Source organism: Microbispora catharanthi, assembly GCF_006334915.2.
Lineage (GTDB): Bacteria > Actinomycetota > Actinomycetes > Streptosporangiales > Streptosporangiaceae > Microbispora > Microbispora catharanthi.
In genome coordinates this window covers 1-56,547 of the sequence record NZ_VDMA02000030.1, presented here as the reverse complement: position 1 = coordinate 56,547, position 56,547 = coordinate 1, and the positions used below count along the sequence as shown (strand labels likewise).

General features: G+C 70.9%; 51 protein-coding genes and 1 tRNA gene (1 of these 52 only partly in view). 24 read left to right on the top strand and 28 right to left on the bottom strand.

What is annotated here, in order from left to right:
* Positions 1–2,273, bottom strand: the 5' portion of a protein-coding gene (locus FH610_RS37785) for a M14 family metallopeptidase (RefSeq protein WP_139580035.1). 790 nt of this gene lie to the left of the window's left edge; 2,273 of the gene's 3,063 nt are visible here — the first part of the coding sequence; the start codon lies at positions 2,271–2,273; the stop codon falls past the left edge of the window.
* Between the two features lie 212 nt (positions 2,274–2,485).
* On the opposite strand from FH610_RS37785, the gene FH610_RS37780 reads away from it, so the two are divergent.
* The gene (locus FH610_RS37780; protein ID WP_139580034.1) at positions 2,486–3,382 is read left to right on the top strand and encodes a coiled-coil domain-containing protein; all 897 of its coding nucleotides are present in this window, start codon (positions 2,486–2,488) and stop codon (positions 3,380–3,382) included.
* Here the strand turns inward: FH610_RS37780 and FH610_RS37775 are convergent.
* Positions 3,364–4,644 carry a GH1 family beta-glucosidase gene (locus FH610_RS37775; RefSeq protein WP_139580033.1) on the bottom strand — a complete coding sequence of 427 codons (1,281 nt, stop codon included), beginning with the start codon at positions 4,642–4,644 and terminating at the stop codon, positions 3,364–3,366. The genes FH610_RS37780 and FH610_RS37775 overlap by 19 nt on opposite strands.
* A gap of 76 nt (positions 4,645–4,720) precedes the next feature.
* Here FH610_RS37775 and FH610_RS37770 point away from each other — a divergent pair, with 76 nt between their 5' ends.
* Positions 4,721–5,365, top strand: coding sequence for a TetR/AcrR family transcriptional regulator (locus tag FH610_RS37770; protein WP_139580032.1), 645 nt, complete (start codon positions 4,721–4,723; stop codon positions 5,363–5,365).
* Between the two features lie 107 nt (positions 5,366–5,472).
* Here the strand turns inward: FH610_RS37770 and FH610_RS37765 are convergent, their stop codons facing one another.
* The 5 genes from FH610_RS37765 to wrbA all read right to left on the bottom strand — a co-directional run bounded on the left by FH610_RS37765 (position 5,473) and on the right by wrbA (position 10,118).
* Positions 5,473–7,005, bottom strand: a complete 1,533-nt coding sequence (locus FH610_RS37765) for a S41 family peptidase (protein ID WP_139580031.1) — start codon at positions 7,003–7,005, stop codon at positions 5,473–5,475.
* Between the two features lie 92 nt (positions 7,006–7,097).
* The gene (locus tag FH610_RS37760) at positions 7,098–8,408 is read right to left on the bottom strand and encodes a sensor histidine kinase (RefSeq protein ID WP_139580030.1); all 1,311 of its coding nucleotides are present in this window, start codon (positions 8,406–8,408) and stop codon (positions 7,098–7,100) included.
* A 53-nt stretch (positions 8,409–8,461) separates the two neighbouring features.
* Entirely contained in the window at positions 8,462–9,121 is a 660-nt protein-coding gene (locus FH610_RS37755; RefSeq protein WP_139580029.1) for a response regulator transcription factor, read from the bottom strand.
* Between the two features lie 29 nt (positions 9,122–9,150).
* Positions 9,151–9,501: a YciI family protein gene (locus FH610_RS37750; protein WP_139580028.1), complete on the bottom strand. Its 351-nt coding sequence runs from the start codon at positions 9,499–9,501 to the stop codon at positions 9,151–9,153.
* An 8-nt stretch (positions 9,502–9,509) separates the two neighbouring features.
* Complete coding sequence (gene wrbA / locus FH610_RS37745) at positions 9,510–10,118, bottom strand: NAD(P)H:quinone oxidoreductase (RefSeq protein WP_139580027.1); 609 nt, start codon at positions 10,116–10,118, stop codon at positions 9,510–9,512.
* 124 nt (positions 10,119–10,242) lie between these two features.
* Between wrbA and FH610_RS37740 the strand changes: the two genes are divergently transcribed.
* The gene (locus tag FH610_RS37740) at positions 10,243–10,833 is read left to right on the top strand and encodes a TetR/AcrR family transcriptional regulator (protein WP_139580026.1); all 591 of its coding nucleotides are present in this window, start codon (positions 10,243–10,245) and stop codon (positions 10,831–10,833) included.
* 15 nt (positions 10,834–10,848) lie between these two features.
* Here the strand turns inward: FH610_RS37740 and FH610_RS37735 are convergent, their stop codons facing one another.
* The 5 genes from FH610_RS37735 to FH610_RS37715 form a co-directional block, all read right to left on the bottom strand.
* The gene (locus FH610_RS37735; protein ID WP_139580025.1) at positions 10,849–12,576 is read right to left on the bottom strand and encodes a hypothetical protein; all 1,728 of its coding nucleotides are present in this window, start codon (positions 12,574–12,576) and stop codon (positions 10,849–10,851) included.
* The gene (locus FH610_RS37730) at positions 12,561–13,316 is read right to left on the bottom strand and encodes an ABC transporter ATP-binding protein (protein ID WP_139580024.1); all 756 of its coding nucleotides are present in this window, start codon (positions 13,314–13,316) and stop codon (positions 12,561–12,563) included. Before FH610_RS37730 ends, FH610_RS37735 begins: the two co-directional genes overlap by 16 nt.
* Positions 13,313–13,903 carry a TetR/AcrR family transcriptional regulator gene (locus tag FH610_RS37725; protein WP_161628183.1) on the bottom strand — a complete coding sequence of 197 codons (591 nt, stop codon included), beginning with the start codon at positions 13,901–13,903 and terminating at the stop codon, positions 13,313–13,315. Before FH610_RS37725 ends, FH610_RS37730 begins: the two co-directional genes overlap by 4 nt.
* Positions 13,904–14,014: 111 nt before the next feature.
* The gene (locus FH610_RS37720; RefSeq protein WP_139580022.1) at positions 14,015–14,926 is read right to left on the bottom strand and encodes an aldo/keto reductase; all 912 of its coding nucleotides are present in this window, start codon (positions 14,924–14,926) and stop codon (positions 14,015–14,017) included.
* Between the two features lie 45 nt (positions 14,927–14,971).
* Positions 14,972–16,669 (bottom strand): pentapeptide repeat-containing protein, encoded by a 1,698-nt coding sequence (locus FH610_RS37715; RefSeq protein ID WP_139580021.1) that lies wholly within the window; start codon positions 16,667–16,669, stop codon positions 14,972–14,974.
* A 187-nt stretch (positions 16,670–16,856) separates the two neighbouring features.
* Between FH610_RS37715 and FH610_RS37710 the strand changes: the two genes are divergently transcribed.
* On the top strand, positions 16,857–17,255 hold the full coding sequence (locus tag FH610_RS37710) for a MerR family transcriptional regulator (protein WP_240809433.1): 399 nt from the start codon (positions 16,857–16,859) through the stop codon (positions 17,253–17,255).
* A gap of 46 nt (positions 17,256–17,301) precedes the next feature.
* On the opposite strand, the gene FH610_RS37705 is transcribed toward FH610_RS37710, so the two are convergent.
* Positions 17,302–19,206, bottom strand: coding sequence for an ABC transporter ATP-binding protein (locus FH610_RS37705; protein WP_139580020.1), 1,905 nt, complete (start codon positions 19,204–19,206; stop codon positions 17,302–17,304).
* Positions 19,207–19,435: 229 nt separating this feature from the next.
* Here FH610_RS37705 and FH610_RS37700 point away from each other — a divergent pair, with 229 nt between their 5' ends.
* The 3 genes from FH610_RS37700 to FH610_RS37690 all read left to right on the top strand — a co-directional run bounded on the left by FH610_RS37700 (position 19,436) and on the right by FH610_RS37690 (position 22,582).
* Positions 19,436–20,719: an ABC transporter substrate-binding protein gene (locus FH610_RS37700; RefSeq protein ID WP_139580019.1), complete on the top strand. Its 1,284-nt coding sequence runs from the start codon at positions 19,436–19,438 to the stop codon at positions 20,717–20,719.
* An 88-nt stretch (positions 20,720–20,807) separates the two neighbouring features.
* Positions 20,808–21,692, top strand: a complete 885-nt coding sequence (locus FH610_RS37695; protein WP_240809432.1) for a carbohydrate ABC transporter permease — start codon at positions 20,808–20,810, stop codon at positions 21,690–21,692.
* Positions 21,689–22,582: a carbohydrate ABC transporter permease gene (locus FH610_RS37690; protein WP_139580017.1), complete on the top strand. Its 894-nt coding sequence runs from the start codon at positions 21,689–21,691 to the stop codon at positions 22,580–22,582. The genes FH610_RS37695 and FH610_RS37690 overlap by 4 nt, the downstream gene beginning before the upstream one ends.
* Positions 22,583–22,599: 17 nt before the next feature.
* On the opposite strand, the gene FH610_RS37685 is transcribed toward FH610_RS37690, so the two are convergent.
* Entirely contained in the window at positions 22,600–23,595 is a 996-nt protein-coding gene (locus FH610_RS37685; RefSeq protein ID WP_240809431.1) for an ArsR/SmtB family transcription factor, read from the bottom strand.
* A gap of 80 nt (positions 23,596–23,675) precedes the next feature.
* Between FH610_RS37685 and FH610_RS37680 the strand changes: the two genes are divergently transcribed.
* Positions 23,676–24,956, top strand: coding sequence for an MFS transporter (locus FH610_RS37680; protein WP_240809430.1), 1,281 nt, complete (start codon positions 23,676–23,678; stop codon positions 24,954–24,956).
* Here the strand turns inward: FH610_RS37680 and FH610_RS37675 are convergent.
* Positions 24,886–25,944 (bottom strand): LacI family DNA-binding transcriptional regulator, encoded by a 1,059-nt coding sequence (locus FH610_RS37675; protein WP_240809429.1) that lies wholly within the window; start codon positions 25,942–25,944, stop codon positions 24,886–24,888. The genes FH610_RS37680 and FH610_RS37675 overlap by 71 nt on opposite strands.
* 95 nt (positions 25,945–26,039) lie before the next feature.
* Positions 26,040–26,831: an IclR family transcriptional regulator gene (locus FH610_RS37670; protein ID WP_139580016.1), complete on the bottom strand. Its 792-nt coding sequence runs from the start codon at positions 26,829–26,831 to the stop codon at positions 26,040–26,042.
* A gap of 90 nt (positions 26,832–26,921) precedes the next feature.
* On the opposite strand from FH610_RS37670, the gene FH610_RS37665 reads away from it, so the two are divergent.
* Positions 26,922–28,151 (top strand): CynX/NimT family MFS transporter, encoded by a 1,230-nt coding sequence (locus FH610_RS37665; RefSeq protein ID WP_240809428.1) that lies wholly within the window; start codon positions 26,922–26,924, stop codon positions 28,149–28,151.
* Position 28,152: 1 nt separating this feature from the next.
* Here the strand turns inward: FH610_RS37665 and FH610_RS37660 are convergent, their stop codons facing one another.
* The 4 genes from FH610_RS37660 to FH610_RS37645 form a co-directional block, all read right to left on the bottom strand.
* Entirely contained in the window at positions 28,153–28,803 is a 651-nt protein-coding gene (locus FH610_RS37660; RefSeq protein WP_139580015.1) for a Uma2 family endonuclease, read from the bottom strand.
* A gap of 50 nt (positions 28,804–28,853) precedes the next feature.
* On the bottom strand, positions 28,854–29,411 hold the full coding sequence (locus FH610_RS37655) for a cysteine dioxygenase (protein ID WP_139580014.1): 558 nt from the start codon (positions 29,409–29,411) through the stop codon (positions 28,854–28,856).
* Positions 29,408–30,319 (bottom strand): amidohydrolase family protein, encoded by a 912-nt coding sequence (locus FH610_RS37650; RefSeq protein WP_139580013.1) that lies wholly within the window; start codon positions 30,317–30,319, stop codon positions 29,408–29,410. The genes FH610_RS37655 and FH610_RS37650 overlap by 4 nt, the downstream gene beginning before the upstream one ends.
* 97 nt (positions 30,320–30,416) lie before the next feature.
* On the bottom strand, positions 30,417–30,788 hold the full coding sequence (locus FH610_RS37645; protein WP_139580012.1) for a phage holin family protein: 372 nt from the start codon (positions 30,786–30,788) through the stop codon (positions 30,417–30,419).
* 181 nt (positions 30,789–30,969) lie between these two features.
* On the opposite strand from FH610_RS37645, the gene FH610_RS37640 reads away from it, so the two are divergent.
* From FH610_RS37640 to FH610_RS37605, 8 genes are all read left to right on the top strand, one after another.
* Positions 30,970–31,245, top strand: coding sequence for a hypothetical protein (locus FH610_RS37640; protein WP_076438988.1), 276 nt, complete (start codon positions 30,970–30,972; stop codon positions 31,243–31,245).
* A gap of 53 nt (positions 31,246–31,298) precedes the next feature.
* Complete coding sequence (locus tag FH610_RS37635) at positions 31,299–32,003, top strand: response regulator transcription factor (protein WP_139580011.1); 705 nt, start codon at positions 31,299–31,301, stop codon at positions 32,001–32,003.
* On the top strand, positions 32,000–33,073 hold the full coding sequence (locus tag FH610_RS37630) for a HAMP domain-containing sensor histidine kinase (protein ID WP_139580010.1): 1,074 nt from the start codon (positions 32,000–32,002) through the stop codon (positions 33,071–33,073). Before FH610_RS37635 ends, FH610_RS37630 begins: the two co-directional genes overlap by 4 nt.
* 4 nt (positions 33,074–33,077) lie before the next feature.
* The gene (locus tag FH610_RS37625) at positions 33,078–33,464 is read left to right on the top strand and encodes an OsmC family protein (protein ID WP_139580009.1); all 387 of its coding nucleotides are present in this window, start codon (positions 33,078–33,080) and stop codon (positions 33,462–33,464) included.
* 917 nt (positions 33,465–34,381) lie between these two features.
* Positions 34,382–34,963: a hypothetical protein gene (locus FH610_RS45540; protein ID WP_338104624.1), complete on the top strand. Its 582-nt coding sequence runs from the start codon at positions 34,382–34,384 to the stop codon at positions 34,961–34,963.
* A gap of 70 nt (positions 34,964–35,033) precedes the next feature.
* A tRNA-Lys gene (locus tag FH610_RS37615) sits at positions 35,034–35,107 on the top strand.
* A gap of 4 nt (positions 35,108–35,111) precedes the next feature.
* Positions 35,112–35,354, top strand: a complete 243-nt coding sequence (locus FH610_RS37610; protein ID WP_139580007.1) for a hypothetical protein — start codon at positions 35,112–35,114, stop codon at positions 35,352–35,354.
* Between the two features lie 573 nt (positions 35,355–35,927).
* Positions 35,928–38,354: an HNH endonuclease signature motif containing protein gene (locus FH610_RS37605; RefSeq protein WP_139580006.1), complete on the top strand. Its 2,427-nt coding sequence runs from the start codon at positions 35,928–35,930 to the stop codon at positions 38,352–38,354.
* A gap of 231 nt (positions 38,355–38,585) precedes the next feature.
* On the opposite strand, the gene FH610_RS37600 is transcribed toward FH610_RS37605, so the two are convergent.
* Positions 38,586–41,651: an AAA domain-containing protein gene (locus FH610_RS37600; RefSeq protein ID WP_139580005.1), complete on the bottom strand. Its 3,066-nt coding sequence runs from the start codon at positions 41,649–41,651 to the stop codon at positions 38,586–38,588.
* Positions 41,652–41,862: 211 nt separating this feature from the next.
* Here FH610_RS37600 and nhaA point away from each other — a divergent pair, with 211 nt between their 5' ends.
* On the top strand, positions 41,863–43,164 hold the full coding sequence (gene nhaA, locus FH610_RS37595; RefSeq protein ID WP_139580004.1) for a Na+/H+ antiporter NhaA: 1,302 nt from the start codon (positions 41,863–41,865) through the stop codon (positions 43,162–43,164).
* An 80-nt stretch (positions 43,165–43,244) separates the two neighbouring features.
* On the opposite strand, the gene FH610_RS37590 is transcribed toward nhaA, so the two are convergent.
* Positions 43,245–44,420 carry a cytochrome P450 gene (locus tag FH610_RS37590; RefSeq protein ID WP_139580003.1) on the bottom strand — a complete coding sequence of 392 codons (1,176 nt, stop codon included), beginning with the start codon at positions 44,418–44,420 and terminating at the stop codon, positions 43,245–43,247.
* 359 nt (positions 44,421–44,779) lie between these two features.
* Here FH610_RS37590 and FH610_RS37585 point away from each other — a divergent pair, with 359 nt between their 5' ends.
* From FH610_RS37585 to FH610_RS37575, 3 genes are all read left to right on the top strand, one after another.
* Positions 44,780–45,016, top strand: a complete 237-nt coding sequence (locus FH610_RS37585; protein ID WP_139580002.1) for a hypothetical protein — start codon at positions 44,780–44,782, stop codon at positions 45,014–45,016.
* A gap of 132 nt (positions 45,017–45,148) precedes the next feature.
* Positions 45,149–46,087: an aldose 1-epimerase family protein gene (locus FH610_RS37580; protein WP_139580001.1), complete on the top strand. Its 939-nt coding sequence runs from the start codon at positions 45,149–45,151 to the stop codon at positions 46,085–46,087.
* 348 nt (positions 46,088–46,435) lie between these two features.
* Positions 46,436–46,903 carry an ATP-binding protein gene (locus FH610_RS37575; protein WP_161628182.1) on the top strand — a complete coding sequence of 156 codons (468 nt, stop codon included), beginning with the start codon at positions 46,436–46,438 and terminating at the stop codon, positions 46,901–46,903.
* A gap of 52 nt (positions 46,904–46,955) precedes the next feature.
* Here the strand turns inward: FH610_RS37575 and FH610_RS37570 are convergent, their stop codons facing one another.
* Complete coding sequence (locus FH610_RS37570; protein ID WP_139579999.1) at positions 46,956–47,477, bottom strand: shikimate kinase; 522 nt, start codon at positions 47,475–47,477, stop codon at positions 46,956–46,958.
* Positions 47,478–47,564: 87 nt separating this feature from the next.
* Here FH610_RS37570 and FH610_RS37565 point away from each other — a divergent pair, with 87 nt between their 5' ends.
* Both FH610_RS37565 and FH610_RS37560 read left to right on the top strand, forming a co-directional pair.
* Entirely contained in the window at positions 47,565–47,825 is a 261-nt protein-coding gene (locus tag FH610_RS37565; RefSeq protein WP_030505976.1) for a DUF6458 family protein, read from the top strand.
* Positions 47,826–47,869: 44 nt separating this feature from the next.
* Complete coding sequence (locus FH610_RS37560) at positions 47,870–48,262, top strand: ChaB family protein (RefSeq protein WP_139579998.1); 393 nt, start codon at positions 47,870–47,872, stop codon at positions 48,260–48,262.
* Positions 48,263–48,292: 30 nt separating this feature from the next.
* On the opposite strand, the gene FH610_RS37555 is transcribed toward FH610_RS37560, so the two are convergent.
* Positions 48,293–49,258, bottom strand: coding sequence for a helix-turn-helix transcriptional regulator (locus FH610_RS37555; RefSeq protein WP_139579997.1), 966 nt, complete (start codon positions 49,256–49,258; stop codon positions 48,293–48,295).
* 62 nt (positions 49,259–49,320) lie between these two features.
* Between FH610_RS37555 and FH610_RS37550 the strand changes: the two genes are divergently transcribed.
* Positions 49,321–51,588: an ATP-binding cassette domain-containing protein gene (locus FH610_RS37550; protein WP_139579996.1), complete on the top strand. Its 2,268-nt coding sequence runs from the start codon at positions 49,321–49,323 to the stop codon at positions 51,586–51,588.
* A gap of 6 nt (positions 51,589–51,594) precedes the next feature.
* Here FH610_RS37550 and FH610_RS37545 read toward each other — a convergent pair whose 3' ends face one another.
* From FH610_RS37545 to rfaE2, 4 genes are all read right to left on the bottom strand, one after another.
* Complete coding sequence (locus FH610_RS37545; RefSeq protein WP_139579995.1) at positions 51,595–53,421, bottom strand: transketolase; 1,827 nt, start codon at positions 53,419–53,421, stop codon at positions 51,595–51,597.
* Positions 53,422–53,498: 77 nt separating this feature from the next.
* Entirely contained in the window at positions 53,499–54,497 is a 999-nt protein-coding gene (locus tag FH610_RS37540; RefSeq protein WP_338104623.1) for an SDR family oxidoreductase, read from the bottom strand.
* Positions 54,498–54,500: 3 nt separating this feature from the next.
* Entirely contained in the window at positions 54,501–54,749 is a 249-nt protein-coding gene (locus FH610_RS37535) for a hypothetical protein (protein WP_139579994.1), read from the bottom strand.
* A gap of 10 nt (positions 54,750–54,759) precedes the next feature.
* Positions 54,760–56,205, bottom strand: a complete 1,446-nt coding sequence (rfaE2, locus tag FH610_RS37530; protein WP_139579993.1) for a D-glycero-beta-D-manno-heptose 1-phosphate adenylyltransferase — start codon at positions 56,203–56,205, stop codon at positions 54,760–54,762.
* Between the last annotated feature and the right edge of the window lie 342 nt (positions 56,206–56,547).

The following is a 56,547-nucleotide window of genomic DNA, read 5'->3' as shown; positions in this document are numbered from 1 at the left end:
GCGAACTGCGGGAACCGGTCGGCCGGCAGGACCGAGGAGGTCGTGACGAACGAGGAGGTGCGGTTCTGGTTCCCGGGTGAGTCGCCGCCGTTGAGCGTGCCGGTGAAGCCGGCGAAGGCGCCGCCGGCGCCCCGCAGCGGCAACGTGTTCCCGTCGGCGTCCTGGCCGCCGCCCTCCACGTAGGTGTAGGCGCCCAGGTAGTACTGCACGAAGTCGTTGCTCAGCGAGAGGCACGGCGGCTTGCTCAGGGTCGTGCACTCGGGTTGCGCCGGATAGTCCGGCTCGTACCAGTAGGAGCCGTTCGTGTTCTGGGCGTACAGCGCGTACTTGCCGGTGGCGAGCAGCTTGCCGCCCTCGTTGAGGTAGTCGCGGAACGCCAGCTCCAGGGACTCGGCCAGATTGGCGGCGCTGCCGCCCGGCTGCCCGGACGCGCGGGGGATGATGTCGTCGCCGGTCTCCCAGACGACGGCCTTGTAGTGGCTGAGGACCCCGAGCGGGTGGGGCGCCTTACGGCCGTTCTTGTCCACGTCGTACACGTCGGAGGAGTAGCCGGCCTCCGCGAGCGCCTTGGCGTAGTCGTCGGCGTACTTCGCCTCCGTGACGCCCTGGGCCGGGCTGATGCCCGTGACGTCCTCCGCCGCGACGATCAGCACCTTGCCGCCGATGTCCGTGGCGACCTTGTAGGTGAACTCCTCGCTCTTCTTCGTGAGCGAGCGGAACCACACCTTCACGGTGTCGCCGGGTTTCGCGCCCTTGACCGTGCCCCTGAGCTGGTGGAAGTAGGTGTCGTAGCCGTCGCCGTACCGCTCTCCGCCCTTCCACTCGGAGGTCGGGACGATCGTGGTGTGGCCGCCGTTGATCTGGTAGTTGAGGAACACCGGCCCGAGCTTGCGCTTGGCGTCCACCTGCACGACCTGGTCGGTGCCGTAGCTGACGTCGAACGGGTCCACGACGAAGTCGGGCACGGTGTTGCCGAGGTGGCTCACCGGCTCGCTCGGGTTCGGCGCCGACTTCAGGACGTCGAGCGCGAAGGGAAGCTGTTTCTCGAACTCGGCCTGCACCAGCGCCTCGTCGTCGGGGAAGACGAAGCCGCAGCCGTCGCAGCCCTCTTCCAGCTCCGGCGTCCAGGCGAGCGTGCCGTACGCCTTGTGGGCGTGGTCGGTGGTCTCGCCGTTCGTCGTGTAGAGCTCGGCGCCGACCCCCGGGTCGAAGCCGGGGACGGCCGGGTTCTCGTCCGTGCCGGTCAGCGCCAGGTAGACGGGGTCGTCGGCGGTCTTCGTCTCGACCTGCCAGCCCTCGGGATACAGCAGCAGCGGGCCGTAGGAGTGGTAGTTGACCTGTGCCTTGAAACGCAGCCGCTTGAGCAGGCCGTCCATGGCCCGGGTCTCGGGCTCCGACGCCGGGCCGGTGCCGCGGTAGGTCTCGCTGCTGAAGACGCTGGAAGAGCCCTCCTCGTCGTACCCCCAGCGCGTGGGGAAGTTGCGGTTGGGGTCGACGCCGTCGTTGCCCGTGATCTGGCCGTCGCCGTCGTTGTCCCGCAGGTTCTTGCGCCAGAGCCGGTTGCCCTCGGTGAAGGTGAAGTCGTAGCCGTCGGGGTTGGCGACCGGTACGAACCACACCTCGGTGGTGGTCAGCAGCCGGCCGACGTCGGATTCGCCCTTGTTGGCCACCAGATACTTCAGCAGCCGCATGTCGACCTCGGTCGCGATCCACTCACGGGCGTGCTGGGTGGCCGAGTAGAGCACCGACGGCTTGACGCCGTCGGGCAGCACCCGGGCCAGCTTCGTCAGCTTCAGCGCGAGGATGTCCTTCCCCTGGAGGGTCTTGCCGATCGTCTCCAGCTTCGCGATGTCCTTGTTGGCGTCCGCGATGGATCGGAGCTGGTCGGCGATCCCGCCCTTCTCCGAGTAGGACTTCCAGACGGTGTATCCGCCGGCCGCCTGCGCCTTCGCGGCCTGCAACTGCGTCTGGCCCTGCGGGTTGCGCACCGGCTGCGGCCGGTAGCCGAGGATCTGGAGCTTCTTGAGCTCGGCGGGGGTCGCCGTCAGTTCGACGTGCTCCTTGTCGTCCGCGAGGTGCCGCTGGACGACGTCGAAGCCTTTCTGGGTCAGCGTGCCCGAGGTGCCGGGCGCGCTGTCGAGCTGGTAGAGGTCGGCTTGGTCCCCTGGGGGGAGCGGGTCGCCCTGGCCGGCCTGCGCCGGGGAGACCGGCAGCAGGAGCGCCGCGCCGAGAGCCGCGGCGGCCAGAGTCGAGACGATCTCTCGTCGGGACATCGGTGAGCCCTTCGTGGGGGGTGACGATCTCCCGAATCTCTGTCGGGGTGAAATCGCGTTCAAGTGCGGTAAGGCGACGCGTAAGTCTCGAATTGGTTACAGCGCGGGGAATCCGGCGGTTGTCCGCTTTGGACCCAAGAGTTTCACCTGTTCCGGTAGCAGACGTAAAGATCGTCTTCTATAGTTTCAGGCCGAATCCGAGTGGAGGTCGCGTGCGGTCGGGACGCTGGGCCAGGCTGGCGGTGGTCACCACCGCGCTGCTCGTCGCGCCGTCCGTTTCGGGCGCGCTCACCGCCGAGGCCGAGCCGGACCAGCAGGCCAAGCTCCGCAAGCTCACCCAGGAGGCCGCGGCGCTCCAGAAGGAGTACCGCGGCGAGATCCTCAGCCTGGATGACGCGAAGAGGGCCGCGCAGAAGGCGTCCAGCAGGGTCAAAAAGCTCAAGGGAGCCCTGCTCGCGGCCCAGCGGCAGGTGGCCGCGTTCGCCCAGACCTCGTACATGAGCGGGGGCGCGGACGCCTCCCGGATCTTCTCCCTGTCGGCCGACCCGAGCTCACTGGCGACGCTGGCCTACCTGGGCACCGCCAGGACCGAGCGGCTCAACAGCGTCAAGGACCTCGTCGCCAAGCAGAGGAAGGCGGCCGCCTCGGCCGCCGACGAGATCGACAAGCTGCAGGCGCACATCAAGGAGCTCAAGGCGAGGCGCGGCGAGGTCGAGCGGCTGATGGCGAAGTACGGCTTCCAGGCGCCCGACGCCGGCAGCGGCCTGACGCAGCGCATGATCTCGACGCGCAACGCCATCATGTCGCAGTTCCCGATGCCCTTCGGCGTGGGCTGCCTGCGGCCCGGTGACCCGGGAGAGCACGGCAAGGGCCGGGCCTGCGACTTCATGATGAGCAGCGGCGGCCGGATGCCCGACGCCGTGGCCAAGGAGCGCGGAGACGCTCTCGCGCAGTGGTGCATCCAGCACGCGAGCGAGTACGGGATCATGTACATCATCTGGCAGCAGCGCTTCTACGACATGCGCACCGGCGCCGGGTGGCGGATGATGTCCGACCGCGGCGGCATCACCGCCAACCACTACGACCACGTTCACGTGTCGGTGCTCTGAGCCTCCAGGAACTTCCGCAGCCAGTGGTAGGACGCCTTCGGGGTGCGCTGCTGGGTCTCGAAGTCGACGTGGACCAGTCCGAACCGCTGGTGGTAGCCCTCGGCCCACTCGAAGTTGTCCAGCAGTGACCAGACGAAGTAGCCCCGCAGGTCCACGTCCGCCCGGCGCATCGCCGTGATGTGGCCGTCGAGGTAGGCGATCCGCTCCTGGTCGTCCAGGCCGTCGTACGAGCAGCCGTTCTCGGTGATGTAGACGGGTGGGAGTGCGTCGCCGTATCGGGCCTTAAGAGAGTCGAGCAGTTCGCGCAGGCCGTCGGGGACGACGGGCCAGCCGAACGCGGTGGTGGGTACGCCGGAGATCTCCTCGAACCGGAACGGCAGGCCGTCCCCGCCGGGCCCGCCGATTCGTGTGGGGTTGTAGTAGTTGATCCCGAGCCCGTCGAGGGGCTGGGCGATCGCCTCCAGGTCGCCGGGCTTCACGGGGATCTCGACGCCGAACGCCGAGAGATCGGGGTAGGCGCCGGTGAGGATCGGGTCGTTGAACAGCCGGTTGTGCAGGATGTCGTACGTCTCGGCGGCGGCAAGGTCTTCGGGGGAGTCCGAGACGGGCCAGACCGGAGTGCAGTTGTTGGTGATCAGCACCTGCTCCGCCCCGGCCGCCCGCAGCGCCTGTGTGGCCAGGCCGTGCCCGAGCAACTGGTGATGGGCCACCGGCAGCGCGTCGAACATGAGCGCCCTGCCCGGGGCGTGTATGCCCAGGCCGTATCCCTCCACCATGTGGACGAAGGGCTCGTTGAGCGTGATCCACATGCGTACGCGGTCGGCCAGCCGCTCGGCCACGACGGCGGCGTAGTCGGCGAAACGGCGGGAGGTGTCGCGGTTGAGCCAGCCGCCCTCGTCCTCCAGCGCCTGCGGCAGGTCCCAGTGGAAGAGCGTCGGCACGGGAGTGATGCCGCGCTCGCACAGCGCGTCCACGAGACGGTCGTAGAAGTCGAGCCCGGCCTGGTTCACCCGGCCGGCGCCGGTGGGCGTCACCCGCGGCCAGGCGATGGAGAAGCGGTAGGCGTTCACGCCGAGACCGGCCATCAGCGCCACGTCCTCGGGGTAACGGTGGTAGTGGTCGCAGGCCACGTCGCCCGTGTGCCCGTCGCGGACCTTTCCCGGCGTGTGGGAGAAGGTGTCCCAGACGGAGGGCCCTCTGCCGTCCTCGTTCACCGCTCCTTCGATCTGGTAGGACGCGGTGGCCGTACCCCAGAGGAACATAGTGCCGCCTCTCTCAGCTAATATGAGGAGAACTCATGTTAGCTCCGTTGTCCGAAAAGCGGGAGAGAATGGCGGAATGACAACAGGGGGAGCGTTGCGCCGACGGCCAGCACAGCGCCGCAGTCAGGAGCGGGTCGAGCGCATGCTGGACGAGTGCGCCCTGCTGCTCGACGAGGTGGGGTACGCCTCCCTGACCACCAAGGAGGTCGCCCGCCGGGCCGAGGTGCCGATCGGGACCTTCTACCAGTTCTTCACCGACAAGCAGAGCCTGGTCCGTGCGCTCGCGCTGCGGAACCTGGAGGCGTACCTGGACCGGATCGCGTCCCGGCTGGCCGCCGCGCCGCCGTCCGACTGGGCGGATGCCGTGGACCTGGTCGTCGACGAGTTCGTGCGCATGAAGCGGACCACCCCCGGCTTCGGCGTGGTGGACTTCGGCGAGGTGCTCGCCGCTCCCGGTGGCCCCGCCTTCCCCGGCACCCAGCGGATGCTCGACGAGGCGCTGGAGAACAACGTGGTCGTCGCCGACCGCCTGCGCTCCCTCATCGTGGACCTGCTCGGCGTGGCGCCCGGCGACGGCCTGTCCCGCGCCTTCGTCGTCGCCGTGGAGGCCGCCGACGCCGTGCTCAAACTGGCCTTCCGCGCCCACCCCGACGGCGATCCCGACCTCATCGCCGAATGCAAACGCCTCGTCCGCCGCTACCTTTCTGACCACCTTAAGTAGGCCCGCTCGGGAGAGGTCCTTTCATACGTGGGCTGCGAGCCTGTATGACCTCTAGACACGCGAAAGCCGGGCCACCAGCTGCGGAGGTCAGCCCGGCTTCACGTCGGCTAGGACCGGAGGATCGCCTTCGCCTTGTCGAGGGCCGGGTCGTTGCCGGTGGACGCGTCCGCCGCGGTCAGTGGCGCGTAGTAGTCCGGTGGGACACCGACGCCGTCGATGATCTCGCCGTTCGCGCCGATGACGTGCTGCGACGGCAGTCGGATCAGGGTGTTGTCGTTGAGCGCGTACAGGTGGGCGGGACCGGAGTTGACTCCCGCCGTGCGGGTGCCTACGAGGGTGCCCAGGTGAAGGTCCTTGACGCCCGTCGCGAACATCTCACACGCGGAGGCGCAGCCGTCGTCGGTGAGGGTGACCATGGGCAGATGCAGCAACGGGGTGTTGTCGTTGACGGGCTGGGGGTCGCAGGTGCCGTCGGCGTCGCAGAAGGAGACGGCTGCGGCGCCGTGGACGAACGCGCCCATCAGTGTGTTGCCCTCTTCCCCGACTCCTCCGTGGTTGCCGCGTAGGTCGAAGATGATGCCGGTGAGCTTGGTGGTCGCCTGGAGGCCGGCGATCGCCTTGAGGGCTTCCTGAGCGACGCCCGGGTAGAAGGCGTCGAAGCGGATGCGAGCGATGCTGCCGGCCACCAGGGTGGCGGTCACGTGCGGCTGAGGTTGCGCGGGCAGCGGTCCGGGGGTGACGCGCACGTGCAGGGTTCGGCCGGTGGCGGGCCGTCGTACGGTGAGGGTCACCGGGGTGCGCCGGGGGTACGCCGGATGGAGCGAGTCCACGACTCCCGGGTTGAGCAGGCCGTTGGTGAAGACCGGGACGCCGTTCACCGTCTCGATGACGTCTCCGGGCCTGAGCTTGGCCTTGGCGGCGGGGGTGCCGGTGCCGACCGTGGTGAGGAAGAGCGGCCCGGTGAAGTCCGGGGCGGTCTCGGCCGGGGGGAGGAGCCTGTTCAGGCCGATGCCCAGGCCCCACGGGTGGGCGCCCTGCGGGGCACCCGGGCCGCCGGGGGAGTAACCGGCGTGGTTGTCGTGCAGGGCGGCGAACATTCCCTGGATCGCGGCTCCGGCGAGCGAGGAGCGCAGCCCCTGGTCGTCCGGCACCGCGTCCAGCACCTCCTGGAGCCGCCGGCTGAAGAGCTGCCAGTCCTTGTCGCGGTCGCCCGTCAGCGCCGGCAGTACGGCGCCCGGCCGGTCGACACCGCGCTTGCGCAGTTCCCGGACGACGGCCTGGAAGGCGTATTGAAGCAGTGGGCGGTCGTCGAGCCGGGCACCGCCGTAGTAGTTGTCGAAGATGCAGTGGTACACCTGCTCCCCCGTGCTGACGGAGGTCGGGGCCGGGTCCTGCGCGGGCGGCTGGGGTTTGGTCGGGTCGTACGGTACGCAGGCCGCCGGCCTGTCGGCGTGCTGCGCGGCCGTCGACGGGCTGGCGGACGCGGTCAGGCCGGTGACGAGAACGCTGCCGGCGACTACGGCGATTCCGGTCGCGGCCAGCGCGCGCCGCTGCCGGGACAGCCCGATCCGGCGGTTGCCGGGCCTGCGGCCGGCCGATGGGGCTTCGGCGGACGAGGGTTCCGCCGGTGTGTTGTTCATGCGGAGTGCTCCTGAACTCGCGTCGATCGTGCCGTGGACGTCGCCGCGGTCGGTGCGGCGGCGATGACGGACGTTCTACGCGACGGCCGGTTTCACGGCGGTTGCGTCGCCGCTACGGGAAAAACGACCGTGACGACCAGGCCGCCCTCGGGTCGTGGAACGACGGTGAGGCCGGCGTCGTGGGCGGATGCGATGGCCGAGACGATGGACAGGCCCAGGCCGAACCCCTGGGACGACCCGCGGCGGCCGGTACGGGCCGGGCCGAGGCGCTGGAAGGGCAGGAGGATCCGCTCGACGGCGTCCGCGGGCACGACGGGGCCGGTGTTGGCGACCGTGAGGACGGCGCGTCCGGCCTGAGTACCGGTGGTGACGTCCACCTCCCCGCCGGGCACGTTGTAGCGGATCGCGTTGTCCAGCAGATTGGCTACCAGCCGTTCGGCGAGCGCCCGGTGGCCCGAGGAGACGGCCGCGCCGGTCGAGGGGCGCAGGGTCACCTGCCGCTCGTGCGCCGCGGTTGCCCGCGCGGCCACGGCTTCCCCGACGAGCCGGGCCAGGTCGAAGGGGTGGCGCTCGTCGAGGCCCGTGTGACCGCGGGCCAGGGTGAGCAGCGCTTCGATGAGCCGTTCCTGTTGCTGTCCGGCAGCGAGTATCCGTTCGTGGGCCGTACGCAGGGACTCGAGGGTCGGTTCCGGGTCGGCCAGGGCGACCTGGCCCAGCACGCGCTGGCGGGCCAGCGGCGTACGCAGCTCATGGGAGGCGTTGGCGACGAACTGCCGCTGCGCCTGGAAGGAACCTTCGAGCCGGGCCAGCAGCGCGTCGAACGTGTCGCTCAGCTCCCGCAGTTCGTCCCGCGGGCCGGCCAGGGCCAGCCGCCGGTGCAGGCTGGTCGCCGAGATGTCCCGTGCACTGGAGGTGATGGTCCGCAGCGGGCGCAGGACACGGCCGGCCACGACCCAGCCCAGCAGCACGGACGCCAGTGACATCAGGCCCAGGGCGATCCCCGACTGGACCAGCAGGGTGTGCAGCATGGCGGACTTCTGGTGGGCCACGGTCTGTTGCACGTCCCTCTGCACGGCCGCCATCACGGCGTCCGTCGCTTCGCCGTCGCCGTGCGGTGGCCCCCAGTTTCCGGGTGCCTGGCCCGCCGGCGTGCTCGAGCCGGGGCTGGCAACCGTCACCGCCAGCTTCACGACGGCGGGCGGACGGTCGACGGCGCCGACCACCAGACCGTACGTGACCGCGAGCAGCGCGGCGCCGGACACCAGGAACAGCCCTCCGTACAAGGCGGTCAGCCGCAGCCTTACGGTGCGGCGGGGCAGGCTCGCGCGCACGACCAGGCCGGTGAGCCGGCGCAGAGCGGCGGGCACGATGTCGCGGGCGGCGGCGGGGCCGTGGACGGGCATGTGAACGTGGCGACCTTTCGGCTGGATCCTGCGCTCTGCTCGGTCGGACGTTCTCAGATCCGGTAACCGCTCCTGGCCACCGTCTCGATGACCGGCGGCGCCCCGAGCTTGGCCCGCAGACGGCTGACGGTGATCTTCACGGCGCTCGTGAAGGGGTCGGCGGCCTCGTCCCAGACCCGTTCGAGCAGTTCCTCGGCGGAGACGGCACGGCCTCCGGCGGCGAGGAGCAGTTCGAGGACGCCGAATTCCTTGGGAGTGAGGGCCAGCGGCCGGCCGGCCCGTACGGCCGTGCGCCGAGCGCTGTCGACCAGGAGGTCGCCGTGGCGGAACACCGGCGGTACGGCGGGGTGCGCGCGGCGGGCCAGGGCGGCGATCCGGGCGACGAGGACGGGGAAGTCGAAAGGCTTAGGGAGATAGTCGTCGGCGCCCAGGCCCAGCCCGTCCACGATGTCGTCGGCCGTGCCCGCGGCGGTGAGCATCAGTATGCGGCTGCGGCATCCGGCGGCGATCAGCGCCGCGCAGACCTCGTCGCCGTGCGTCCCGGGCAGGTCCCGGTCCAGGACGACCACGTCGTACGCCTCGCCGCCGGAGCCCAGCCGTTCCAGCGCCTCCGTACCGTCGAACGCCATGTCGACGGCCATCTGCGCGCGGCGCAGGCCCACCGCGACGACCTGTGCCATCTCCTCGTCGTCCTCGACGATGAGCACGCGCATCCCAGTGGCACCCCTCTCCTGCCGTCGTCTCAGTGTCCCGCAGCCTCACCGGGCCGGCTCCAGCGCGGGCCGGGCGAAGCTGTCTGCGCGCTCAGCAGCTCTGCCAGAGCCGGGTGGATCCGCCCCGGTTCGATCGTCGTGATCGAGTAGGTCGCGACGCCGTTCACGACGAACGGGTCCTCGGCGCTGATTCGCTCGACGGTCTCGCGGTCCACGCCGCACGCCACGATGGCCCCGCCCTGTGACGACGGCACCGTCTGCCCCGAGACCAGGAAGAGGCCGTCCGCGTGGTGCCGTTCGAGATAGCCGACGTGATCGCGGACGAAGGGGGCGGCCTCTTCCTCGGAGCCCGTGTAGTTCACGATCAGCAGGTGCAGCATGCCGCCATTCAAGCAGCCCGGCCGGCCAGGAGGCGGGTCGTGATGTCCGCCAGGCGTTCGCCCTGGTAGCGGGCGGCTGCGAGGGTTTCCTCGGACGGGGTGCCCGCGCCGCCCCGGTGGGCGGTGCCGTACGGGTTGCCGCCCGCGGGGTACACCACCGGGTCGGTGTAACCGGGCGAGACGATGATCGAACCCCAGTGGTGGAAGGTGTTGTAGAGGGCAAGGATCGTCGACTCGTTGCCGCCGTTGGCGTTGTGAGCGCTGGCGAAACCGGTGGCGGGCTTGTTGGCCATGACGCCCTGCTGCCAGATGCCGCCCGTGGTGTCGATGAACTGCTTGAGCTGTGAGGCGATGTTGCCGAAACGGGTCGGCGAGCCGAAGGCGTAGGCGTCCGCCCAGATCAAATCGTCCAGCGTGGCGACCTCGACGTCTTTGGCGGCCTCGACGTGTTCGCGCCAGGCCGGGTTGGCGTCGATGGCGGAGTCCGGTGCCAGTTCGGGGACCCGGCGCAGCCGGACCTCGGCACCGGCCTTCTCCGCGCCCTCGGCGACCGCCTTGGCGAGTTGGTGGACGTTGCCGGTGGCCGAGTAGTAGATGACCGCGATCTTGGCACTCATGATGACGTCTCCTCCGAACGACGACGATCAACCGGATAGTTATCCGGTTCGATGGCAGTAAATCGGATAACAATCCGGTTTGCAAGCAAGGAGATTGGATCTCCGGTCCGGTAGCCTCGGGACCATGCCCCGCACCGAGCTTCCCGTCACCGGACAGGCCCTGCCGGAGCGCGCGGACGCCGCTCGGAACCGGCGGAAGATCCTCGACGTGACCGCTCGCCTGATCGCGGAGCATGGCCCGGAAGCCGTCACCATGAACGCCGTGGCGCACGCCGCGGGGATGGGCGTCGGCACCGTCTACCGCCGGTTCGGCGACGTGAGCCGCCTCCTGTTCGCGGTGCTCGACGACGGCGAGCAGCGCTTCCAGGAAGCTTTCATGACCGGTCCGCCGCCCCTCGGCCCCGGCGCTCCGCCTGCCGAACGGCTGCGTGCCTTCCTCCACACGGTCGCCGACCGGATCATCGAGCAGGGCGAAATCATGCGTGCGGCGGAGGCCGCCTCACCGGGAGCGCGCTACCAGAGCGGCGCCTACCTCACCATGCATACGCATGTGTCCGTGCTGCTGCGCGAGATGAGGCCCGAATCGGACCCCACGGTCCTGGCCCACTTGCTGCTCGCGCCGTTCGTGCCGAGCCTGTTCGAGCACCTCACTGTAGAACGCGGCCTGACGGAGGACCAGATCAAGGCCGGCATCGACGGCCTGCTCGGGCTCTAGCGATGGCCGCCCGCCTCATCGAGATGACCGCGGCGTGACGACCCAGACGCCCGTGCCGTACATCGCGAGCCCGAGCGCGGCGAAGGCGGCGGCGACGGGATAGCGCAGCCCGGGCGGCATGTATGTGGCCAGAAACCAGCTGTGGCGCAGCATGCCGTCGGCCACGAAGACGGCGGCGACGATGCCCTGGGGGACCAGCGGGATGGCGCCGAAGCCGAAGCACCACCAGGCGATCGTCTTCTGCGTCTTGGACAGCTGCTCGAAGCGGGACTTCACCGTCGTCCGCGGCTTGTGGCCGGTCCGCATCACGTCCAGCAGTTCCGGGCCGTGCGACCGCAGCCGCCGCTCGGTGAGCAGGCCGAAGCCCCAGTAACACAGCACGCCGGTCACGACGCCGACGGCCAGGCCGGCCCAGCCGTACCGGAGCGCCGCCAGCGCCGCGGGTGCGCCCGTGAGCAGCACCAGCGCCAGCATCAGATAGGCCAGCCCGGTCAGGCCGCCGTCGTCCTCACTGGTGCGCAGCGGGTTACCCGCGCGGCGATGCGGGTCGGTGCCGGGCACCAGCCCGTATACCGAGACCAGCGGCACCAGCCCGGCCGCGCCGCCCAGCAGGGCGGGCAGCAGTGCCAGGATCAGGGGCCACGGTCCACCGGTGACCGCGGTGAACGCCACGGTCAGCACGATCGCCACCGGCGCGTGTGCCGACAGCCAGGCCAGCTGTCTGCCGCGCACGTCGCTCGCGCTCGGCGTCAGCAGCGTCAGCCACAGTGCGGTGCCGTCGGTGCCGTACAGGTTGGCGGTCATGGCCGCGGCCATCACGATGAAGATCGGACCCGCGTACGGCAGCATGCCGGCCCAACCGAGGATCAGCGGGCTGGCCGCGAAGCAGACGCCGTACGACAACGCGAAGGTCAGCTGGTGGTTGCGCACCAGGTCGCGCGACCAGGTGCGCAGCTCCTTGGCGACGATCGCGCCGTTGGCGGTCGCCGCCCGCATCGGGCGCCTGCCCCGCGTGGAGGGCCGCGCGGCGCCCGCACGCCTGCTGAGCAGCGCGGCCCACGCGCCCAGGAGCAGCAGCGCCAGGAGGGCCAGCGCTCCAAGCGCCCACCACTCGCCCCGGACGGCCAGCAGCCCCCACCCGGAGGGCAGGTACCAGACCGCGGCGGGCACGCCGGTCTGGCCGAAGACCACGAAGAAGACCCAGATCTGGCCGAGCGCCGCCAGTATCGCGCCGTTGAGCACGCCCGAGGCGATCGCACCCGGCCGGGTGCGCAGCGCCAGCCCGACCACCGCCACGGAGACCTTCGACAGCAGCACGAAAACGGCCAGCTGCAGCACCATCGCCGGCACGGCCACCAGAGCGTTGGCGACGCCGAGCCGGACCCCCGCGACCAGCAGCCCGAGCAGGGCGGTCAGGCTCACCAGCGGCGCCACGCCGACGAAGGCCGAGACCAGCAGTCCGGCCGCCAGCCGGCGCGGGGGCAGGCCGAGCAGCGAGAAGTACTCCGGACGCAGCGTCTCGTCGCCGCCGCCCATGAAGATCGGGCCGAGTATCCAGCCCAGCAGCCAGACCGCGTATCCGGCAGCCGGCAGGTCCGGATCGGTGAAGGCCAAATAGACCGTTCCCGCCGCGAGCAGTGCGCCGAGCGCCGCGCCCGTTCCCGCGGTCTGCGCCCGCGTGCCATGGAAGGCGTGGCGCAGCATCGCGACCTTCATCCGGGCCATGGTCAGCGCGACAGCCACGACAGCTCCTTGACTCCGCTGTCCCGCTCGCCGACGAGTTCGACGAAGGTCTCCTCCAGCGAGCGCGCGCCGCGCACCTCGTCCAGCGTGCCGGCCGCGGCCACCGTGCCCCTGTCGATCACCGCGACGTGGTCGCACAACTGCTCGACCAGAGCCATGACGTGGCTGGACAGCACGATCGAGCCGCCGCCCGCGACGAAGCCGCGCAGGATCGTCTTGATCGTGGCGGCGGACACCGGATCGACCGCTTCGAACGGTTCGTCCAGCACCAGCAGCCGCGGCGCGTGCAGCAGTGCGGTGGCCAGCCCGATCTTCTTGCGCATGCCGGTCGAGTACTCGATGACCAGCGTCTTTTCCGCGCCGTCCAGCTCCAGCACGGCCAGCAGGTCCTCGGCCCGTCGCGCCACCACCTCCTTGTCCAGGCCCCGCAGCAGGCCCAGGTAGGTGAGCACCTCGCGCCCCGTCAGCCGCTCGGGCATGGCCAGCCCGTCCGGCAGCACCCCGACCATGGCCTTGGCCCGCTCCGGGGCGGACCAGACGTCCTCTCCGAAGATCCTGGCGCTGCCGTCGTCGGGTCGCAGCAGGCCGACGGCCATGGACAGGGTGGTGGTCTTGCCGGCGCCGTTCTGGCCGACGAGTCCGAAGAAGGAGCCCGGGGGGACGCTGAGGTCGATGGCGTCGACGGCGAGCTTGCCGCCGAATCGCTTGGTCAGCCGGCTGATCTCCAGCGCCGGGGTCATGAGGTTCTCCTCGTGGCGAGAGAAAAGACGGTGGACAACTCGGCGGCCAGGGCGCGGAGGTCGAGGTCGGGGTCGTTCAGCAGGTGACCTGGAACGGCGTCGACGGCGCCGCGAATGGCGATCGCCATCGGCCGTAACGGGAAGTCCCGGAACTCACCGGTGTGCTGTCCCCAGGCCAGCACCTTCTCGATGTCGGTGAGCGCGGTTTCCTGTTGCTTGGCGTACGGGCCGTCGCGGTCGTGGGTGATGATCTCGACGAGCGCCAGCAGGGGTTCGCGGTGCAGGCGCATGAACTCGAGGTTCGTCTCGAAATACACGCGCAGCGCGTCGGCGGCGGTCGTCTGCGCCAGGATGCGCGGCACCATCAGGTCGGTGGCGAGCTTCACCACGTGGGCGACGACAGCGTCGATCAGTTCGTCCTTGCCGCCGAAGTGGTACGAGATGAGCCCAGGAGTGATCTTCGCCAGTTCGGCGATCTTCGCCATCGACGCCTGCCTGTAGCCGAGCGTCGCGAGGGCCCTGATGGTGCAGTCGATGATCTGCGCCCTCCGGGCGTCCTCGGTGAACGTCCGCTCTCCTGATGCCACGTTCAGGATCCTAAACGCTCATTCAAAAGCTCCACAAGATCTACAGACAGAAGGGCGCCTGCGGCGGGGCCGGCTTCGACTCCCCGCCGCGGGCGCACACGAGCCCCGGCGTCAGGCGGGGGCGTCGAGGCGGGCGATCTGCTCGTCGCCGAGTTTGACGTCGACAAGCAGTTCATCGAGCTGGGCGATCGAGCTGACGCCGACGATCGGGATGATGTCCTGCGCCCGCAGCCAGGCGAGCACGACCTGGTTGCGCGTGGCGCCGAGCTCGCCGGCCACCTCGTCCAGCACCGCCAGCCGCCTGGTGGTGCCCGGGTGGTCGTAGTGCTCGGGCAGCGGCTTGCCGGCGTACGCACCCGCGAGCAGCGACGTGTAGACCCACAGCGTCAGGTCGCCCTCGGAGCGCACGTAGTCGAGCAGATCCTCGGTGACCAGGGTGTGCCCGCCCTCGGGCAGCCGTACGCCGGGCCGGGGGCGGAGGTAGGAGTGGCGCAGCTGCACGTGGCCATACCGGGTGCCGCCACGGGCTGCCGCCAGTGAGCGGGCCCGCTCCAGCCGCCACACCGCGTGGTTGCTCGCGCCCACCTCCTTGGCCTTGCCGGCGAGCACCAGTTCGTCGAAGACGGCGACCGTCTCCTCCAGTGGCGTGGACCTGTCGTCGATGTGGGCCCAGTACACGTCCACGTGATCGGTCCCGAGCCGCCGCAGGCTGCCCTCGATCGCGGCCCGGACCACACCGGCGGACAGGCCCTCGGCGGCGTCGAGCGTACGGGCGCCGGGCGTGGACGGGCGGGCGCCGCACTTGGTGCTGATCACCACCTGGTCCCGGTTGCGCCGGGAGGCGAGCCATCGGCCGACGGTGGCCTCGCTCTCGTCCCCGGTCGCGCCCTCAAGCCAGAACGGATAGTTGTTGGCCGTGTCGAGGATCGTTCCGCCGCCTTCGACGAAGCGGTCGAGGATGGCGAAGGAGGTCGCCTCGTCCACGGTGGTCCCGAAGGGGATCGTCCCCAGAGCGATTCTCATGCCGACCACCTTGCCGCCTGGAGCGCACTCCAGCACAAGCGGCTTTCACCGGCGGCGGGTGAGGGCCTTGCGGCCGCGCGCCACGATGGTCTCGACGTCCGTCAGGTCGCTCATGTCGTGGGCTCTCGCCAGCGCCTCCTTCGCCGCGTCGTAGGCGTCCAGGACCGCGTTCCAGTCCACGTCGCCGGTCCGGTCCGTCAGGCCGTCGATCTCCTCGCCCAACCGGGTCACGTTCTCCTCCTGCGCGCGTCTGGCGTCCTCGAACCGGACCGCTCTCTCGGCGGCCTGCGCCCTGGCGGCTCTCCTCCGCCGCACCCTTGCCGTGGTCAGCCCGACGACGATCCAGAGACCGAGCAGGCCGGCGATGCCGAAGAAGACCAGCCAGCCGACGGACATGCGGCTGGAGGACCCCGACAGGTCGATGTCCTCGGCGAAGTCCTGCTTCAGCCCGGTGACCTCGGCGCCTTCGAAGGTGGCGCCCCGCAGTTCGGCGTCGCTGAGGTCGGCGTCGGTCAAGGTGGCCTTGCGGAAGACCGCGTCGCGGTACTTGCCGCTGTGGAGGTACGCCCGGTCCATCCTGGCGCCGGTGAAGTCGGCCTGGTCGGCCGTGACGCTGATCAGCTCCGCGTCACGGAGGTCGGCGCCGACCAGCTTGGCCTGCGTCAGGCCGGCGCTGCCGAGCGCCGCGTCCGACAGGTCGGCCCGCGACAGGTCGGCCCCCACGAGATCGGCGCTGCCGAGCTTGGCACGCCGCAGTCGTGCGCCCCGCAGGTCGGCGCCCTTGGCGGAGCGGAGGCTCGCCCCGACGGCGGAGACGTCACGGAGGATCGCCCGGTTCAGCTTGACCCCCGTCAGGTCGACGCCGTCCAGCTTGGCTCCGGTCAGGTCGGCGCAGCTCAGATCGTCGGGGAAGGCCGTGACCGCGGTGAGGTCCCAGCCCCGGTAGTCCTGACCGCTGCCGGGCTCGCACGACGGGTCCGGCGCCGGCAGGAACCTGGGCACACCCCTGCTCCCGGCCAGCCGGGCGTCCCTGACATCCCGCAGATCGGCCCCGGCGAGGTCGGCCCCCCTGAAGTCCGCGCCGGTCATCACCGACTCGTACAGCTGCGCGCCGCTGAGATCCGCCTGCCGCAGGACGGTTTTGATGAAGGTGGCGCCATAGAGGCTGGCCTTCGCCGCCTTGACCCGTCTGAGGTCGGCCCGGCGCATGTCCGCGCCGTAGGCGGCGGCGTCGGTCAGATCGACGCCGACCAGCTTCGCGTCGTCGAACTGCGCGTCGTACGTCTTGGCCCGCGCCATCGTGGCCCCGCTCAGGTCGGCACCCTCGAAATGCGCGTAGTAGGGCGAGGAGTCGTCCATCGTCGCCTCGCGCAGGTCGCTGCCGCGCAGGTCGGCGTAGTACAGCTCGGCCTCGGACAGGTCGGCCTCGCGCAGCGTGGCCCCGGCCATCTGGGCGTACCCGAGGTGGGCCCCCTTGAGCGAGGCCCCGGTCAGATCGGCCCCGACGAGCACGCTCCGCACGGTCAGGCCGTCCAGCTTGGCGCCCCTGAGATCCGCGCAGGACAGGTCGACGGGCAGCGTCATCCGGGTGAGGTCCCTGCCGGCGAGATGAGGGCCGCTGCGGGGACGGCAGGGGAGGTGGTCGCCGGGCGTCGCCGCGGCGGCCGGGGTCATCGGAATCGACAGCAGAACCGCGGCGGAAAGGGTCACCAAACCGGCGATCGAGCGGGGGTTGCCGGGCATTTCTCACTGGCTCCATCGGGGACGCCGCCCGGACGCTCCCTGGGGAGACGCGGGCACCGGATCGTATGTGGCACGACCCGTTATAAATCCGCGAGTTGCGATCCACTTGCGAGACACCTACAGAAACGACCCACCGGTACGCGAAAGCCTTCATGTGGACGAGATGCGATGTGCCAGGATCAATGACGTGGGCGTGTACACACCTGGACAGGTCGTCGAGGAGACCGGGTTCAGCCTCGACACTCTTCGGTACTACGAACGGATCGGGCTGCTGGAGCCGGTCGACCGTAACGCGGCGGGCCAGCGGCGGTTCAGCGAGGACGACGTGAGCTGGCTCGGCATGATCCGCTGCCTGCGCGACACCGGTATGCCGATCGCGGAGATGCTGCGCTTCGCCCAGCTCGTACGGCAGGGCGAGCACACCATCGAGGACAGGATCGCGCTGCTGGCGGAGCACGACCGGAAGGTCGAGGCCCAGATCGCCGACCTGCGCCAGAAGCAGAGCGGGATCCAGCGGAAGATCCAGTACTACAAGGACGTGCTCACCATGCGCGACATGCTCCCCGGCTGCGAGCAGGCCTCCTGACACGTACACGTGCCCGGCCCGCTCGTGAGCAGGCCGGTCACGCGGGTCAGGCCGTGCGATACGCCTCCGCCTGGAGGTTGTAGAGGTCGGCGTAGAGGCCGTCGAGGGCGATCAGCTCCTCGTGCGTGCCGTGCTCGCGCACCTTGCCGTGGTCGAGCACGTAGATGCGGTCGGCGTAGCGGACGCTGGCGAGGCGGTGCGTGATGAGCAGCACGGTCCGGCCGTCGGCGTGCCGCCGGATCCGCTCGAACAACGCGTGCTCCGCCCTGGCGTCGAGGGCGGCCGTGGGCTCGTCGCAGATGAGCAGGGGTGCGTCCCGATAGAACCCGCGGGCCACCGCGATGCGCTGCCACTGCCCGCCCGACAGCTCCTGGCCGTTCTTGAACCGGCGGTCGAGCAGCGTGCGGTAGCCGTACGGGAGCTCGGCGATGACCTGGTCGGCACCGGCGACCTCGGCGGCGCGGACCACCTCGCTCTCGCCCTTCTCCATGCCCATCGTGATGTTGTGGCGGGCGGTCAGCGGCCACCGCGTGTGGTCCTGGGCGATGACCGCGATCCTGCGGCGCAGGCTGTCCGGATCGACCTCGGCCAGGTCGACGTCGTCCCACCGGACACGGCCGCCGTCCGGCTCGTACAGCCCGGCGAGGATCTTGGCGAGGGTCGTCTTGCCCGACCCGTTCTCGCCGACGAGGGCCACGACCTCCCCGCGCTCGATGCGGACCGACACCCCGCGCAGGGCGGGGGCCGGCGCGGCGGGATAGGAGAAGGCGACCTCCTCGACCGTGATGCGGCCGAAGTCGTCGGGGGCCGTCCGTTCGCGGGCGGGTGGGATGCGGCTCTCGGCGTGCGCGATGAAGTCCAGGAAGTCGGTGAAGTAGAGGCCCTCCTCGTAGAGCCGGTTCGTCGCGTACATGAAGTTCGAGAGCGAGGTCTGGCCGGACCGGATGGCCAGCACCGCGGTGCCGGCCACCGCGAGGGGCACCGCGCCCGCCGCGAGCAGCAGGCCGAGCGCGACGTAGACCGCGCCCTGCCCCAGACCGCCCAAGGCCTCGCCGAGGACGCGGGCGACGGTCTGCCGTCGCGCGAGGTCGAGCATGACCCGCTGCTCGCCCCGGGCGACCGCGTCGAACATCCGCAGCAGGAAGCCGCGCATGGTGAACGTGCGGACCTCGGCCGCGGTGTCCTTGTCCGCCAGCAGTTCCTCGATGATCCACTTGCGCCGTCTGGCCGGGACGAGCACCAGGGCGGTCGTGTAGCGCATCCTGGCGGTCCGGACGGCCGCCCAGGCGTCGGGGACGACCGCGAGCAGGAGCAGGGGCAGCAGCACGGGATGCAGCACGCCCAGCACGCCCGCCGCGGCCACGATGCCGACCAGGCCCGACAGCGTGTCGATGGTCGTGCTCACGATCATCTCGGCCATCTGCATGCCGCGGATGCGGGCCCGCTGCAGGGCGTCGTGGAACTCGGGGTCGTCGAAGCTGACGAGGTCGACCCGGCTGGTCAGTGTGTAGAGGCGCTCTTCCGTGATCCGGCTGACCTGGGGTTCGAGCCGGGACTGGGCCCAGTTGGACCCCGCCTGCAGGGCCGTGCGCGCGGTGGCGGCCAGGCCCACGAGCAGCAGGCTGGGCAGCGCGGCCCGGACCCGCTCCGGAGTGGGGCCCGCCTGGAACAGCGCGGTCAGCACGCCCGTCGTGGCGAGCAGGCCGAAGGCGGTGAAGACGCCGCCGAGTGTGCTCAACGTGACCGTGGCCACGGTGTCGCGGGAACTCGCCTCCCAGGCGATGCCCAGCGCCTGCCGGATCAGCCGGGGCAGTCGCCGTGCGACCGTGAGGAAGCCGAGCCCGGCCATCGTGCCGTAGTGTCGCGCCCATTGCGGAGACTCGACGTCCGCCATGTCCGGCAGGTCGTCCTCCGACAGATGATCTGGTCCCCCCTGTTGTGTGACCGTCATGCCTGCAGTGTGAGCGCCCGCGCCGACAATTTCCCGGGCCCCGGTCGCGGCGATCGCTTTGACGCACGCCCCTAACACCGTGCCAGGGCCCGTATGCAGAGACGTTATCGGCACAAACTTGACGGCGTGCCGGTGGAAGTGGGTTGATTGGGCCTGCTGACAACGTTGTCAGCCATATGTGTCTTCGGGGGCCCGAAATCCTCGTGAAAAGCCTGAAGGGAATGTTGCGATGAGACGACGGTGGATGGCGGCCGTCGCGGTCTCTGTTGCAGGTCTGCTCACTCTTTCCGCCTGTGGTGGCGGTGACAAGCAGGAGAGCGGAGGCGGTCAGGCCGCGAAGAAGGTCGAGGTCTTCTCGTGGTGGACGGGTCCCGGTGAGGCCGACGGCCTCAAGGCGATGCGTGGGATCTTCGCCAAGCAGAACCCGAACTTCGAGTTCTTCGACGCCGCGGTGGCGGGCGGCTCGGGCGACCAGGCCCGCGCGCTGCTGTCCAGCAAGCTGCAGGCCAACCAGCCCCCGGACACCTTCCAGGGCCACGCCGGCGCCGAGCTTCAGGGCTACATCAAGAGCGGCAAGCTGGAGTCGCTGAACTTCCTGTACGACGAGCTGAAGCTCAAGGAGGTCTTCCCGCAGCAGCTCATCGACCAGATCTCGGTGCAGGGCCAGGTGTACTCCGTGCCGGTGAACATCCACCGGTCGAACGTCCTGTGGTTCAACCCCTCGGTCCTCAAGAAGGCCGGCATCGACGGCGCGCCGAAGACCGTCGAGGAGTTCATCACCGACCTCGACAAGGTCAAGAAGTCCGGGAAGATCCCGCTGTCGATCGGCTCGCAGTGGACCTTGGTGCACCTGCTCGAGTCCGTGCTGCTCGGCTCCCTCGGCACCGACGCCTACAACGCCCTGTGGACGGCCAACGCCGACTGGTCCAACGCGAACGTGACCAAGGCGCTGGAGAACTTCAAGACCATCCTGTCGTACGCGGGCAGCCCGCAGGACGACTGGCAGCCGGCGGCCAAGCAGGTCGCCGACGGCGAGGCGGCCTTCAACATCATGGGCGACTGGGCCTACGGCTACTTCCACAACCCGCCGGAGGGCGGTCTCGGCAAGGAGTCGCACAAGGACTTCGACTGGGCCGCGTCGCCGGGCACGGACGGCACCTTCATGTGGCTGTCGGACAGCTTCACCCTGCCGAAGGGCGCGCCCAACCGCGACGGCGCGATCGCGTGGCTGAAGGTGGCCGCCAGCAAGGAGGGCCAGGACGCGTTCAACCCGCTGAAGGGCTCGATTCCGGCCCGCAAGGACGCCGACCAGTCCCTCTACAAGGACTACCTGTCCTGGGACCTGGAGCAGTGGTCGAGCGACAAGCTGGCCGGCTCGATCCAGCACGGCGTGGTCGCCAACGACCAGTGGCGTCAGGCGATCACCGACGCGGTCGGCCTGTTCCAGCAGGACAAGGACGTCGCCAAGTTCCAGCAGGCGCTGGTCGCGGCGGCCAAGAACAGCGGCCAGTGAGCTGATCTCCTCGTACGGCCCACGCCCCTGTCCGGCAACGGCGAGGCGTGGGCCGTACTTGATCTTCTGAGAGGTACAAGTGACGCGGGTGCGCAGATGGCTGCCCGGGCTACTCCTGGTGTCGCCGTCGATCATCCTCATCGCGGTCTTCGTGTACGGCCTGCTGGGCTGGAACTTCAAGCTCGCCATGACCGACAAGCACGACGAGATCGCGGAGATCCCCGGCAACTTCGTCGGGCTGGAGAACTTCACCGGCATCTGGAGCGAGGAGCGCTGGGGCCTGTCGGTCCGCCACGCGATCGTCTTCACCGTGGTCTTCGTCGGCGGCGCGCTCGTTCTCGGCTGGCTCCTCGCCTTCCTGATGGAGAAGGGCATCCGGGCGGAGAGCGGCTTCCGCGCCGTCTACCTGTTCCCGATGGCCGTCTCCTTCATCGCCACCGGCGTGGTCTGGCGGTGGCTGATGAACAGCGCGACGGGTGAGCAGGCGGTCGGGCTCAACCGGCTCTTCCACTACGCGGGGCTCGACTTCCTGCAGTGGCAGTGGTTCCGCGACCCCGACTGGGGCATGGCTGCGATGGCGATCCCGGCGATCTGGCAGATGTCCGGATACATCATGGCGTTGTTCCTCGCCGGGTTCCGGGGCGTGCCGGAAGAGCTGCGCGAGGCCGCCCGGGTGGACGGCTGCAGCGAATGGGGGGTCTACCGGCACGTGGTGCTGCCGATGCTGCGCCCGGTGACGCTGTCCGCGCTGATCATCCTCGGCCACATCTCGCTCAAGGTCTTCGACCTCGTCGTCGCGGTGTCGGGCAAGCAGATCATCACCGACGTGCCCGCGACGTTCATGTGGACGGCGGTCTACGACTCCCACGACCCGGCGAAGGGCGCGACGATCGCGTCCTACATCGTGCTGTCCGTCGCCGTCTTCGTCGTGCCCTACCTGATCTGGGACGCCCGTAAGGGGAAGCGCTCATGACCGCGCAAGCCGCCGAGAAGGCCCCGCGTACGGCGCCCGCCGCCCCGGTCCGCGACAAGGGCCGGGCCGGCACGTGGGTGCGGCTCGTCCTGCTGCTGCTGTTCGTCCTGGTCTTCCTGATCCCGGTCTACGTGCTGCTGGTCACGAGCTTCAAGCCGCTTACCGAGGCCGACCCCACGCAGGCGTGGAACCTCCCCAAGGTGTGGACGACCGAGGCGTGGAGCGTCGCCTGGGAGAAGCTCGAACCCGGCATCGTCAACAGCTTCCTGCTCGCGGTCCCCGGTTCGCTGATCTCCGCCGCCCTCGGGGCGCTGAACGGGTACGTGCTGTCCAAGTGGCGCTTCCCCGGCGCCGACGTGCTGTTCACGCTGTTCCTGTTCGGCATGTTCATCCCCTACCAGGGCGTGATGATCCCGCTGGTGCAGCTCATGGTGAACGTGGGCGACACCCTCGGCGTGCAGCTGTACGGCGGCATCCCGGGCCTGGTCCTCGCCCATGTGGTGTACGGCATCCCGATCTGCACGCTGATCTTCCGCAACTACTACGTCACGATCCCCGACGAGCTCATCGAGGCGTCCCGCGTCGACGGTGCGGGGATGCTGCGGACGCTCTGGTCGATCGTGCTGCCGGTCTCCGGCCCGGCGTTCGCCGTGGTGATCATCTGGCAGTTCACCTCGATGTGGAACGACTTCCTGTTCGCGGTCTTCCTCACCGGGCCGAGCTCCTGGCCGACCACGGTCATGCTCAACAACATCGCGGGCGCCGTGACGACGCCGTACAGCCAGCAGATGGCGGCGGCGATCCTGGCGTCCATTCCCACGATGGTCATCTACGTGCTGCTCGGCAGGTTCTTCATGCGCGGTCTCATGGCGGGCGCGCTCAAGGGCTGAGTCTCAAGGGCTGAGTCTCAGGAGTCGAGCCGGCCGGCCATCAGCGCGTCCCCGAGAGGGGTGCGCCGGTAGAGGACCTGCCGCCCGACCCGGGTGCCGGCGACCAGCCCGGCCGCGCGCAGCGCGGTCAGGTGGCCGCCGGCCGTGCCGAGCGCCAGCCCGAGGCGGGCGGCGAGCTGCGTGGTGGTCGCCGGGGTCTCCAGCTCGGCCAGGATCCGGGCCCGGGACCTGCCGACCAGCCCGGCGAGCGCCGCCGCGCCGCCCGCCCGCGGCTGCGCCGCCGCCACCCCCCGCGCCGGATACACCAGCGCGTACGGCCACGCCTCGTCGAGGTAGGCGATCACCTTGCGGACGAAGAGGCTGGGCAGGAACAGCAGGCCGCGGCCGCCGAGCCGGTGCCGCTCGTCCCGGTCGCCGGAGGCCGCCACCTCGATGAGGGCCGACGCCGGTCGCCAGCGGACCCGTGGGCCGAGGTCGTCGAGAGCCGCCGCCCAGCCGTACGTCGCCAGCCGCCCGGCCCGCTGGATCACGTCGCGTTCCAGGATCGCGTGGAAGCGGGGCCACTGCGGCGCGACCAGCTCGGTCCAGGTGCGCTCGAGCCCGTCGGCCAGGAACGCGACCACGTCGTCGTGCTCCAGGACCTCCATGATCTCGGCGCGCGGGGGCGGCCGCCCGTCCAGCGACATCGCGATCTCGGCCCGCGCCCGCTCCAGGGGGGTGGCCCGCATCGCCGCGATCTCCTCGGCGAAGGAGACGTTGATCCCCGTGGGCGGCGGCGCGATGAAGTCGGCGATGTAGGCCCCCTGGCGGAACAGCGCGACCATCGCCCGCGCCCCCGGGTTGCCGGCCAGCAGCCGGGCGAACCGGGGGCGCGCCGTCGCGGCCCAGGACGCGTGCGCGCCCGCCTCCAGCCGCCCCGACAGCATCCACATCGCGTGCATGGTCTCGTTGAGCGGGGAGGTCGCGAAACGGCTGGCCGCGACGTCCTGCGGGCTCACCTCGATCCGGTACACACGCCCACCCTTCGGCAGTTTCCGAAACGTTAGCGCGGCCCGAGGCGGCGGGCCGAGCATGTGCGCCAAGGAGGTGGGCCGTGACCGTGGCCGCGAACCAGGAGAGATCGACGTTCCGGGCGTGCTTCGCCGTCCCGGAGTTCCGCGTGCTCTTCGGGAGCCAGCTTCTGCTGGTCCTGGGCGACACCGTGAAGATGCTCGCGTTCTCCGTGCTGGTCTACGCGCGGACGGGGTCACCCGGGCTGGCCGCGCTGGCGTACATGATCGGGTTCCTGCCGCAGGTGGCGGGCGGGATGCTCCTGCTGGCGCTCGCCGACCGGTGGCGCCCGCGGGCCCTCATGGTCGCGGGCGACCTTCTGCGCGTGGCCACATGTCTCGTCCTCGGCCTCGGGGACCTGCCGATCGGGGCCATGCTCGCGCTGGTGTTCGCGGCGGGCGTGCCCGCACCCCTGTTCTCGGCCGCGCGCACCGCCGTGCTGCCCGACGTGCTGGCGGGGGACGCGTACGTGCTCGGCCGCGCCCTGTTCACCACGACCTCGGCGGGGGCGCAGGTCGCCGGGCTGGCCGTCGGCGGGGGTCTGCTCGCCGTGACCGGCCCGCACAGGGCGCTGCTGATCACCGCCGCGCTCTCGCTGGGCAGCGCGGCGCTGACCGGGTTCGGGCTGCGCGACCGCCCGGCGCGTTCCGCACGCCGGGCGGGGGCCGTACGGACGACGCTGCGGGTCAACCGGGCGCTGCTGGCCGACCGCGCCGTCCGGGGACTGCTGCTGGCCGGGTGGCTGCCGCCGATGCTCTCGATCGGCGCGGAGGCCGTCTACGTGCCCTACCTCACGGGTGAGGGATCGGCGTGGGGCGCGGGAGTCGTGCTGGCCGCCGCGGCGGCGGGCATGGGCGTGGGGGAGTTCGCCGTCGGCAGGTTCGCCCCGCCCGCCGCGCGCGAACGGCTGACCCTCCCGCTGGCGCTCCTGCTGGGCGTGCCGCTGCTCGGGTTCGCCGCCCGGCCGGGGGTCGCCGGGGCGGCGGCGCTGGCCGCCCTGGCTGCGGCGGGGCTCGCCTACAACCTAGGGCTCCAGCGGCGGTTCCTCGACGCGGTTCCCGAGGCCGCGCGCGGGCAGGCGTTCGGCCTGCAGATGTCCGGTCTGATGACGGCCCAGGCGCTGGGCGCCGCCGCCTCGGGCGCCCTCGCCGAACTCGTGCCCGCCCATCTCGCCATCGCGCTGTCGGGCTGCGGCGTGATCGCCGTCGTGCTCGCGCTGCGGGGTGATCTGCGCGGCGCCCTGTCGTCCCGCGTCAGCCCGCCGTACGGTCCCGGAGGGGCAGGGGAGGGCGCTCGCCCGAGCCCCGCGGAACCAGCCGCGTAGCCAGTTCGATCCTGCTGGTCGGCTCCTCGTCCCCGGACAGGCGCATGAACAGCAGGTCGGCGGCCGTACGGCCGAGCCGGGCGGGATCCTGCGCCACCACGGTGATGCCCAGCAGGTCGGCCAGTTCGAAGTCGTCGAACCCCACCAGCGCGAGGCCGCCCGCGGCGCCCGCGTCGGCGGCGCCCGTGAGCGACGCCAGCGCCCGCAGGGTCTCCACGGTGGTGCGGCCGTTGCCGGCCAGCAACGCGGTCGGAGGGTCGGACGCCGTGAGCAGCCGGGCAAGGTCGGCCCGCATCCGTGCCGGGTCCGGCGGCGCCATGACCACCAGGCCCTCGTCGTACGGCAGGCCGGCGGCGGCCAGCGCCTGCCGGTAACCGCGCAGCCGTTCGGCGGCCGTGAAGATCCCGGGGGAGTCGCCGAGGAAGGCGATGCGGCGATGGCCGTGCGCGATCAGGTGGGCCGTGCCGGTCCGGCCCCCGCCCGCGTTGTCGCACAGGACGGTGTCCGCCTCGCACCCCGCGCCCGGCGGCCGGTCGGCGAAGACCGCCTTGATCCCGGCCTCGAACTCGGGCGCGAGGTAGCCGTGGTCGCTCCCAGCCGGCACGATGATCAGCCCGTCCACGCGGCGGGCGCAGAAGGCGAGCACGAGATCGCGCTCGCGGGCCGCGTCCTCCCGGGACGACCCGGTGAACAGCAGATAGCCGTGGTGCAGCGCGGCGTCCTCCACGGCGCGGCTGAGGCTGGAGTAGAAGGCGTCGGCCACGTCCTCGATCACCAGGCCGATGCTCGCCGTGCGGCCCCGGCGCAGGATGCGCGCGCTGTCGTTGCGGCGGTAGCCGAGCCGCTCGATCGCCGCCTGCACCCGGTTCGCGGTCGCGGCGTTGACGCCTGGCTCGCTGTTGACGACGCGGGAGACGGTCTTGAGCGCCACACCGGCCGCGGCGGCCACGTCGTTCATGGTCGGACGGCCGCGTCTGGTCTCTCCCACGCAGGGATCATCTCCCATTTCATGGCCCTAGACAACGTTGTCAGTTCCTTGGTGAGAGATGGTCGCTTTTGTGGGGACGTGGGGGGTCTGCCGGGTCACGGACTGCCGGGCTGTGCGCGGCTCCCGCCTCCGGTGGCGCGCAGGTCGGCCTCGATCCTGGCGGCGGTGGCGAGCAGCGGGGGGAGCAGGTCGCGGCGGGCCGACTCCAGGGTGGTGCGGCTGGCGTGCGAGGAGACGTTGAGCGCCGCCACCACCCGGCCGCCGCGGTCCCTGATCGGCGCGGCGATCGAGCGCAGTCCCTCCTCCAGCTCCTGGTCCACCACGGCCCAGCCCTGGGCCCGTACGCGGTCGAGGGCGGTGCGCAGGGCGACCGGCGAGGTGGTGGTGTGCGGGGTCAGCCGCTCCAGATCGGCGCGGGCGAGGTAGGCGTCGAGATCCTCCGGGGGGAGCCCCGCGAGCAGCACCCGCCCCATGGAGGTGCAGTACGCCGGGAAGCGGGTGCCGATCGCGATCGTCACGCGCATGATCCGGGCCGTCGGCACACGGGCCACGTAGACGATGTCGGTGTCGTCCAGCACGGAGACCGACGCCGACTCGTGCACCTCGGCGACGAGCCGCTCCAGGTGCGGCAGCGCGACCTCGGGCAGGGAGAGGCTCGACAGGTAGGCGTAGCCCAGATCGAGCACCCGGGGCGACAGGGAGAAGAGGCGCCCGTCGGTCCGCACGTAGCCCAGGCCGGCGAGCGTCAGCAGGAACCTGCGCGCCGCGGCGCGGGTGAGACCGGTCTTGCGGGCCACCTCGCTGAGCGTCAGCTCCGGGCTCGCCGCGTCGAACGCCCGGATCACGGCCAGACCCCGGGCCAGCGACTGGACGTGCTCCTCCGCCATGACCGCCCACCTCCCGACCGAACCCTAGCGCCGGCCACCCCGGCCGGGGGACGGGCGGGCGCGCGACACCGTCCCGGTAGGGTTTGGCGAATGATGAGGAGGATCACGGACAATCGGGGAAAGCTGCTGCTGGTGGGCGGTTTCGTCCTGGCGGCGCTCAACCTGAGGCCCGCTCTCGCGGGCGTGTCACCGCTCCTCCCGGCCATCATGCGGGACCTCGGCCTCAGCCCCGCCGGGGGCGGTGCCATCACCACGGTGATGGTGGCGTGCCTCGGTCTGCTCGCCCCGGCCGCGCCCGGGCTGGCCACCCGGATCGGGCTGGACCGCACGCTGCTGGCCGGTCTGCTCGTCCTGGCCGCCGGTGTCGCCCTGCGCAGCGCGGACGGCGTGCCCACGCTGTACTGCGGCGCCGCCCTGGCCGGCACGGCCATCGCCGTCATGAACGTCGTCATGCCAGGTCTCGTCAAGCAGCACTTCCCCGGCAGGATCGGGCTCTTCACCGGCCTGTACGTCTCGGTCATGGTCAGTGGGGCCGCCATCGCCTCGGCGACGATGGTCCCGCTGGCCGGGCAGGTCGGCTGGCGGGCGGCGGCGGGGTCGGCGACCCTGCTCGCGCTGCTGGCGGCGGCCCTGTGGTGGGTGGCGCTCACGAGGCCGGCCGCGCAGGACCTTGCGGCGACGGTGACGGCGGCGGGGCGGGACGGCCGTTCCCGGTCCGGCGACCCCGGCCGCCGGCCGTACGCGGCCCTGCTCCGGACACCGGCGACGTGGCCGGTCATGGCGTTCATGGGTCTGCAGTCGCTGACCTTCTACGTCCTGCTGGCCTGGCTGCCCACCGTGTTCCAGGCCGCCGGCCTGCCGGCCGACGAGGCGGGATATCTGCTGGGCCTGACGAATCTCGTGCAGATCGCCGCGGCGCTGGCCGTCCCCCTGCACGCGGGCCGGGCCCGTTCCCAGGTGCCGCACGTGGTCGTGGCCGTGCTGCTGACCATCGGCGGATATCTGGGCGTGTTGCTCGCGCCCACCACCACGCCGTGGCTGTGGATGATCATCCTCGGGCTCGGCCAGGGGGCCTCCATCGCGCTCGCCCTGCTGATCATCACGCTGCGGGCGCCCGATCCGGCCTCGGTGACCGCGCTGTCGGCGGTCGCCCAGTCGAGCGGTTACGTGCTGGCCGCGATCGGGCCGCTCGCGTTCGGCCTGCTTCACGAACTGTCCGGCGGCTGGACCGTGCCCCTGCTGGCAGGGCTGGGGGCGTGCGCCCTCCAACTGGCGTCGGGTGTGCTCGCGGCACGCCCGGCGCGGGGACAGCCGGGCTGAGTCAGCGCGGCAGCCGTTCGAGGTCGATGGCGATGGGGAAGGGGGCGTCCACCGCGAGGCGGGTGTGGTGGACGCCGGTCACCTGATATCCGGCGCCGTCGGCGTCGAGTGCGAAGGAGTAGACGAAGGGCCGGAAGTCGGCGCTCTCCTCGACCCGCCAGAAGTGGGGGATGCCGGCCGCCGCGTAGTGCCGCGGCCGCACGTCGCGGTCCGAAGCGGCCGAGTCGGGGCCGACGACCTCGATGACCAGGCGCACCTCCTCGGCGAGATAACAGGTCCTCCGGTCGTCGGAGGCGGCGAGGTCGTCCACCAGGGACACGTCGGGACGGGCGCGCCGATCAGGCCCCAGCAGGACGTCCATCCGGCTGACCGCCACCAGGTCGCCCGGGACCTGCGCGTTCAGGGCGGTGCGCAGGCCGTAGGTCATGCGCTCGTGGAACCGCGTCTGGGGGCCCGTGGGGATGAGGCCGGCGTCGGGCTGATCGGCGTCGGGCTGATCGGCGTCGGGGTGATCGGCGTCGGGGTGATCGGCGTCGTCCCCGTCGTCCCGCCGCTCGCCCACCGGGGGCCGGAGCCGGGAGAGCCGATCGGAGACGCCCCCGGCCCCGCCTCCCGGACGGGGCTGAAGCCAGTCATCGAGCACGCTGGTCATGGCAGCAGCCTAGCGTCACCCTCGGTGATGATCGAACTACTCGCGCCGCCCTAAGCCGGGTCGAGCGGGCGCAATTCGTCCGCGTACCCGACCGAAAGGCGGCGCATGGTCCCGTCGTCGGTGATGGAGTACTGCCCCATGCGCCACAGCGGTGGCGAGTACGCGTGGATGGAGACCGAGCCGGGCGCCTCGCCGGTCAGCCGGTGGATGTGGTCGGGCCCGAACGAGAAGGCCTCGCCCGCCGCGACCGGCGTCTCCAGGTGGACGCCGCCGATGCGCGGATTGCACTCCTTCAGCTCGCCGGCCACCACACGGACCGCGCCGGAGGAGACGTCGTGGTCGTGCCAGCCGGTGTCGTCCCCGGGCCGCCAGCACAGCAGCCACACGTCCACGTACGAGTCGCGGTGCAGCGAGACGTAGTGGCGTCCCCCGTCCTCCGCGCCCTGGAAGTTGAGGTGGTGACGCCACAGTTCGGGCCGCGCGGCCAGGTCCTCGACCAGGGCGAGCAGTTCGCGGCGGTCGAGCGCGCGGGCGGGCAGGTCGCCGACGGGGGCCAGGTCGGTCAAGGAGGCACAGAGCGCGCCTTCCTGGATCGTGGGCGTGCTCATTGGTGCGACTCCTTCCGGGACAGCAGGCGGCCGGGATTGGCCACGCGGACGGCGTGATCGACGGCTCGTTGTGCGGGGTCGCCGGGGTCCGGCCACGCCGACTCGGCGTACGGCTGGTCGCTCCCGGCGACGAGGACGTCGATCCCGAGTTCGCGGATCACCGCGTCGGCGGCCCGGGGGCCGTAGGACGACGTCTCCAGGAACAGATCGGGGTCCACCAGGCCGCGCCCGGCGGCGCCCCGGCTCAACTGGCGCTCCCTGTGCAGCGGGGCCAGTCCGGCCAGCAGCGCGAAGCACACCTTCAGCCGGGGATGCCGGGGCCGGCCGAACGCCTCGAACGCGTACCAGGCGGCGTGCATCTGCTGCACGTACGGCACGACGGCCGCCCACCACGCCGGGCCCGCCGCGGCGGCGGGGCCCGGATGGACGAACAGCGGCAGGCCGCGGTCCTCCAGCACGTCGAGCAGCGGGGCGGCCAGGGCCAGCCCCCGGGCGTCCCCGAGCGCGGTCGCCGGGAGCTGCAGCCCGGCCAGGCCCTGGTCGAGGGCGCGGCCGAGGGTGCGCGAGAGCCGTACGGGATCGGGGTCGGTCACCGGGGCGGCCGCCCAGGCGCCGAACGGCGCGGGCAGCGCGCGGGCGTCGGCGTGGTAGGCGTCGATGAGCGGCCACGCCTCCTCCGGCGGCAGGTGCTCGATCCCGAGCGGGCTCGACAGGGAGACGAGAGCGAGGTCGAGGTGGGCGTTGCGCTCGCGCCGGATCTCCACGTCGTGGTCGGCCGGATCCGCCTCGTACGGCGGCTCGCCGTCGAGGACGAGCGTCCATCCGTCCAGGTAGGGCGGGCGGGTGCGGCGGCGCAGCGCGTCGACGAGGGACGGCGTCCACAGGTGCTGGTGCACGTCCACGCTCATCTGCCCGCCTCTCGACTAAGCCTGCATTCCCTACTCAGATTACATGCTTTTCAGCGGGAGTGACCCGGGGGCGGATGGCACACCCGCCCCGGGCCGGTCAGTCGTCGCCGAGGATCATGTTGAGGATCCAACTGATCACGCCCACGACGATGGCGCCCCAGAAGGCGGCCACGAACCCGTCGACGTGGAAGGGGAGGTCGAGCTGCTCGGCGAGCCAGCTCGTGAGCAGCAGCAGGGCCGCGTTCACCACCAGGGCGAACAGGCCGAGCGTGATCACGTAGAACGCGCAGCCGATCGTCTTGATGATCGGCTTGATGACGGCGTTCACGAGGCCGAAGATCAGCGCGACCGCGAGGAGGGTGCCGATCTGCTTGGCGGTGGAGCCGGCGCTGACGGTGATGCCGTCCACCAGCTTGGTGGACGCCCACAGGGCCGCGGCCACCACGATGATCTTGAGTATGACCTTCACCTCAAGAATCCTTCCATGGCACGGCAAAGAGTGCGCGGTTCGCGTGTGGCCGGAATAGGCGGCCTGCGCCGGGGGCGGGGAGGAGCGGCAAAAAGCCCATCCGATTCCGGCGGTCTTTCTCCCGCCTCGGGGGTATAAGCGGCAAACCTGGGGGAAACCGACGAGTTGGGGGTGAGATCGGATGGACGTGGAAGAGCTCGAGTCGCTCCCCGCGAAGGAGCTGCACGACCGCGCCGTGCGCTACGCCGTACGGCACGGCGACCTGGGATTCCTGTGGGACCTGCTGAAGGTCATCCCGGCGGCCGAGGCCGCCAGCGGCAACAGTGACGAGACCGCGAACGACCTCAGCAGGGTCTCGGCGCTGCTCAGCGACGCGATCGGGGCGGGCGAGGGCGAGCTCGGCGACGCGCTACGGCCGGTCTACGTCGACTATCTGTCCAAACACCCCGACGCCTGAGCGCGGGGGCGAACGCTTAGCAACCTCTCATCTCCGCACGTCACAATGGCGGCGTGGTCAAGACACAGGTGCTTGTCGTCGACGACGAACCCGAAGTCCGCGACGCGATCGCCCGGGCGCTCCGTGTGGAGGGGTACGGCGTGGCGACCGCCGGGGACGGCATGGACGCGCTCGACGTCATCGGCGGCGCGGCGCCCGACCTCGTGGTGCTCGACGTGCTCATGCCGGGCATGAACGGCATCGAGGTCTGCCGGACGCTGCGCGGAGACGGCAACCGGCTGCCGGTGCTCATGCTGACCGCCCTGGACGGCATCGGCGACAAGGTGGCCGGTCTCGACGCGGGCGCCGACGACTACCTGGTGAAGCCGTTCGCGCTGGAGGAGCTGTTCGCCCGGGTGCGCGCCCTGCTGCGCCGCGCCGCGCCTCCCCCGGAGGCCGGCTTCGCCGACCTGGTCCTGCTGCCCGACAGCAGGCAGGCCCGGCGCGGCCGGCGGCTCATCGACCTGACCAGGACCGAGTACGCCCTGCTGGATCTGCTGATCCGCAACGGCGGTCAGGTGCTGACCCGGCAGGTCATCCTCGAACGCATCTGGGGCTACGGCTTCCGGCCCGGGTCCAACCCGCTGGAGGTCTACATCGGTTACCTGCGCAAGAAGACCGAGGCGGCGGGCGAGTCGCGGCTGATCCACACCGTCCACGGCCTCGGGTACGCGCTCAGGGAGCCCGCCGCTCCTTCCGCCACCGGGGAGGAGCGGTGAAGCTCCGCTGGCGGCTCGCGATGGCCTCCGCGCTGGCCGGCGCGGTGAGCGTGATCGTCGTGATCGTGGCCGCCTACGTCATCACCTGCCGCCGGGTCGAGTGGGCGATGGACCATTACGGGACGTACGAGAACTACGGAGGCTACGGCGACCCGCCCCCCGACGGCGTGCTGGCCGCTCTCGCCGACGTGGACGACCTGGGCTGGCCCTTCCTCGCCGTGGCGCTCGGCGGCCTGGTGCTGTCGGGGGCGCTCGGCTGGCTGGCCGCCCGGGCCGCGCTGCGGCCGGTCAACGCGCTCAAGGACGCGGCGGGACGGGTGGCGACCACCCGGGACCTGACCACCCGCATCGACGTGACGGGCGACGACGAGCTGAGCAGCCTGGCCCGCAGCTTCAACGCCATGCTCGACGCGCTGGAACGCTCCGCCAAGTCGCAAAAGCGCCTCGTCGCCGACGCCTCCCACGAGCTGCGCACGCCACTCACCGCCCTGCGGACCAACGTCGAGCTGCTGATGAGAGGCGACCTGCCGCAGGAGGTCCGCAAGGAGGTGAGCCGGGCCGTGGTGAGCGGGCTGGAGGAGCTCACGGCGCTCGTCTCCGACGTGGTCGAGCTGGCTCGCGACGAGGAGCCCGCCGTGCTCGTGGAGAGCGTGCGCCTCGACGAGCTCGTGGAGCGGGAGGTCACCAGGGCGGCCAGGCACTGGCCGTCGACGGCGTACTCCGTGTCGGCCGAGCCGACGGTGGTGCGGGGTGTGCCCGACCGGCTCGCCAGGGCCGTCGCCAACCTGCTCGACAACGCGGCCAAGTACAGCCCGGCCGGCGGCCTGGTCGAGGTGTCGCTGCGGGGCGGCGTGCTGACGGTGCGCGACCACGGCCCCGGCATCTCGCCGGATGACCTGCCGCACGTCTTCGACCGCTTCTACCGCGCGCCTTCGGCGCGGGCGCTACCCGGATCGGGGCTGGGCCTGGCCATCGTGGGCCAGGTCGTGGACAGCCACGGCGGCAGCGTGTCGGCCGCTCCCGCCCCCGGCGGAGGAACACTCGTCCGGCTGGCGCTGCCAGTAGGGTGAGGTCATGGGCTCTGTACGCGTCGAGCGGACCGAGGACGGGTTCGTCGCCCGCAACGAGCGCGGCGCCGAGATCACGATGGGCTCCGGTGACGGCCTGTTCAGCCCGGTGGAGCTGCTGCTGGCCGCCGTCGGCGGCTGCAACGTCATGACGGTCGAGCCGCTCACCGCCAAGCGCGGCCACCGGCTCGTGCGGCTGGCCGTCGAGGTCTCCGCCGAGAAGGAGAGCCCGACGCTGCTGCGCTCGGTCACGGTGACCTACGACGTGGAGTTGCCCCCGGAGGACTCCGGCGAGGTCTTCGAGGCCGTCGCCGAGCGGGTCCACGAGCGCCACTGCACGGTGAGCCGGTCGCTCCAGAAGGGCACCGAGGTCAGGCTGGACCTCGGGAGGTAGCACGGGCGGGCGGAGCCCGTTCGGATGTAGGCCGGAAATCAACCTGCCTATGACGACTTCATGACAGGGCCCCTTGTAGTGTTGAAGCAAGTCCTCGGGAGAGGGCGACAGACTTTCTTGATAAAGGACGCGGATGGGGGAACCGCGTCCGGAAAGCGGGGGACCCGCCGGTGCCTTTGGGGAGGGCATTCCTGGCGGAACCGCTTTGATCCGGAGCCGGGCAGTTGGGGGACTGCCCGGCTCCGGCATTTTCCGGGTCCTGTACCCGTTCTCCTCCCGTCCGTCCCCTCCCCGTCCCCTCCCTGTCCGAACCGGGGAGCGGGCCTCGCCCCGGCCGCTCCGGGAAATGACCTTTGCCTTCGTAAACCGGCGGTCTTCCTTCTGCTCGGCGGCTCCGCTTTTGCGGCGGGTTGCTTTATCGCGCCGTCCCCGGTGATTTCCTTTGTGCTCTCTTGCCGTATGGCCTCCGCGCTTTGCCGCGCGCGGACGGGGCCTCCGTCACGCACCGTCAACATCACAAAGGCCGGGGTGGCGGGCAGTTGCCCCTCTTGGGGTAAACAGGACCAGAGGTAGATCTTCTGGGCGGTATGCGGCTTTTACTTTGCTCCATCCTGACTCGTCCTGTAGTGTCCTGTTTGCCGCCGACCGGTGGCTGGATTGGACTTGGAGAGGAGATCACCGTGGGTGACCCCACATCGACCTCTGAGCCAAGGCATCTCGGATCACACGTCTGACTCACGACGGCCTTCCGGCCGATCGCCATAGCTTCAGCGCACACGCCTCCGGGTGAACGACTTCTCCTGCCCGGACACGTGGCCCGTCTTCGCGGTCTGCCGCACGCAGGTCCCTAGATGACGCATGGCCATTCTCTGTCGTCTCACGAAAGATCCCCAGCCCTGATGAAGACTCTGTTTGACATGCGTGGCAACCGACGCCTCACCGCCGCGGCCACGCTCGTCGGTGCGGCGGCCGTCACCGCGTCCCTCGTGGCCGCCGTGCCCGCGCCCGTCGAGCAGCCGGTCAAAGAGGCCGTCAACGTTTCCGCCGCCATCCCGGCGCGCCAGCCCTCCCTCGCCATCCCGGCGCACGAGGAGGTCCTGCTCCAGGGCAGCACCACCGGCTCGTACTTCTGGGACGACTCCTCGGGCCGCCAGGGCGACACAGGTCTGCCGGCCATCGGCAAGCCCATGCAGCAGGGGATGTTCGCCAGCCCGAGCTGGCCGCTCGGCACCGAGGGCTACATCTTCTACAAGGGCAAGAAGGCCAAGTTCTTCATCGGCGACCGCGGCCCGGGCGTCCCGTCGGACAGCGGCGTCATGCTCGACATCGACGGCAAGACCTTCGCCGAGCTCACCGGCACCACCTGGAACGAGAACACGCTGACCGTCGGCGGCGACCTCGGCCACATCCCGATCCAGTACGTCGTCACGAAGTGGGGCGACGGGCCGGGCCTGCGCGGCGAGCCGGTGCCCTTCTCCAGCGGCGCCTGGCGGAGCTGAGCCGCGACATTCCGATCACCGAGCGATGTGCGCGACCTTCGCGGGACTGCTAAGGTTACGGACATCGCGGGCGCCGCTAGCTCAGTTGGTTAGAGCAGCTGACTCTTAATCAGCGGGTCCGGGGTTCGAGTCCCTGGCGGCGCACCCAATGAAAGCCCAGGTCGGCACAGCCGACCTGGGCTTTCTTGTGCTACTGGAGACGGGCCGCGCCGACGGGGCGGGGGAGCTGCGAATCTTCTGCACGGCCGGCGACGTGGACCCGCTTCATCATGCCGGTGATCTACGCGGCACTGCAGGCCATCCCTGTGAGCTATGCGAGGCGGCGGCGATCGACGGGGCGAGTCCGTGGCGGATCGCCTGGGCGATCAAGGTGTCGATGGTGCATCTGTAGCTCATCCCGACCGGCGTCTTCTCGATCATCGGTACTCACGAAGCCCGCCCCGCTCCACCGGGCCGGAATTCCTCGCTCGTTCAGAATCTTCGCCGGGCCGGTCTGGGCCTTCGCTCCGGTCCTCGCTCCCTACCGATCCGCTCCCGCGTTCCCGGTTCGTGGACGGCGCGAGGTTGTGACCCCATGTTTGTGCTGGTCACGCTTGTTTTCGAGTATGTGTTCGGTTAGCCTTTGGAGTAGTTGTTACGGGTGAGCTTGGTTGGCGTTCTGGTTTGTGGCCCATGTGCCGGGTTGATGAAGTAGCCGAGTCTGTGTGAGTAAGTCCCGGTCCAAGCGGCCGGGAACCCATGGTGCTTTCGTCTCCGGCCGTGAAGGGGGTGCCCGCCAATGCCAGGCCCGTCCGTGTCCTCTGTGTCTGCCTTGTCGCCAGTGCCCTCCGTGCCGCCCGCGCCTCGGAGATGGCTCAGGCAGTCCGCGTCGTCGGTGCCTCGCGTGCCCGGCGCGTCGTCCTCGTCGCCTGTGCCGCCCATGCCGTCCGCTTCTGATTGTTCCCGCTCCTCCTCGTCGTCCGGCGTGGGAACGGCCGGCGTGCTTCCGCCGTCGCGAACCGCGGTTCCGATTCCGGACGGGCTCACGCTGATACCCCCAGGTGCGGAGCTGGCCGGACTGCTGGCCGAGGTGAACGTGGAGCGCGTGTCGGGGTTCGACACGGTGGAGGTGCTCAAGGCGGCCTACCGGCAGGTTTGTCATGCCCGGGCGTGGTTCTTGCGGGCCTTGCTGGAGGTGGGGCTACGGGACCTGTTCTCGGGTGACGAGGTGGCGCGGCTGGAGGTGCCGGATGAGTTCGGCCCGGATGAGGCGCGTGCGGCGCTGGTGTGGTCACGCCGCCGCGCCGACTCCACCTTCGAGCTGGCCTGGAATGTTCACCGCCGGTTGCCGATTTTGGGGGAGGCGATGCTGGCCGGGACCCTGGACGAACCCCGGGCGGTGGCGTTCGTCCGGTGGACGGTGGGGTTGACCGACGAGCAGGCCGCCCTGGTGTGTGAACAACTGGTGCCCCAGGCGTCGTCCTGGACGGTGGGCGAGTTGATCGAGCGAATCCAGCGCCTGGCGTTGGCGATCGATCCCGCCTGGGCCGAGCGCCGGTACGCGGAGGCGGTACGCCGCCGCCGGGTGGTGGGGACCCGCAACGAGGATGGCACCGCGACGGTGTCCGGGCTGGACCTGCCTCTGGATCGGGCGGCGGCCGGGTGCGACCGCATCGATGAGCTGGCCCGGGCGTGCAAACGGGCCGGCGACCGCCGCCCGATCGATCACATCCGCGTGGACCTCTTCCTCGGAAGTCTGGACGGCACGTTCGAGGGGATGTCGGATGAGGAGATCATCACCCACGTCCTCTGCCACCCCTTCCACGACACCCCCGACACCCGGGAAGGCGATGCCGGCAACGCCCCCGACGGTGACAACAACGCCGGTGGCAGCGGCGACGATCCTGACCACCCCGGCCGCGGTGGCGGCGTGCGCCCTGACACCGCCCCCAACCGCCCCGACGGCGATGGCGGCGTGCGCCCTGGTAGCGACCTCGGTGAACGTGGTGGCGGTCGCACTGCCGGCGCTGACGGCACTGACGGCACTGACGGCACTGACGGTTTCACCGGCGCCGACAGAGACGCGGCCGAAGACGACCGTGACGCCGAGACGTGTAGCCGCCCGGAAAATGGGTCCGGCGGACTGTCGCCCGCGTGCGGCTCACATCCAATGGACGCGCATCCGACAGGGCCGGAGGAAACAGCGGTCGGCGCGCCCGCACCTGATGATGAGACCGGGCGGGGCGGGACCGGGTCCGATAAGGCTGGGGCCGATAAGGCGGTGCCTGGTAAGGCTGGGCCCGACAAGGTCGTGCCCGACAAGGTCGTGCCCGACAGGGCCGGGCCCGATAAGGCTGGGTCCGACAGGGCCAGGCCCGACAGGGCGGAGTTGCGGCGTGCCCGAGCTGAATGTCATGCACAGGCGGGTGCCGGTGTTTGGGCGCGCGCCGCAGGGTGGCCGGTGCGGGAGATCCGGGTCGAGCTGACCACACTGCTCGGCCTGGACGAGCATCCTGCCCATCTGCCTGCTTGGGGAGTGATTCACCCCTGCCTGGCCCGGCGCATCGTCGCAGGCATGCTCGGCGGGCAGTGGCGATACGCCATCTGTCACGACAACGGCCACCTGGCGCTGACCGGACTCACCCGGGCCCGCCCCCACACCCCCGGCCGCCCCGCCCGCGACCGGCGGCGCGGCGGCATTGTCGAACTACAGGTCACCCTCAGTCTCCTGCGGGTGCTGGCCGCCCAGCCGGCCAGCGTCTTCGGGGCGTGGGCACCGGTCGTCGCCGACCTGTCCACTCAGGCCGCACGCCTCCTGGCCACTGGCGAGGAGGACGGCATGGCGGACGGCGCGGTGGGCGGGCGAGCCGAGGGTCTGGAGGACGGCGCGGCGGATACGGAGCGGCGGCGTCAGGCCGGAGCGGCGTTACGACGATACGTGCAAATCCGGGGCCGGGTCTGCTCCTGGCCCGGCTGCCGCACGCCCGCCACCCGGACCGACCAGGACCACATCCTCCCGTGGGCGGAGCAGGGGCCCACGAAGGCGGAGAACCTGCACCTGGCCTGCCGCCACGACCACCGCGCCCGGCACCACGGCGGCTGGCGCGTCAGCACCGCCAGTCCTTACCTGGTCATCTGGACCAGCCCGCTGGGGCACCGCTACCCCAGCCCTCTCCCAAAGATCATTCTCTCCGCCTGTGATCCCCGTCCCCGCAGCCAGCCCACCCCATCGCCCTACCGGTACCTCGGAGACCTCCCCGACACCCCCACCTTCCCCTCGGCCCCCGAACCACCGCTCCCACAGGAGGCCTCACAACCGAACACGGAGGTAGCAACGCCATCGGAACCGGAGGGCGAGACCGGGACACACGGAGCGTTGCTCGGAGGCGAACTCGACGAACCGCCCTTCTGACACCTCCCACGCCCGACAGGGAAGGCCAGACAGTGGGCGGCGGGACACCGAGCAGCGGGACACCGAGCGGTTGGACATCGAGCGAGGGCCTGAGCCAGTGGAGGGGGTGGCTGGGCTCGGAGTGTTCGGCCCGCTGCGACCATCACTGCGACCATCACTGCGACCGGCACTGGTGACCGGCACTGGTGACCGGCACTGGTGAACGTCGCTGATGAACGTCATTGGTGAACGTCAGGAATTCGACGGTGGAAGCCATCGGCGGACGACATGCCGGGGAATACCGGCATCGACGTGCCACAACTTCCGCCTGCCGTCCCAGGACGCGGACATGCCTTCGGCCCGTGCCAAGCGCTTCAGCTCATCCTTGTCCTCGAAGGGGACGTCGAGATAGAGGCGGCCGCCGACGACCGCGCCTGGACGAGGCTCGCCGTCGCCTTCCGGCCGGGGCCCGGAGAACCCGCGCTGCGGCCAGGGGCGTGCGGGGCGTTCCATGCGAGCTCGCTCGACGATGTGACGGACGCGCCGGCAGGCCCCCGGATCGGTGATCCGCATCATGAGATCGGTAGGGCCGGTGTTGGCCAGGAGATTGAGGGATCCGTGCCAGAGCACGGTGTCATCGAGAATGAGCACCTTCTCATGCATCCGCTCGCGTGTCGCGACCTGGCATCCGGCAGCTCGGAGTTCCTCGATGAGGGCTTTCCGGCGAGCGTCCTCCGACTGATCTCTCGTGTGGACGGTGACCCGCACTCCTGCCTGAACACGCGGCGCGAGGTGACGGAGCCAGTTGTGCACGGGGTTCGGGTCGAGGAACGCGCAGTAGATCTCGATGCTGTGCCGGGCGCGGGCGATGTCCCAGGCGATGGCTCGTGGCACCTCGTCGGCCGGGAAGAACGCCGGCCTTGCCAGTTCCTCCTCGGGCAGGCCGGCGAGGTCGGCAGCGCAGCGGAAGGGGACGAGGTCGTCGACGGAGAGCTTGTGCGCATGCCGTTCCAGATGAGTGAGCATGCGCGCGGCCTCGCCGGCCGGGTTGAGCTTGGCGCGTAGGAACTGGATGTCCGCCACGACGACGAGGTGATCCTGCGCACGGCTGAGAGCCACGTTGAGCAGGCGGCAGGTGGAGGAGGACAGCCCCAGGCCCTCGTAGAAGTAGCCGGGCTTGTCTCCTGATCCGGCGACGGTGTCGATGACCACGAGGGGACGCTGGCTGCCCTGGAAGCGGTGAACCGTGTCGACGAGTCCGTCGCAGTCCTGGCCGAACCGGTAGGCCAGGCTGTCCCGCAGCGCCTTAACCTGTGCCTTGAACGGTGCGATCACGGCCATGCGGTCAGTGGGACGCTCGCCGGCGGCGAGGTCGGTCCACTTGCGTGCGGGGAGGACCTCGTCGTACTGCAGGCCACGGATGAGCTCGTGGACGACGGCCTCGTGCACCGGGTTGGTGGTGTGCGCGCCATACCTGGCCGTGGGGTTGGGCAGGCGGCGCGGGGTGGTGTCGATCAGCATAAGCGGCCCGCTGAGCAGCGGAGATGGGGGAAGCCGCCCGTAGTCCTCTCGACCGGTGCGCAGCGGCGCGTCCGGGTAGGCGACCACGTTGACGACCTCGCAGATGGCCGGTCGCATCCGGTACTGCGTGTCCAGACAGACCAGGCGCGGATCGTCGCGGAGGGCCCTGCCGGTGGCGTCGACCAGCCCCGCCGTGGTGAACGGATCCCGGTCCATCCAGAGCCGGGCGTGCTCCCGGTCTTCCTGGGAGCTGCTCCGATCACCGGAGGCTCTGGTCACCGCCGGCAACTGGCGGAAATCGCCGGCGATGACGAGGCGGCGACCCGCGAGCCCCGCCACACACCAGGCGGAGGGGGTGTTCACCATGCCGGCCTCATCGATGATGACCACGTCGATCGAGTCGAGAAGCCTGCGTGACTGCACCGCCTTCGCGACCGTGGTTCCCATCACCATGCAGTTCCCGCGCACCACGTCGGCGATCTTCCGCAGTTCCTGCTCCAGCCCCGGCAGGTGCTGCCTCAGCCGGTCGACGGCCTCCTGGAGCGGGCCACGAGCCGGGACGGCACGAAGCCGGCTGCGCTGGGCCGTCAAGGCCCGTTCCGCTTCGGCGATCTCGGTCGCGTACCGGCTCTGGGCGGCATGTGCGAGGGGAAGCTCGTCGTCGGCCGCGACCAGTTCCTGTTGACGATCCCATCGCATCCGGCCAAGCTGCTCCAGCTTGGCCTGCTTCTTCTTGGCGAACAGCCCGGTCGGCGGCGCGATACTCCGGATCTCGTGGTCGATCTCGCCGATCGCCCGGTGCGCCAGCTGGATTCGCTGCTGCAGGAGAGCGATGCGCTGAGCGGCCCTGTCGTGGTCGGTGCGCAGAACGGCCAGCCGCTCCTCGGCAGTCGCCACGTCCGCATGCAGTGTCAGGTCCTGGAGAGCCGCCTCCAACCGGCGACGGACGTCGCTGATCTGTTCCACGAGCGAGGCGGACAGTCTTTCGGCGATCCTGGCCGGGTCGATCTGCTCGCCGAATTTGGCCGCCAGCGAAGGTAGTTCGATCTCCCCGGCCCGTTGCACCAAGCCTCTGCCGAAGCGTTCCTCGCCGGACAGCAGATCGCAGATCCGCTCCAGCGCCTGATCCACGGCCACCTTGGTCGGGGCGACGAACAGTACGCGCAGCCCCTGCCGGCAAGTGCCTTCCGCGATGGCGGCCACGACGTCGGTCTTCCCGGTGCCCGGCGGTCCCCAGATGTAGGTCAGCTCGCTCCCCAGCGCCTGTTCGACGGCCTGGCGCTGCCCGTCGTTGAGCGTGCGCTCACGGTATCCCCGGATGAACCGCTCCGGCGTCGCGCAACGCTCGACGCGGGGCCGCCCCTGGTCCATAAGCCAGCCGGCGGAGGTCAGGTTGACCGAGTCCGCGGCTCTGCCCGCCGACTCCAGTCGCTCGACGACGGCTTCCCAACCTGCCGTTTCGTCCAAACGCACCTGTGCCTGGATGGGCCCGGCGCCGAGATCCGCCGGTGTGCGGACTTTGACCTTCCCATCGGGCATGCGCCGTACTTCGGCGCTCGCCCAGGCGTCACGCGATCGGGAAGGGCGGATCAGCAGCCTTTCTCCGGAGAAGATCTCCTTCCACGCCTTGCAGGAGAACAGGTATTCGTACTTCTCCGCGCTGTGGCCGAGCCGGCGCCCCTCGGACAGGGAAAGCTTCTCCCCGTCTCCGTCGCTTCGCAGCTCCGCTGCGATCTCCAGCCGTACGGCACGCAGCAGCTGGTCGATCGGAAAGGGAGTGTGCCGCGGACCTGACATCTCGCTCCCATGGCAAGGGGGCCGACAGGGTCGTGGTACGGATCGAGAACCTACCGTCTCCGGCACCTGAGAGCGGGCACTCCCGAGGGGAAACCGGTGGGACGAAAGGTGCAGTGGGCAATAATCCGGTCGGATACGCCCTAGGATGGATGCGGGGTGCCGGGAAGTCTGGTCGGCGGTCGTCGAACCGAGCCCGGAAAACGGAGCGCCCATGGCCCCTACCCGCCGACTTTCCCTCCTCGGTCCCGGTTCCCGGGCCGAGACCCGGCGCATCGCCGACATCCTCCGCAAGGAGACGATCGGCGGCGCGCTGCTCCTGATCGCCGCCGTCGCGGCCCTCGTCTGCGCCAACTCGCCCTGGTCCGAGGCGTACGCGGGGCTGCGCTCGGCCACGGTCGGGCCGGCCGTGTGGCACCTGGACCTCAGCCTCGCCAAGTGGGCCTCGGACGGGCTGCTTGCGATCTTCTTCTTCGTCGCCGGCCTGGAGCTCAAGCGCGAGTTCGTGGCCGGGGACCTGCGCGATCCCCGTCGGGCCGTCGTTCCCGTCGCGGCGGCCGCCGGCGGTGTGATCGTCCCGGCCCTGCTCTACCTGCTGGTCAACGCGCTCATGGACGGCGAGGCGCGGGGATGGGCGACCCCGACGGCCACCGACATCGCGTTCGCGCTCGCGGTGCTCGCCGTGGCGGGGCGGCGGCTGCCCGCCGCGCTGCGTACGTTCCTGCTCACCCTGGCCGTCGTGGACGACCTGATGGCCATCGTGATCATCGCGGTGTTCTACACGTCGCACCTGTCGGTGCTGCCGCTGCTGGCGGCGCTGGTGCCCCTCGGCGTCTTCGCCGTGCTGGTGCAGCGGCGGGTGCGCTCGTGGTGGCTGCTGCTCCCGCTGGCCGGCGTGACCTGGGCGCTGGTTCACGCCTCGGGTGTCCACGCCACGGTGGCCGGGGTGCTGCTCGGCTTCGCCGTACCCGTCCTGCGCAGTGAGAAGGCGGGCGGCCCGGAGGCGGGGCCGGGGCTCGCCGAGCACTTCGAGCACCGGTTCCGCCCGATTTCAGCCGGGGTGGCGGTGCCGCTGTTCGCGTTCCTGTCCGCGGGGGTGCCGCTCGGCGGGCTTGGCGGTGTGACGAACCTGCTCGCCGACCCGGTGTCGCTGGGCGTCGTCGTCGGGCTCGTCGTGGGCAAGCCGCTGGGGATCATGGCGGCCACCTGGCTGACCGCGCGCTTCACCCGTGCCGACATCGACGAGGGGCTGGCCTGGGTGGACGTCGGCGGGCTGGCGATCCTGTCCGGCATCGGGTTCACGGTGTCCCTGCTCATCGGCGAGCTGGCGTTCGGCCTGGGCACGGCCCGCGACGCCCAGGTCAAGCTGGCGGTCCTGACCGGCTCGCTGGTCGCGGCGCTGCTGGCGACGGTGGTGCTGCGGCTGCGCGACCGCGCGTACCGGCGGCTCGCCGACGCCGAAGCCGCCGGGCTCGTGGATGCCGAGAGCGTGACGGGCCGCGGGACGGAATCATGACCGGGTTCGATCACATCGGCCTGCTCTACCGCGACGAGGACGAGCTGCCCGGGAAGCGGGCCGCCTCCACCTGCTGACGCTCACCACGTGACGGGCAGCGCGGGGAACCCTCCGGCCAGCCTGTCGGTGTGCGCCTTCAGCTCCTCGTACGGCACCGCGAGCGCCAGCGTGGGGAAGCGCGTGAAGAGGGAGCCGAAGACCGCGCGGAGCTCGACCCGAGCCAGGGACGCTCCGAGGCAGTGGTGTGGCCCGTGGCCGAACCCGACGTGCGGCTGAGGATCGCGCCGCCGGATGTCGAACGTGTCGGGGTCGGGGTAGGCGCGCTCGTCCCTGTTGGCCGCCGGGGTCGACAGCATGACCAGCTCACCCGCCCGGATCGGCACCCCCGCGACCTCGACGTCCTCGTGCGCGTAGCGCACCAGCCCGTGTTCGCTCGGCGAGGCGACCCGCATGATCTCCTCGACCGCGGCGTCCACGAGGGAGGGATCGTTCAGCAGCGCGTCACGCTGGGTGGGGTTGCGCAGGAACAGCAGCACGCCGTAGTCGATCTGGTTGACCGTGGTCTCGTGGCCGGCGAACAGCAGGCCGCCCGCGATCCTGGCCACGTCGTCCTCCGGCAGCGACGCGTCCGCCAGGTCGGAGTAGACGTCCTCGCCCGGGTCGTCGCGCTTCGCCTTCACGATCTCATAGGTGTAGGTGTTCATCTCCATCTGGGCGGCGGCGGACCGCTCGGGATGGGTCAGGTCGGTCATCGCCTCGGCCACGGCCCGGAACCTGTCCCTGTCCTCGTACGGCACGCCGAGAAGCTCGCAGATCACCTGGATCGGCAGCGGGAGCGACAGGCCGGTGTGCAGGTCCGCGGGCGGGCCCTGCTCGGCGAGCCCGTCGAGCAGGTCGCCGACCAGCGAGCCGATCCGGTCCGACAACCTCCGCATGCGCCGGGCCGAGAACGCGGGGGCGAGCAGGCGCCGCATCTCCTTGTGGACGGACCGCTCCGTGGCGTACTCGCCGGACGGGCCGCCGAGCAGGGCGTTGTTCGACAGGCGGGCCGCGGTCTCGGGGGCGGGGTGGGAGCGGCCGAACCTGTCGTCGGCGAACACCTGCCGTATCTCCTCGTAGCCCGTGATCAGCCACGCCTCGTCGCCCATGGCGGTCGTGACCTTGGTGATCGGCGCTCTGGCCCGCATTTCGCCGAAGCCGGGGGATATCCCCAGGACGTCCGGCCGCTCGAACGGCAGCCGTGGGAGTCCGGGCATGGGTGACCTTCCCTTCGCTCGATGTCGGCCCTCTCGAATCTCTCCCCTGACCTACTGTCCGGCAAGGTAGTAAAACCATGTCCGGTGTGACCGGAGAGGGGACGTTTGCCTCAGGGCGCCGCCTCGCGCCCGGCCCTGCCTGCCCCGCGAACACCAGCGTCGTTCCGCGGCCCGGCATGACACGGGTGGTACGGGAGTAACGGGGATCAAGTCGTGGTGAAGTCACCGCAACCGGCGGGAGATCTTCATCGGGGCCGGGGTGGCGGCGCCGCCGGAGGGGGGAGACCGCTTCTCACTACCAATCGTGTCCGGATGAGCACATCGTTGTCTCCCGGCACAGAGCCTGGAGGTGGTGACGAGTGCGGTTCTCAGCCGAGGACGCTGCCTGGAGACAACTGAGCAGCGAGTACGCCGGTCGCTGGTCGATCTGGAGAAGCGACGCCGGCCGCTGGTACGCGACCCGGCTGACCCGGTCGCTGTCCCGTATCGAGATGGACCGGGGCCTGATCATGACCGCATGCGGCGAGAGCGCGGAGGAACTGCGCGCGCTGCTCACCGCGCAGGAGGGCCTGACGGGCCAGACACTCTCCTCGTGACGCCCAGGACGTGGGCCCGGCCCGCCGGGCTCACGGCTTGAGAACTGCTTGAGAGCCCGCCGCAGCCCACCCCTGAGGCGTCTCCGCAGGGCCCCCTCCGAGTGTCGTGGGACGGATGGGAAAATCCCTCTCATGACAGAACCAGCGGTTCGCGAACCCGTTCCCCCGACCGGCGCGCAGCACACGATCGCCGCGCACGGATACGCGGCGACCGTCACCGAGGTGGGCGGGGGCCTGCGCGCCCTGACGTACAACGAACGGCCGCTGGTCATGTCGTATCCCGCGGACGCGCAGCCGGTGGGCGGCGCCGGGCAGTTGCTGCTGCCCTGGCCCAACCGGGTGCGCGACGGCAGGTACGACTTCGACGGCGAGGCCAGGCAGCTCGCGATCACCGAGCCCAGGACCGGCAACGCCGCGCACGGCTTCGCCCGCCTGATGCCCTGGACGGTCCTCGACCGGGACGACGCCTCGATCCGCCTCGGGCTGCGGCTGTTCCCCCAGCTCGGCTATCCCCACGTGCTCGACCTGACGGCGTCGTACGCCCTGGGGGAGGCGGGTCTGGAGGTCGAGGTGTCGGCCGTGAACGTGGGGGACGGCGTCGCGCCGTACGGCATGGGCGCGCACCCCTACCTCACCCTCGGCGAGGAGACGGTGGACGACGCCGTGCTGGAGGTGCCCGCGGCCGAGTGGACCCCGGTGGACGAGCAGAAGATCCCGGTCGGCCGCCGCCCCGTCGAGGGCACGGAGTACGACTTCCGCCAGGGGCGCGCCATCGGCGGCACGGTGCTCGACACCCCCTACACGTCCCTGCGGCGCGACGGCGACGGGCTGGTGCGGGCCCGGCTCCGGACGGCCGACGGCTCCCGGGGCGTGGAGTTGTGGGCCGCGCCCGGCGTCGAATGGATCCAGGTCTTCACCGGGGACACGCTGGCCGAGCCGTACCGGCGGGCCGGAGTGGCGGTCGAGCCGATGAGCTGCCCGCCGAACGCCTTCGCGACCGGCGAGTGCCTGGTGCGCCTGGCCCCGGGGGAGCGGGTCGCCCACCGCTGGGGGATCACCGCGCTCGGGTGAGAGGGGCGCCGGACGAAATGGCACTTATGTCTCACGGTGGACATGCGAGATGATTCGGTCCGCGCGCAACGAAAGCCAGGGATGGGCGTATTTCAGTTATTTTCACGTCGACGCTGGCCGCGAGGGCACGCCCCCCGGTCGCGCGGCGGAGGCGGGGAGTGCCGGATGTGACGCCGCTGACGTGCGCACTCGCGGCGCGGTGCGGAAGGCCGCCGCCGTTTTCTCCTTCGCGCCCATCACAGATCGGGCATTGACCGGAAACAATCTTGTTTCTATGAATTCACATGACTGCGTTGCGTGCCGTATCTTGAGCCGTGGGAGCGCTCCCATGAGCCTAAGGAGGCGCGCGTGACTCTCCCCTTCGGTACGGCGCCGGTCAACCCGGCCCCCGTCTGGACCGCGGAATGCCTCCTGCCCGCCGTCGGTGCGAGTGTCGCCGAGGCGCGGGCCCTCGTCCGCCGCGAGCTCGGCCGGTGGGGCCTGGACGAGCTCGTCGACGACTGCTCCCTCATCGTGAGTGAACTCGCCTCCAACGTCGTACGGCACGGCGGGAACGTCTTCACCCTCCGGCTCGGCAGCAACGGCACCTGGGTGTACGGCGAGGTCTTCGACCAGGGCGAGGGCGTGCCGAACCAGCGCGAGGCGGACCTCGACTCCATCGGCGGCCGTGGCCTGCTCATCGTGGACGAACTCGCCGACGACTGGGGAGTGGCCAGTTCGGGCCGGGGCGGCAAGACCGTCTGGTTCCTCGCCGGGGCGGGCTGCCCTTCGCCGCTGCCCGTCGTCCCGCACCAGATGCGCATCGCCGTCGGCTGACCACGCCCGGCTGACCCAGGGCCGGGCGGGCCTGTCGTCCACGCGGGGCGTTTCAGCGGGTCTTCGCACCGTCGATATGCGCGAGCACCGTGGCCGCGATCTCCTCGGGTTTGCTCGTGGAGGGGTCCACGGTCAGGTCCGCCACCTCGCGGAACCCCGGCAACCGCAGGTCACGCTGCTCGGTCAGCATGCGTACGAGGTCGGGCTTGAAGTGCGGGCGGTGGGGGCTCGACCTCATCCGCTCGGCCAGCACCTCGGGCGGGCCGTCGAGGAAGACCACGAAGGCGGGGGCCAGCGCGCGGCGGGTCTCGGGGTCCTCGACCGTGCTGGCGGCGGCCGCGATGACAGGGGAAGGACGGGCCGCGAGCGCGTCCCGCAGCACCAGCGCCTCGCGGGCGTGCAACTCGTCCGCGCCCAGACCGGCGGCCATCGCGGCGGCGGTCGTGCCGTACCTGGCCTCCAGATCGGCGTCGCTGTCGCGCATGGGACGGCCGAGCGCGTCGGCGAGCAGCCGGGCGACGGTGCTCTTCCCCGCGCCCATGAGTCCCATCACCACAATGGGGGTATCGGTCATGACTCGCATGCTGCCCTATACGGGCACCCACATGCGACGTTTGGAATCCGTGGAGGGGATAGAGCAGAGGGCGAAGGAGGAAACGCCATGACCATCGCCGGAAGCATCATCCTCATCATGCTGGGGGCCATCCTCACCTGGGCGGTCGACTTCACCATCGCGGGCCTCGACATCCAGGTGATCGGGGTGATCCTCATGGTGGGCGGTCTGGCCGGGCTGCTCTTCGGCATCTGGCGCCTGACGACGGTCCGCCGCAGGACCACCGTCACCGCCGCCGCCCCCGTGGACGCGACCGCCACCCGCCGCCACGTGTACGAGGAGCGGCGCTACGACGACCCCACCATCTGACCCCCTCCAACGGACTTCCGACGGTCTGAAGGGAGGCATGGACCATGCCAGGACGTAAGGAACTGCCCTCGACCCTGGAGCGCTCGCCCAAGGAGGCCCAGGAGACGTGGATCAAGGCGCACGACTCCGCCGTCGAGACGTACGGCGAGGGCCAGCGCGCCCACCGTACGGCGTTCGCCGCGCTCAAGCACTCCTACGAGAAGGTGGGCGACCACTGGGAGAAGAAGGAGGGGCGCGGACCGTCGGACGAGCAGGCGAAGAAGGGCACGCCGAAGCCGGGCAAGACGGCCGAGGGCGTCGACGCGAACGCCTCCAAGCAGCATCTCTACGACGTGGCCAGCCGCCTCGGCATCCCGGGCCGATCGAAGATGACCAAGGACGAGCTCGTGGACGCCATCAAGAAGGCCAACCGCAAGGCGACCGCCAAGGCCCGCTGACCTACCCCGCGCGCCGCCGGCCGCCCCTTCTCAAGGGCGGCCGGCGGCGGCGAGGAGACGGCGGGCGAAGGCGGCATAGGCGTCGCGGAAGTCCTCGGGCTCGATGACGGAGAATTCGGCGTCGAGGTGGGCGAGGCCGAGGACGAGCCATTCCCAGGAGTCGAGCCAGACGGTGACCTGGGTCTCCCCGTCGCCGGGCCCTCGGTGTATCTCGGCGTCCTCGAACTTCAACGCGTCGGCCACCTGGTCGGGCCGCGCCCGCACGACGAGCCGTACGCGCCGCCGGTCCGTGTTGAGGCCCTGACGGAGGTACGCGAGGGCCGCGTCGGCCGGCAGGGCGCGGGGAGCGTGCCGGACGCCGGTGCGCACCAGGTCGCGGACCCGGTCGAGGCGGAACACCCGCCAGTCGTTCCTGTCCAGGTCCCAGCCCAGCAGATACCAGCGCAGCAGCAGATGGATCTGCCGGTGCGGCTCCACCCGCCGGCGGCTCTCCTCGCCGTGCCTGTCGCTGTAATCGAATCGCACGACCTCCCGGTCGTTGATCGCCTCGGCGAGACCGGCCAGAAGCGCCGCGTTCACCGCGGGCGCGATCTGCCGGCCGGTCTCCAGGCTCGCCCGCAGCGCGGCCACGCGCGGACGCAGCCGCGCGGGCAGAAACTGGTCGAGCTTGCCGTACGCGCGGGTGGCCGCGTCGTCGAGCGCCCCGTCCTCGCCGGAACCGGAGGAGGCGAGAGTCGCGAGCCCGAGCAACGCGGCGATCGCCTCGTCGTCGTCGAGGACGAGCGGGGGCATCGTCCGGCCCGCCACGAGCCGGTAGTAGCCGCCCGGTCCCGGCTGTGTCTCGACGGGATAGCCGTACTCCCGGAGCCGGTCCACGTCGCGGCGTACGGTGCGGGGGCTGACGTCCAGGCGCGTGGCGAGTTCGTCCCCGCTGAACGACCGGCCCGTCTGGAGGGTCGACAGCAGGGCCAGCATGCGTCGGGTCACGTCGGCCACCCGCCCATCATGCCCGCGATCGCGGTCAGGTTCCGGCCGCAATTGCTCGTACGGTCGCGAGTATGGCTTCACCACACATCTCCATCAGAGGGGCCCGCACCAACAACCTCCGTGGTGTGGACGTGGACATCCCGCGCGACCGCCTGGTGGTCTTCGCGGGTGTCTCGGGGTCCGGCAAGTCGTCGCTGGTCTTCGACACGATCGCCGCGGAGGCCGGCTACCAGTTGAACGAGACCTTTCCCCCGTTCGCGAGGAACCGGCTGCCGAAGTGGACACGTCCCGACGTGGAGCACATCGACGGGCTGTCGCCGGTCGTGGTGATCGACCAACGGCGCCTCGGCGGCAACGCCCGCTCCACCGTCGGCACGGTCACCGACACCTGGACCTACCTGCGGCTGCTGTTCTCCCGCCTCGGCAAGCCGCACGTGGGCGAGTCGAACCACTTCTCGTTCAACGATCCGGCCGGAATGTGCCCCACGTGCTCGGGGCTCGGCGACGTCGTCGTCACGGCCGTGGACCGCATCCTCGACCCGGACAGGTCGCTGCGGCAGGGCGCGATCCGGCTTCCGGGGTTCGGCGCGGGCAACTACTGGTACTCCCAGTACGCCGACATCGGCGTGTTCGACCCGGAGACGCCGCTGCGCGACTGGAGCCGGGACGCGCGCGACGCCCTGCTCCACGGCGGCGAGGCGGCGGCGCGGCTGGCGCGGCGGCTGGGGCGCGGGCTGCCGAAGGACTACGAAGGGGTCGTCGAGCGGTTCGAGCGGATCTACCTGCACGCCTCGGGGGACATGTCCGAGCGCAAGCAGGAGACGATCCGCCGGTTCACCCGGTCGCAGGTCTGCCCGAGCTGCGGGGGAGAGCGGCTCAACGAGGCGTCCCGCGCCGCCACCGTCCTCGGGCGCACCATCGGCGAGCTGTCCCGGCTGGAGGTCGCCGAGCTCGCCGGGCTCGTGCGGGGCGTCGACGCACCGGATGTCGCCCCCGTCGTCGCCGCGCTGACCGCCAGGCTCGACGCCATGGACGCCATCGGCCTGGGGTATCTCAACCTGGCACGCGCGACGACGACGCTGTCGGGCGGCGAGTCCCAGCGCGTCAAGATCGTGAGGCATCTCGGGTCGAGCCTCACCGAGATGCTCTACGTGTTCGACGAGCCCACGGCCGGGCTCCACCCCACGGACGTCGAGTCCATGACGAGACTGCTGGAACGGCTGCGCGACAGGGGCAACACCATCCTCGTCGTCGAGCACGACCCCGCCGTCATGGCCGTCGCCGACCAGGTCGTCGAGATCGGTCCCGGCGCCGGCGCCGACGGAGGCCGGCTCGTCTTCCAGGGCACGTTCTCCGAGCTCCGGCGGGCCGGCACTCCCACGGGACGCGCGCTCTCCCGGCCCGCGCCGCTCAAGACCGCCCCGCGTACGGCCCCGCCGACGACAAGGGCGGCGATCACCGTCGCCGACGCGACGCGCAACAACCTGCGGCGCGTCACCGTGGACATCCCCGCCGGCGTGATGACCGTCCTCACCGGCGTCGCCGGCTCGGGGAAGTCCAGCCTGGCCGCCGAACTCGTCGAGCAGCACGACGCCGTCGTGATCGACCAGCGGCCGGTCGGCGTCAACCGCCGGTCAACGCCGATCACCTATACCGGCATCGCGCCGGCCGTCCGCAGGCTGTTCGCCCGGCGCAACGGCGTCTCCGCCGCGCTGTTCAGCGCGAACTCGGAAGGCGCCTGCCCGAAGTGCGACGGGCTCGGGATCATCTACACCGATCTGGCCTTCATGGACGGCCAGGAGGTCGTCTGCGAGGCATGCGAGGGGCGGCGCTTCACGCCCGAGGTGCTGGCGTACACCGTCGACGGCCTGTCCATCGCCGACGTCGACGCCCTCTCCGTCGACCAGGCCAGGCACCGGCTGCCCGACAAGGCCGTCGACCGGGCGCTGCGGCACCTGTCGCAGGCCGGTCTCGGCTATCTCCGGCTGGGCCAGTCGCTCACCACGTTGTCCGGAGGGGAGTGCCAGCGGCTCAAGATCGCCAAGGAGCTGCGCGACGCCGAGCGGCCCACGACGTACGTGCTCGACGAGCCCACCACCGGCCTGCACATGAGCGACATCGACGGCCTGCTCCGGGTCCTGGACGCGCTCGTGGACCGGGGGCACACCGTCGTGGTCATCGAGCACAACCTGGACGTCATCCGGCAGGCCGACTGGCTGATCGATCTCGGGCCCGGCCCCGGCAGGCACGGCGGGAACGTCCTCTACCAGGGGCACGTCGCGGACTACCCGCCGGACGCGGGGACGCCGACGGCCCGCGCCCTCGCCGCCCACCGCTAGCGGCGTTCAGCGGAGCAGGGACAGGACGGCCTCGCGAATGGCGCCCCTGTCGATGCCGGCGTCCTCCAGCTGCTCCTGCGAGGTCGCGCTGCCGGGCATCCGCGACACGCCCAGCTTGCGCACCGGCACCGGCGCGTCCGCGAGCGCCGAGAGCACGGCGTCGCCCAGCCCGCCCTCCGGCCAGTGGTCCTCCACCGTGACGACCTTCCCGGTCGCCCTGGCCATCTCGACCAGCTCGGCCGAGTCGAGCGGCTTGATCGAGTACGCGTCGATCACGGTGACGGAGACACCGTCCTCGGCGAGCAGGTCGGCGGCGGCCAGGGCCTCGTGCACGGCGACGCCCGCGGCCACGACGGTCGCCTGGCCGCCGGTGCGCAGGATCTTGCAGCCGCCCACGGGGAACTCCTCGTCGGGGCCGTAGAGCACCGGCGTCTCGCCCCGCGTCGTCCGCAGGTAGCGGACGCCCTCCATAGCGGCCATGTCCGCGACAAGCCGGGCCGTCTGGTTCGCGTCGCAGGGATACAGCACCGTGCTGCCGTGCACCGCGCGGAACGCCGCGAGGTCCTCCAGGCCCATCTGGGAGGGCCCGTCCTCGCCGATCGACACCCCGCCGTGCGACCCCACCAGGCAGATCCCGGCCCGGCTCACCGCCGCCATCCGGACGAAGTCGTACGCCCTGGTGAGGAAGGCGGCGAACGTCGCGGCGTAGGGGGTCCAGCCGCGGGCGGCCATGCCGATGGCGGCGGCGACCATCTGCTGCTCGGCGATGTAGAACTCGAAGAACCGCTCCGGGTGGGCCTTGGCGAAGGCCTCCAGCTTGGTCGAGTCGGCCACCTCGCCGTCGAGCGCGACGACGTCGCCCCGCGCCGTGCCGAGCGCGGCCAGCGCCTCGCCGAAGGCGGTCCGCGTGGCCACCCGCTCGCCCACCTCGTATCTCGGCAGGTCGAGCGCGCCGTCGGCGTACCGGTACGGCGTGGCCGGGGCGTCGGGCGGGGTGACCTCGACGGTGAGGGCACGCGGCCCCCCGAGCTCGCCGAGCGCCTGCTCGGCGTCCTCCAGCGGCTTGCCGTGCTTGCCCTCGCGGTTCTCCACGGCCGACACGCCGCGGCCCTTGCAGGTCCTCGCGATGATCGCCGTCGGGCGGCGCCGGGTGGCCCGGGCGTCGGCGAGCGCGTAGTCGATCTGGCCGGGGTCGTGGCCGTCGATCTCGATCGTGTGCCAGCCGAAGGCGCCGAGCCTGGCGGCGTACGCGCCGAGGTCCCAGCCGTGCCGGGTCGGGCCGCGCTGGCCGAGCCGGTTGACGTCGATGATCACAGTGAGGTTGTTCAGCCCCTCGTGCCCGGCGTGCTCGAACGCCTCCCACATCGATCCCTCGGCGAGCTCGCTGTCGCCGCACAACACCCAGACGTGGTAGGGCAGGCGGTCCAGCCTGCGCGCGGTCAGCGCCAGCCCCACCCCCACGGGCAGGCCGAAGCCCAGCGAGCCGGTGGCCACGTCGACGAACGGCACCTGCGGGGTGGGATGGCCCTCCAGACGGCTGCCGCGCCTGCGGAAGGTCAGCAACTCCTCGTCGGTGACGACCCCGGCGGCCTTGAGCATCGCGTACAGGAGAGGGGAGGCGTGGCCCTTGGAGAAGACGAGATGGTCGTTGGCCGGGTTGGCCGGATCCGCGACGTCCACGCGCAGGTGACGCGCGAGCAGCACGGTCATCAGCTCGGCCGCCGACATCGAGGACGTCGGATGTCCTGAGCCGGCGGCCGCGGCGGCCCGGACCGAGTCCACCCGGAGTTGGGCCGCGAGTTCGCACAGGAAGCGGTAGTCAAGCTCATCCATCGCCCCCGACTACCCCGGTACGCCCCCTCGTATCGCCGCAAAAGGCACGTACCCGATATGTCGGGATTTTGGGACCGTCAGCGGCGGCGCAGGCCGAGACCGGCGACGGCGGCGAGCCCGAGACCGGCGAGGGTGACCAGGCGGCGGTGCTGCGACACCCACAACTGCACGCTGCGGCCGTGCGACCGCCGGTCGAAGCCGCCGTGCGCTCCGTAGTCCTTGTCCTCGTCCGCGGGTTCCCACAGGTTGGACACCCCGGTCGGCGCCTTCTCACCGGTGAGCTGCGACTTCACCCCGGTCCTCGCGAGGTAGCGGTCGAGCAGGGCGGGCACCGTCCGCTGGCCCATGATCGTGGCCGCGGTCATCCCGCCGACCCAGTACTCCTTGCGCTCCGGGTGCTCGGCGGCGTAGACGAGCGCGTCGGCGGCCACCTCCGGCTGGTAGATCGGCGGCACCGGCTGCGCGTGCCGCCGCATCCGGTTCAGCCCCCAGTCGAACTGCGGGGTGTTGAGCGCCGGGAGCTGCACCACCGTGATCTTCACGCCCGAGTCCTCGGCGAGCAGTTCGGTCCGCACCGACTCGGTGAACCCGACGATCGCGTGCTTGGCGCCGCAGTACGCCGACTGCAGCGGGATCGAACGGTAGGCCAGGGCCGAGCCCGCCTGCACGATGACGCCCTTGTCGCGCGGCTTCATCATCTCCAGGGCCACCCGGGTGCCCCAGACATAGCCGAGATAGGTCACCTTGGTCTCGCGCTCGTACTCCTCAGGGGTGATCTCAAGGAACGGCGCGAACACCGTCGTGAACGCGATGTTGATCCACACGTCGATGGGGCCCAGCTCGGCCTCGGCCCGCTGGGCGGCCTGGCGGACCTGGTCGTAGTCGGAGACGTCCGCGGCGAAGGTCTTCCCGGTGCCGCCCTCGGCCCCGACGTCCACGGCGGCGCCGGCGAGGCCCGCCTCTCCACGTGCGATGAGCGCGACCTTCGCGCCCTCCGCTCCGAGCTGCCGGACCACCGCGCGGCCCACTCCGCCGCTCGCGCCGGTCACCACGACGACCTTGTCCTTCAGGCTCACTCGTCATCCTCTCGATTGCGGCCCGCCGCCGAGCCTCTTCTGCCTGCGTACGGCGAGCGCCATGTAGATCGCGATGATCGCCATAATCGCCACGACGATCCCGGTCAGCACCCAGATGCGCCCGACGAAGGAAAGCACCAGAACGGCGAAACAGAAGACCAGGGCGAACGACGCGATACGGACGTGGATCACGTCCATCGGCGTCGCCTCCACCATGGGCTTGCCGGTCGGCGAACGTTGTTCTTCGGTCATGGAGGCCCCTCTACCCTCGAATCCGGTTCACTATCGCCGTGGTGGACCGGTCCGGAACGTAACCGAGCACCCGCACCTCTCCGCCGAGCTCCCTGACCAGCTCCGCCTCGGGCAGCAGGTCGGGGTGGTAGTCGCCGCCCTTGACGTACACCTCCGGCCGGACGAGCCGCAGCAGCTCGGTCGGGCTGTCCTCGTCGAAGACGGTGATGTAGTCCACACAGCCCAGCGCCGCGAGCACCGCCACCCGGTCCTCGCACCGGTTGATCGGGCGCTCCGGCCCCTTCAGCCGGGCCACGCCGTCGTCGCTGTTGACCGCGACGACCAGCACGTCGCCGAGCCGGGCGGCCTCCTCGAGGCAGGCGACGTGGCCGCGGTGCAGCACGTCGAAGCATCCGTTGGTGAAGACGATCCGCTTGCCCTCGGCGCGGTCGCGCTCCAGGCACGCGGCCAGCCGCTCGGGGGGCAGCGCGGTGTCGGGGCGCAGCGCCTGCAGCAGGTCCTCGTGGGAGCAGGCGGCCGTCCCCTGGCGGCGCACCACCACGCTCGCCGCCGCCTGGCCGATGTCGGCGGCGCGCTCGGGCTCCGCGCCCGCCGCCAGGGCGAGCGAGAACGCCGCCGTGAAGGTGTCGCCCGCGCCGATGCTCATCGTGTCGGGCGCGGGGGTCGCGTACGTGCGGTGCGGCTCCCTGCCGCGCCGGTGCAGCAGCGTGCCCTCGCCGTCCAGCGTTGTGACCACGAGGTCGGCGCCGGTGGCCTCGATGAGGTCCTCCGAGCGCGCGGACAGGAACGCCACCCGGTCGTGGTCGTCCCCCTCGCCCAGCAGCCGCCGCACCTCGGCGTAGTTGGGCAGCACGGCCGTCGGCCGGCAGTCCCGCCAGGCGGCCACGTCGTGGGCGTCCACCACGAGGATCGGCGCGCCGCGCGATCCCTCGCTCCGCTCGATGCTCAGGTCGCACAGCGCCCGGCGGACGTTCTGGGTGCACACCCCGCCGCCGTAGTCGCAGGCGATGACGACGTCCGCGTCCGCCGCCAGGCGGGCGATCTGCTCGATGAGCTCGCGCTCGGCCGCCTCCGGCAGCGGCGCCTCGTCCTCCTCGTCGTATCGCGCCACGATCTGGCCGTCGGTCAGCACCCGGCGCTTGACCGAGGTCCGCCAGCTCCGCACGATGACCAGGCCCTCGATGTCGAGCCGTCCCAGGGTCGCGTTGAGCGTCGCCCCGGCGGGGTCGGCGCCGGTGATCCCCACCATGTGGACCCGTGCGCCCAGGGCGGCCAGGTTCACGGCCGTGTTGGCGGCGCCGCCCGGCTGATCCTCGATCTGCTCGACGGTCACCACCGGCACCGGGGCCTCCTGGGCCATGCGCTTCGTGCGGCCCCGCAGCCACGAGTCGAGCATCACGTCCCCGACGACGACGGCTGTGACTTCACCGAAACGGTTGAGCGTCTCTTCCGTCATACCTCGGCGGCTACCCCCGCAGACGCAGGGGAAACAACAGGCACGGCAGACCCGGCCGCCCGGTTTGGGGCCGCCGCACCGGGGTAACCGGGATCAGACGTCGCTCCACACGAGTGTTCCGCCGGGGGTCAGCCGGCGGGCCGGACGAATGGGGGGTGTCCTGCCCATGAGCGAGCGGAGCGAGCGAATCGGTAGGCACAGCGCGATTCGCGAATGCGACCCCGAGCCGCCAGGCGAGGGGGTGGCATGAGCGAGCGGAGCGAGCGAATCGGTAGGCACAGCGCGATTCGCGAAGTGCTGATCTGCGCGCCTGCGGCACGACGCGACCCCGAGCCGCCAGGC

Bases quoted from the DNA above. Each gene is read 5' to 3' on its own strand.
- FH610_RS37775 (WP_139580033.1), bottom strand. From the start codon at position 4,644: ATGTTCCTCTGGGGTACGGCCACCGCGTCCTACCAGATCGAAGGAGCG.
- FH610_RS37770 (WP_139580032.1), top strand. From the start codon at position 4,721: ATGACAACAGGGGGAGCGTTGCGCCGACGGCCAGCACAGCGCCGCAGT.
- FH610_RS37765 (WP_139580031.1), bottom strand. From the start codon at position 7,005: ATGAACAACACACCGGCGGAACCCTCGTCCGCCGAAGCCCCATCGGCC.
- FH610_RS37760 (WP_139580030.1), bottom strand. From the start codon at position 8,408: ATGCCCGTCCACGGCCCCGCCGCCGCCCGCGACATCGTGCCCGCCGCT.
- FH610_RS37755 (WP_139580029.1), bottom strand. From the start codon at position 9,121: ATGCGCGTGCTCATCGTCGAGGACGACGAGGAGATGGCACAGGTCGTC.
- FH610_RS37750 (WP_139580028.1), bottom strand. From the start codon at position 9,501: ATGCTGCACCTGCTGATCGTGAACTACACGGGCTCCGAGGAAGAGGCC.
- wrbA (WP_139580027.1), bottom strand. From the start codon at position 10,118: ATGAGTGCCAAGATCGCGGTCATCTACTACTCGGCCACCGGCAACGTC.
- FH610_RS37740 (WP_139580026.1), top strand. From the start codon at position 10,243: ATGCCCCGCACCGAGCTTCCCGTCACCGGACAGGCCCTGCCGGAGCGC.
- FH610_RS37730 (WP_139580024.1), bottom strand. From the start codon at position 13,316: ATGACCCCGGCGCTGGAGATCAGCCGGCTGACCAAGCGATTCGGCGGC.
- FH610_RS37720 (WP_139580022.1), bottom strand. From the start codon at position 14,926: ATGAGAATCGCTCTGGGGACGATCCCCTTCGGGACCACCGTGGACGAG.
- FH610_RS37715 (WP_139580021.1), bottom strand. From the start codon at position 16,669: ATGCCCGGCAACCCCCGCTCGATCGCCGGTTTGGTGACCCTTTCCGCC.
- FH610_RS37705 (WP_139580020.1), bottom strand. From the start codon at position 19,206: ATGACGGTCACACAACAGGGGGGACCAGATCATCTGTCGGAGGACGAC.
- FH610_RS37700 (WP_139580019.1), top strand. From the start codon at position 19,436: ATGAGACGACGGTGGATGGCGGCCGTCGCGGTCTCTGTTGCAGGTCTG.
- FH610_RS37690 (WP_139580017.1), top strand. From the start codon at position 21,689: ATGACCGCGCAAGCCGCCGAGAAGGCCCCGCGTACGGCGCCCGCCGCC.
- FH610_RS37670 (WP_139580016.1), bottom strand. From the start codon at position 26,831: ATGGCGGAGGAGCACGTCCAGTCGCTGGCCCGGGGTCTGGCCGTGATC.
- FH610_RS37665 (WP_240809428.1), top strand. From the start codon at position 26,922: ATGATGAGGAGGATCACGGACAATCGGGGAAAGCTGCTGCTGGTGGGC.
- FH610_RS37660 (WP_139580015.1), bottom strand. From the start codon at position 28,803: ATGACCAGCGTGCTCGATGACTGGCTTCAGCCCCGTCCGGGAGGCGGG.
- FH610_RS37655 (WP_139580014.1), bottom strand. From the start codon at position 29,411: ATGAGCACGCCCACGATCCAGGAAGGCGCGCTCTGTGCCTCCTTGACC.
- FH610_RS37650 (WP_139580013.1), bottom strand. From the start codon at position 30,319: ATGAGCGTGGACGTGCACCAGCACCTGTGGACGCCGTCCCTCGTCGAC.
- FH610_RS37640 (WP_076438988.1), top strand. From the start codon at position 30,970: ATGGACGTGGAAGAGCTCGAGTCGCTCCCCGCGAAGGAGCTGCACGAC.
- FH610_RS37625 (WP_139580009.1), top strand. From the start codon at position 33,078: ATGGGCTCTGTACGCGTCGAGCGGACCGAGGACGGGTTCGTCGCCCGC.
- FH610_RS45540 (WP_338104624.1), top strand. From the start codon at position 34,382: ATGCGTGGCAACCGACGCCTCACCGCCGCGGCCACGCTCGTCGGTGCG.
- FH610_RS37610 (WP_139580007.1), top strand. From the start codon at position 35,112: ATGAAAGCCCAGGTCGGCACAGCCGACCTGGGCTTTCTTGTGCTACTG.
- FH610_RS37600 (WP_139580005.1), bottom strand. From the start codon at position 41,651: ATGTCAGGTCCGCGGCACACTCCCTTTCCGATCGACCAGCTGCTGCGT.
- nhaA (WP_139580004.1), top strand. From the start codon at position 41,863: ATGGCCCCTACCCGCCGACTTTCCCTCCTCGGTCCCGGTTCCCGGGCC.
- FH610_RS37590 (WP_139580003.1), bottom strand. From the start codon at position 44,420: ATGCCCGGACTCCCACGGCTGCCGTTCGAGCGGCCGGACGTCCTGGGG.
- FH610_RS37580 (WP_139580001.1), top strand. From the start codon at position 45,149: ATGACAGAACCAGCGGTTCGCGAACCCGTTCCCCCGACCGGCGCGCAG.
- FH610_RS37570 (WP_139579999.1), bottom strand. From the start codon at position 47,477: ATGACCGATACCCCCATTGTGGTGATGGGACTCATGGGCGCGGGGAAG.
- FH610_RS37565 (WP_030505976.1), top strand. From the start codon at position 47,565: ATGACCATCGCCGGAAGCATCATCCTCATCATGCTGGGGGCCATCCTC.
- FH610_RS37560 (WP_139579998.1), top strand. From the start codon at position 47,870: ATGCCAGGACGTAAGGAACTGCCCTCGACCCTGGAGCGCTCGCCCAAG.
- FH610_RS37550 (WP_139579996.1), top strand. From the start codon at position 49,321: ATGGCTTCACCACACATCTCCATCAGAGGGGCCCGCACCAACAACCTC.
- FH610_RS37545 (WP_139579995.1), bottom strand. From the start codon at position 53,421: ATGGATGAGCTTGACTACCGCTTCCTGTGCGAACTCGCGGCCCAACTC.
- FH610_RS37535 (WP_139579994.1), bottom strand. From the start codon at position 54,749: ATGACCGAAGAACAACGTTCGCCGACCGGCAAGCCCATGGTGGAGGCG.
- rfaE2 (WP_139579993.1), bottom strand. From the start codon at position 56,205: ATGACGGAAGAGACGCTCAACCGTTTCGGTGAAGTCACAGCCGTCGTC.